The following is a 57671-nucleotide window of genomic DNA, read 5'->3' as shown; positions in this document are numbered from 1 at the left end:
TTTGCAAATCCTGTGCATTAATGCCGTAGCTGCTGAATAACATAAAAGTGTCATCCAGGTATTCGTCAATTTGCTCAATCAACTTATTATCTTCGTTATACTTAATTTTATAATTAAGCGCGAAGGTTGCTATATGCTCAATCAACTCGTTTAACTGCAAATTAATGGCAGAAGTAGGGTCATTGACCCAGCCATGGTTGCTTTCATCGAGATTGGAAAGGCAGTCATGGTACAGGGATTCACAAAGGAATTTCAACTGTGCAATATCTTGCCTTTTAGGCGAGTATTCGTCCATAGCGCATCCCCTTTTTGAGTGATTTTTTACTCACCGAACATCGTTGTCGGGAAGGGTACAACTGACTTAGCGTCAACGACTACTGTATGCGTCTTACCATTAACTATAATCTACTCTGATTAGGATTTCACCGCGCTATTACGAAAAATTACAATTACGCCGGAGGGTAAAGGTTTAGGCAGACGCTCTGTTATATATTGTTTTTCCAGTTGCCCCCGGTCTCTTATCTCCCGACTCGATGTTAAGACCATTTCAAAAGCGCTATTACGCGCCATCGTAAACAAAAAACACCAGGAATACTCTTAATAACTAAGAAGCAACGCAAGAAAGTGAGAATTTGTGTAAGAGGATTAGGTTAAATATGAGAAGTGGTTTAAAGGTGACATAAAATATATAAATCGCCAATAAGCTTATTTTATGATTTTCAATTGCCAAAAAAAAGGCCGCATTAGCGGCCTTTTTAACTGTTAACAGCACATTCCGGGTGGTCTTACACCGAATGTTTGTGTTCGACGTCTTCAGATTTACGGCTGAAACGACGACGTACCACCACAAAGAAGACCGGAACAAAGAAGATGGCCAGTACGGTTGCGGTGACCATCCCGCCCATTACGCCAGTACCTACGGCGTTCTGCGAACCGGAGCCTGCACCCGAGCTGATTACCAGCGGCATAACCCCGAGGATAAATGCCAGGGAGGTCATCAGAATCGGACGCAGACGCATACGCACCGCTTCCAGCGTGGCTTCGATAAGCCCTTTGCCCTCTTTATCCATCAGATCCTTGGCGAATTCCACGATAAGTATCGCGTTCTTCGCCGACAAGCCAATGGTTGTTAGCAGGCCCACCTGGAAGTACACGTCGTTACCCAGCCCACGGAACGTGGCCGCCAACAGGGCACCAATAACCCCCAGTGGCACAACCAGCATAACCGAGAACGGAATCGACCAGCTTTCATACAGCGCTGCCAGACACAGGAATACCACAATCAGCGAGATGGCATACAGGGCAGGAGCCTGGTTGCCGGACAGGCGTTCCTGATAGGACATGCCCGTCCAGTCGTAGCCGATGCCTGCTGGCAGTTTTTGCGCCAGCTCTTCCATCAGGTTCATGGCCTCACCGGTACTTCTACCCGGTGCCGCCTGACCCAGGATCTCCATTGATGGCAGACCGTTGTAACGTTCCAGACGCGGCGAGCCGTATTCCCAGCGTGAAGTGGAGAAGGCGGCGAATGGCACCATCTGTCCGTCACTGCCGCGAACGTACCAGTTGTTGATATCGTTCGGCAACATACGGTACTGCGCTTCAGACATCACGTACACTTTCTTCACACGACCGCGGTCGATGAAGTCGTTGACGTAGCTACCGCCCCAGGCCGCGCCCAGTGTGGTATTGATGTCACTGATAGAAACGCCCAGCGCCTGTGCTTTTTCCTGATCGATATCCACTTTGAACTGAGGCGTATCTTCCAGACCGTTCGGACGCACGCCTACCAGCAGCTCAGGATGCTTGGCAACTTCACCAAACAACTGGTTACGCGCCTGAGTCAGTTTTTCATGGCCCAGACCGCCCTGGTCGATAAGCTGGAAGTCAAAGCCGGTTGCCGTACCCAGCTCGACGATCGCAGGCAGGTTAAAGGCAAAGACCATCGCATCTTTAATCTGCGAGAAGGTGCCCATCGCGCGGCCAGTAATGGCTTCAACCTTGTTCTCTTTGCCCGGACGTTCAGCCCAGTCTTTCAGAGAAACGAAGGCAATACCGGTGTTCTGGCCACGACCCGCAAAGCCGAAGCCGTTAACCGCAAACACCGATTCAACGTTGGCTTTCTCTTTGGTGAGGTAGTAATTAGTCACCTCATCCAGCACTTTCTGGGTACGTTCCTGAGATGCACCCGCTGGCAACTGGGCCATGGTCAGGAAGACACCCTGGTCTTCGTCCGGCAGGAAGGAGCTTGGCAGACGAACGAACAGGTACGCCATACCCACCACGATTATGATATAGAGCAGCAGATAACGACCGGTGCTGCGCAGGATATTGCCTACGCTGTCGGTGTAGTGGTGCGTACTCTTATCGAACATCCGGTTAAACCAGCCGAAGAAGCCTTTTTTGTTCTCGCCGTGATCGCCTTTGGCCACTGGTTTCAGCATGGTGGCGCACAGTGCAGGGGTCAGGATCAACGCAACCAGTACCGACAGGGCCATTGCCGAGACGATAGTGATCGAGAACTGACGATAAATCGCACCGGTAGAACCCCCGAAGAAGGCCATCGGGATAAATACCGCCGACAACACCATGGCGATACCGACCAGCGCGCCCTGGATCTGACCCATCGATTTACGGGTAGCTTCCTTCGGCGGCAGTCCTTCTTCGGACATGACACGCTCGACGTTTTCTACCACGACGATGGCGTCATCCACGAGCAGGCCTATCGCCAGCACCATCCCGAACATCGTCAGGGTGTTTATCGAGAAGCCAAAGGCCGAGAGGATCGCAAACGTCCCCAACAGAACGACCGGCACGGCGATGGTTGGAATCAGCGTCGCACGGAAGTTTTGCAGGAACAGGTACATCACGATGAACACCAGGATAATCGCTTCGACCAGCGTTTTGATTACCTCGTGAATGGAGATTTTCACGAATGGCGTGGTGTCATACGGGTAAACGATTTTCAGGCCTGACGGGAAGAAAGGTTCCATTTTCTTCAGTTCGGCACGGATCGCGGTAGCGGTATCCAGGGCGTTAGCGCCAGTCGCCAGCTTAATCCCCAGGCCGGATGCCGGCTGGCCGTTAAACTTGGCGATAACGTCATAGTTTTCACCGCCCAGCTCTACCTTCGCCACATCACGCAGGCGAACCTGGGAACCGTCCGGGTTCACTTTCAGCAGAATTTTACTGAATTCATCTGCCGAGGTCAGACGGGTCTGCGCGATGATTGAGGCGTTCAGCTGCTGGCCTTTCACCGGCGGCGTGCCGCCTAACTGACCGGCTGCCACCTGGGCGTTCTGCGCTTTAATCGCGGTGATCACGTCAACTGGCGTCAACTGGAAGTTGTTCAGTTTGTTCGGATCCATCCAGATACGCATCGCGTACTGAGAACCGAACAGCTGCACGTCACCCACGCCTGAAGTACGGCTGATGGCATCCTTCATGTTGGCGCCCACGTAGTCGGAGATATCCTCCTGCGTCATGGTGCCGTTGGTGTTGATAACGCCGACAACCATCAGGAAGCTGCTGGAGGATTTCTCCACGCTCACACCCTGCTGTTGTACTTCTTGCGGCAGTAACGGCATCGCCAGCTGCAGTTTGTTCTGCACCTGAACCTGAGCGATGTCCGCATCCGTACCGGATTCGAAGGTCAGCGTGATCTGCACCGTACCGGTGGAGTCACTGTTGGAGGACATGTACATCAGGTTATCGATACCGTTCATGTTCTGTTCGATAACCTGAGTTACGGTGTCCTGCACCGTTTTGGCATCAGCCCCTGGGTAGGTTGCGGCGATTGAAATTGCTGGCGGCGCAATAGTTGGATATTGCGCGACAGGCAGCTTCAGGATCGCAAGTCCCCCGGCTAGCATGATGATTATGGCGATCACCCACGCAAAAATGGGGCGATCGATAAAGAAATTAGGCATGTCTTAACGGCTCCTGTTTAAGTTAAGACTTAGGTTGTTCTGACTGGCCGCCTGCGGAGGCTTGTTGTTGATTGTCAGACGTGACCTCTTGCGCTTTAACCTGGGCGCCCGGGCGAACTTTTTGTAAACCGGTAATGATGACGCGATCGCCATCTTTCAGACCTTCGGTAACCAGCCATTTGTCGCCAATTGCCTGGGTTGCGGTGATCTGGCGGACTTCAACTTTGTCTTCAGCGCCAATGACCATTGCACTGGCATCGCCGCGCGGCGTACGGGTCACACCCTGCTGTGGAACCAGCAGTGCGGTTGGGTTAGTCCCTTCTTCCAGGCTTGCGCGAACAAACATACCTGGTAACAGCGTATGGTTCGGGTTCGGGAAGATGGCGCGCAGGGTGATAGAACCGGTGGTCTGATCGACCGTCACGTCAGAAAACTCGAGGCTGCCGGCCTGTGGGAACTTAATGCCGTCGTTAGTGACCAGCTCCACTTTCGCTTTGCCATTTTCCTGCTTCAGGGTGCCGTTCTCCAGCTCCTGTTTCAGACGCAGGAAATCATTGCTCGACTGGGTAACATCGACATAGATCGGGTCAAGCTGCTGCACAGTGGCCAGTGCGGTAGTCTGGCCATTCTGCACCAGGGCACCTTCGGTCACTGCCGATTTACCAATGCGGCCGCTGATAGGCGACGTCACTTTGGTATAAGCCAGGTTAATACGTGCGGTTTCAACGGCGGCTTTCGCAGCGGTAACGGCAGCGTTTGCCTGCTGAGCATCGGCCTGGGCGCTATCAAATTCCTGTTGGCTGATGTACTGAGTGCCAATCAGTTTCTGATAACGGCTGACGGTCAGCTGGGCAATTTTTGCCGCAGCCTGGGCTTTAGCCAGATCGCCTTTTGCACTTTCGTAATTAGCCTGATAGGTAGCGGGATCAATCTGATACAGAGATTCACCGGCTTTAACATCGCCGCCTTCCGTAAAATTACGTTTCAGGATGATGCCACTCACCTGTGGACGCACTTCAGCAATGCGGTAAGCGCTGGTTCGGCCGGGTAATTCTGTTTTTATCTGGAGAGGTTCGGATTTGAGCGTCACGACGCCAACTTCTGGCACCTGCTGAGCCCCTTGTTGAGCCTGTTTTTCGTCACATCCTGTAAGCGCTAAGCTGCCTGAGAGCATCAGAACGATCGCCAGAGGCGTTAACCCTCTGTTTTTGTTCATATGTAAACCTCGAGTTTCCGATTTCAAATTGATCAATGGATCACGCGTCCACAAACCCATTGCTGCGTTTATATTATCGTCGTGCTATGGTACATACATTCATAAATGTATGTAAATCTGACTCCTGTAAATTCACCTGGGTATGGCACGAAAAACCAAACAACAAGCACTTGCGACACGCCAGCACATCCTTGATGTAGCTTTGCGCTTGTTTTCGCAACAGGGTGTTTCTTCCACTTCGCTGGCACAGATTGCTCAGGCGGCGGGAGTAACCCGTGGAGCGATTTACTGGCATTTCAAAAATAAGTCAGATTTATTTGGTGAAATTTGGGAGCTTTCAGAATCCAATATTGGGGATCTCGAGACTGAGTATCAGGCAAAATTCCCCGACGATCCACTCTCAGTTTTAAGAGAGATTCTGGTCTATATCCTTGAGGCTACAGTTATAGAAGAACGCCGCCGCCTGATGATGGAGATTATCTTCCACAAATGCGAGTTTGTCGGGGAAATGGCGGTAGTGCAACAGGCACAGCGCAGTCTTTGTCTGGAGAGTTACGATCGTATTGAACAGAGCCTATTGCATTGTATTAAAGCCCACATGTTACCTGCCAATTTATTAACCCGCCGCGCCGCCATCCTGATGCGCAGCTATATTTCCGGCCTGATGGAAAACTGGCTTTTTGCTCCCCAGTCTTTTGATCTGCAACGTGAAGCCCGTGATTATGTGGAAATCCTGCTGGAGATGTACCAGTTCTGCCCTACGCTGCGCGCGCAGCCAGACTCGCTCCATGCCTGATCCCAGGAATTGTCCGGGAGCCACGCGTTGATGCTATTTTGCACCCGATTGCCGTGATATTCTTCACGCCGGTCTTTTTGGTATTCATCACACGAATTACACATAACTATGTTGCACTACACACGCAAACAGCATCCCATCTTTGCTTTTATTCTGGTTTTCTTTCTCTCGTTGATGGCTTCACCGGCTGCGTTTGCGCGTGCCGATAATAGCAGCGACATGCCTACCCGGGCAGATGTGCAGAGCCAGCTTGATGCCCTGAGCAAACAGAAAGAGCTTACTCCGCAGGACAAGCTGGTCCAGCAGGATCTGACGGAAACCCTGGAGACCCTCGACAAGCTCGAGCGGGTCAAAGCGGAAACTACGCAGTTACGCCAGAAGGTGGCGCAAGCGCCTGAGATGATGCGTAAGGCGACCGAGAGCCTTAACGCGCTGAGTGATGTCGATAACGATGCGGAAACCCGCAAAACGCTGGCGACCTTGTCGCTGCGTCAGCTGGAACTGCGCGTGGCGCAACTGCTCGACGATTTACAAACCGCACAAAACGATCTCGCCACTTACAATAGCCAACTGGTTTCCCTGCAAACCCAGCCGGAGCGCGTGCAGAATGCGATGTATTCGGCATCTCAGCAGTTGCAGCAGATCCGCAATCGCCTGAACGGCACCTCTGCGGGCGAAGCGGCGTTACGCCCCACGCAGCAAACCTTACTCCTGACGCAGCAGCAGCTGCTCAATGCCCAGATCGAACAGCAGCGTAAGAGTCTGGAAGGTAACACCGTGCTGCAGGATACCCTGCAAAAACAGCGCGACTATGTTACCGCCAACATTAACCGTCTGGAGCATCAGCTACAGCTGTTGCAGGAAGCGGTCAACAGCAAGCGACTCACCCTGACGGAGAAAACCGCGCAGGAAGCCGTTAACCCGGACGAAACCGCGCGTATCCAGGAAAACCCGCTGGTGAAACAAGAGCTGGATGCCAACCATCAGCTCAGCCAGCGCTTGATAACGGCCACTGAAAACGGCAACTCGCTGGTTCAGCGGAACATCAAAGTCAAAAACTGGCTGGATCGCGCCCTGCAGTCTGAGCGCAACATCAAAGAGCAGATCGCCGTCCTGAAAGGCAGCCTGCTGCTGTCGCGTATCCTCTATCAGCAGCAGCAGACTTTACCCTCCGCCGATGAACTGGAGGACATGACCAACCGCATTGCGGATTTGCGTCTCGAACAGTTCGAGGTCAACCAGCAGCGCGATGCGCTGTTCCAGAGCGATGCCTTCGTCGCCAAAGTGGAAGAGGGGCACAGCAGCGACGTCAACGCTGAAGTCCACGATGCGTTGCTGCAGGTGGTAGACATGCGCCGCGAGCTGCTCGATCAGCTGAATAAACAGCTGGGTAATCAGCTGATGATGGCCATTAACCTGCAGATCAACCAGCAGCAGTTGGTGAGCGTATCCAAAAGCCTGCAGGAGATCCTCACCCAGCAGATCTTCTGGGTAAACAGCAACAAACCGATGGACTGGGACTGGATCAAATCCTTCCCGGGGATGCTGAAAGACCAGATCAAAGGAATGAAAATCACCGTTAACTGGGAAAAAGCCGGTCCGGCGGTGGCCTTTGCCTTCCTTGCGGGTCTGCCGCTGTTGCTGATTGCCGGGTTGATCCGCTGGCGTCTCGGCTGGCTGAAAAAGTACCAGGCGAAACTGGCGAATGAAGTAGGGCAATTGCGTAATGACAGCCAGCTTCATACCCCGAAAGCCATTCTTATCGATCTGATCCGCGCTCTGCCGGTCTGCCTGTTAATTCTGGCGGCGGGGCTGATCCTGCTCACCATGCAGCTCAACATCAGCGATCTGCTGTGGGCCTTCAGTAAAAAACTGGCGCTGTTCTGGCTGGTGTTTGGCCTGTGCTGGAAAGTGCTGGAAAAAGACGGCGTGGCGGTGAATCACTTTAATATGCCTGCCCAGCTCACCAGCCACTGGCGACGCCAGATCGTGCGGGTGAGCCTCGCGCTGTTGCCACTGCACTTCTGGTCGGTGGTGGCGGAACTCTCTCCGCTGCATCTGATGGATGACGTGCTGGGGCAGTTCGTTATTCTGCTTAACCTGCTGGTGATCGCCATCCTTATGTGGCCGATGTGCCGCGACAGCTGGCGCGATAAAGAGTCCCATTCCATTCGCCTGGCGACGGTCACCGTGCTGTCCATTATCCCGGTGGCGCTGATGGTGCTCACGGCTACCGGTTATTTCTATACCACCCTGCGTCTGTCGGGCCGCTGGATTGAAACCGTCTATCTGGTGATCCTCTGGAACCTGCTGTATCAGACCGTCCTGCGCGGGTTGAGCGTGGCCGCCCGTCGTATCGCCTATCGCCGCGCCCTGGCGCGTCGGCAGAATATGGTAAAAGAGGGAGCCGAAGGCGCGGAGCCGCAGGAGGAGCCGACCATCGCCCTCGAGCAGGTCAACCAGCAGACGTTGCGCATTACCATGCTGGTGATGATCGCTCTGTTCGGCGTGATGTTCTGGGCCATCTGGTCTGATTTAATTACCGTCTTTGCCTATCTCGACAGCATTACCCTGTGGCACTACAGCGGCACTGAAGCCGGTGCGGCAGTGGTGAAAAACGTCACCATGGGCAGCCTGCTGTTTGCATTGGTTTCGGCGGTAGTGGCCTGGGCCTTGATCCGCAACCTGCCAGGCCTGCTGGAAGTGCTGGTACTCTCGCGCCTGAATATGCGCCAGGGGGCCTCCTACGCCATCACCACCATTCTGAACTATGTGATTCTGGTGGCGGGCGCGATGACCGTCTTCGGTTCGCTCGGGGTCTCGTGGGACAAACTGCAGTGGCTGGCGGCGGCTCTGTCGGTAGGTCTTGGGTTCGGTTTACAGGAGATCTTTGGTAACTTCGTTTCAGGTCTGATTATCCTGTTCGAGCGCCCGGTGCGCATCGGCGATACGGTGACCATCGGCACCTTCTCGGGAACGGTCAGCAAGATCCGTATTCGTGCCACCACTATTACGGATTTCGATCGTAAAGAGGTGATCATCCCGAACAAAGCCTTCGTGACCGAGCGGTTGATCAACTGGTCGCTCTCCGACACCATCACCCGCGTGGTGATCAGTCTGGGCGTGGCTTACGGTTCCGATCTGGATACGGTGAAAAAAGTGCTGTTGAAAGCGGCGATGGATCATCCGAAAGTGATGCACGATCCTGAGCCGGCCGTGTTCTTTACCACCTTCGGCCCGAGTACGCTGAATCATGAACTGCGTCTGTACGTGCGTGAACTGCGTGACCGCAGCTACACCGTGGATGAACTGAACCGCACCATTGAGCGTCTGTGCCGTGAGAACAACATCAACATCGCGTTCAACCAGCTTGAAGTGCATCTGCGCAATGAGAAGGGCGACGAGCACACAGAAGTGAAACGTGAAGTGAAGGGGGATGACCCAACACCGGCATGATTTTCTTAAGGGGAGGGCGGATCAGATTCCCTCTCCCTTTGGAATAAGGTTAGGGTGAGGGGGAAGCGGCGTCGATTTTCCCCTCAAAATCCCGCTTCACAATCTCCAGCGCCTTCAGCACCGTCTCGGCCGGGATGTCATGATTTTCCAGCAACATGATCAGATCAACCGCCAGCTTTATTTCATCGGGGGCGTTTTCCAGTGACACACACTACTCCTGTTAACGGGTCAGACGCGCAATCACGCGCTCAATATCATCCAGTGCCTTGCGACAGCGTTCAAGCCGCCCCTCAAGCGCAGTAATTTCGCGCATCAGTATCTGCTGCTCTTCCAGCGTTTCGGCCTGGTTCAGCCGCGCCTCGCGTTCAGACTTCATTTCACACAGCCGCCGCTCAAACTCCTGATGCTCCAGCCGCTTGCGCTGCCATTTTGTCGCACCGGCAGAAGCACTGTCCCAGACCCGTAAAGGCCAGGCGGCAATCTCCCTGTGCAGGGCGGCGATCTGCTCCGCCAGATGGGTGGCCAGCCAGTTGACCTGCTCCGTTTGCGCCTTCTCTACCGCATGACCCAATTCATCAAGATTGGCCTGAGCTTCATCAAGATAATCTTTCATCACTGTGCTGCGGGTACGAAACAGCTGCCGGTCAAAGCGCGGTTTTAGCGTAGCGTGCTGCATCAGGGGGGCGGCCTGCGTACGCAGGGACGTCAGCTGATTTTGCAGCGTCTGTAAAAGCAAGGCTGTTTTCAATCCGCTCTCCAGTGGTACAGTAGCCGTTCAGTTTGATAACGAATCGCATTATGCAGCGTACTATTTTAATCATCATTGGCTGGCTAGCGGTAGTGCTCGGCACGCTGGGCGTCGTTTTGCCCATTCTGCCAACCACCCCCTTTATATTACTGGCAGCCTGGTGCTTCGCCCGTTCTTCTCCGCGTTTTCACCAATGGCTGCTGTACCGCTCATGGTTTGGCGGCTATCTGCGCCACTGGCAACAGTACCGCGCCATGCCGCCCGGCGCGAAGCCGCGGGCCATTGCGGTGATCCTCGTCACCTTCGCCATTTCATTATGGATGGTAAAAATTATGTGGGTGCGGATCCTGCTGTTGGCTATCCTCGCGTGCCTGCTGATTTTCATGTGGCGGATGCCCGTAGTTGATGGAAAGCAACAAAAGCAATAATCCTCAGACTGGCTGTTGCAATTCTTGTGCGCAGCCAGTAAATTCGACCGTTTTCGAGCACGGGCAGGCTTGGTCAAAGGTTAAGCAATTGTTATTTTGACCGACCATCTCTCCGCTCCGTGAGTAACACCGTTTTCATCAGGCATCCATTTATGACCGCAACTGCGCAGCAGCTTGAATACCTTAAAAACAGCATCAAAAGTATCCAGGACTATCCAAAACCTGGCATTCTTTTCCGTGATGTCACCAGCTTGCTGGAAGACCCGAAAGCGTACGCCCTCAGCATTGAATTGCTGGTCGAGCGTTACAAAAACGCCGGGATCACCAAAGTTGTCGGCACCGAAGCCCGCGGTTTCCTGTTTGGCGCCCCGGTTGCGCTGGCAATGGGCGTTGGTTTTGTGCCGGTGCGTAAGCCGCGCAAACTGCCACGCGAAACCATCGCTGAGAGCTACGAGCTTGAGTACGGTACCGACCAGCTTGAGATCCATGTTGATGCGATCAAGCCTGGCGACAAAGTGCTGGTGGTTGACGATCTGCTGGCAACCGGTGGCACCATTGAGGCGACCGTGAAGCTGATCCGTCGTCTGGGTGGCGAAGTGACCGATGCGGCCTTCATCATCAACCTGTTCGATCTGGGTGGCGAACAGCGCCTGGAAAAACAGGGCATCACCAGCTACAGCCTCGTGCCTTTCCCGGGACATTAATCCTCCCGCCCGCAACCTCGCCCAACGGGTGAGGTTGTGTTAGCATTACCCCCTGATTATCCACCTTCCAGCGTTGCAGAGCCTGCCCATGAGTTATCAGGTGTTAGCCCGTAAATGGCGACCCCAAACCTTTGCTGACGTTGTCGGCCAGGAACATGTGCTGACCGCCCTGGCGAACGGCTTATCGCTAGGACGTATCCATCACGCCTATCTTTTTTCCGGCACCCGCGGCGTCGGTAAAACATCTATTGCCCGTTTACTGGCGAAAGGCCTCAACTGCGAAAGCGGGATCACCGCCACGCCGTGCGGCGTCTGCGACAACTGCCGTGAAATCGAGCAGGGGCGCTTTGTCGATCTGATTGAGATCGATGCCGCCTCGCGCACGAAAGTTGAAGATACCCGCGATCTGCTGGATAACGTCCAGTACGCCCCGGCGCGCGGCCGCTTCAAGGTCTATCTGATCGATGAAGTGCACATGCTGTCGCGCCACAGCTTTAACGCCCTGCTGAAGACGCTGGAAGAGCCGCCTGCACACGTCAAGTTCCTGCTGGCGACCACCGATCCGCAAAAGCTGCCGGTGACCATCTTATCCCGCTGCCTGCAGTTCCATCTGAAGGCGTTGGACGTCGGGCAGATCCGCGATCAGCTTGAACATATTCTGAATGAAGAGCAGGTGACGCACGAACCGCGTGCCCTGCAGCTGCTGGCGCGTGCCGCTGACGGCAGCCTGCGCGATGCGCTCAGCCTCACCGATCAGGCCATTGCCAGCGGTGATGGGCAGCTGACGACGCTTGCGGTCAGCACCATGCTCGGCACCCTGGACGACGATCAGGCCCTGTCGCTGATTGAGGCGGTGGTCGAGGCCAACGGCGAGCAAGTGATGGCGTTAGTCAACGCCTCAGCGGCGCGCGGCATCGAGTGGGAAGCCCTGCTGGTTGAGATGCTTAGCCTGCTGCACCGCATTGCGATGATACAGCTCTCCCCGGCTGCGCTGGGGCCGGACATGGCCGCGATTGAGCAGCGCATGCGCGAACTGGCGCGTACTATCCCGCCAACCGACGTGCAGCTCTACTATCAAACCCTGTTAATTGGTCGCAAAGAGCTGCCTTTTGCACCGGATCGCCGCATGGGCGTGGAAATGACCCTGCTGCGCGCGCTGGCGTTCCATCCGCGAATGCCGCTGCCGGAACCCGAGGTGCCGCAACCCTCTTTCGCGCCGGTCGCCCCTACGGCAGTGATGACGCCGCCGCAGGTTCCCGTGCAGCAGAGTGCACCGCCACTGCCGCGCCACGATGTGCCGCTGTCGGATGCTACCAGTTCGGTACTCGCCGCCCGCAATCAGTTGCAACGCGCGCAGGGAGCAACCAAGCCAAAAAAGAGTGAACCGGCAGCGCCTGCAAGAGCGCGGCCGGTAAATAACGCCGCGCTTGAACGTCTGGCCTCGGTCTCGGAGCGCGTGCAGTCGCGTTCTACCTCGGTCACGTCTGAGCCACAGGCTCCGGCAAAGAAAGAGGCCTATCGCTGGAAAGCGACCACCGTCACCGAAGAGGTGAAGGTGGAAGTCGCCACGCCGAAAGCGCTGAAAAAGGCGCTGGAGCACGAGAAAACCCCGGAACTGGCCGCTAAGCTTGCCGGGGAGTCGCTGGAGCGTGATGCCTGGGCGGCTGAGGTCAGTCAGTTAAAACTGCCCAAGCTGGTGGAGCAGGTTGCCCTGAATGCCTGGCGTGAACAGGACGGCAACCGGATCTGCCTGCATCTGCGTTCAGGCCAGCGCCATCTGAACTCAGCAAGTGCCCAACAGGTCCTGACTGAGGCGCTCTCCACATTACAGGGTGCGCCTGTTGAATTGACCATCATTGAAGATGATAATCCGGCGGTGCGAACGCCGCTGGAGTGGCGTCAGGCCATCTATGAAGAGAAACTCGCGCAGGCGCGTGAGTCGATTATCGCGGATAATAACATTCAGACCCTGCAGCGTTACTTTGATGCAGAACTGGATGAAGAGAGTATTCGACCCATTTGATCGTGAGTCTGACTTACGGTTGTTATCTTTAACGTGAAAGAAGAGAGAAGCCTATGTTTGGTGGTAAAGGCGGTCTGGGTGGTCTGATGAAGCAGGCCCAGCAGATGCAGGAAAAAATGCAGAAGATGCAGGAAGAGATCGCACAGATGGAAGTGACTGGCGAATCTGGCGCAGGTCTGGTCAAAGTGACCATCAACGGTGCGCATAACTGCCGTCGCGTGGAGATCGACCCAAGCCTGCTCGAAGACGACAAAGACATGCTGGAAGATCTGGTCGCCGCTGCATTTAACGATGCTGCGCGCCGTATCGACGAAACCCAGAAAGAAAAAATGGCCTCTGTATCCTCTGGAATGCAGCTGCCACCGGGCTTTAAGATGCCGTTCTGATGCAAACCAGTCCGCTGCTCACGCAGCTAATGGAAGCGCTACGCTGCCTGCCGGGCGTAGGCCCGAAGTCAGCGCAGCGCATGGCGTTTACCCTGCTGCAGCGCGATCGTAGCGGCGGCATGCGTCTGGCGCAGGCGTTGACCCGCGCCATGTCAGAAATCGGACACTGTGCAGACTGCCGCACCTTTACCGAGCAGGAAGTGTGTAACATCTGCGCCAATCCGCGCCGTCAGGAAAACGGTCAGATCTGCGTGGTGGAGAGTCCTGCGGACATCTACGCCATCGAACAGACCGGGCAGTTTTCTGGCCGCTATTTTGTGCTGATGGGCCACCTGTCGCCGCTGGATGGTATCGGCCCGGATGATATTGGTCTGGACCGTCTGGAACAGCGTCTGAAATCGGAAACGATCAACGAGGTGATCCTCGCCACCAACCCAACGGTGGAAGGGGAGGCAACGGCCAACTACATCGCGGAACTGTGCGCGGAGTCAGGCGTCGAAGCCAGCCGTATCGCCCACGGCGTACCGGTGGGCGGCGAGCTGGAGATGGTGGACGGCACCACGCTGTCACACTCTCTGGCCGGTCGTCACAAGATTATTTTCTGACCAAACGGAGGCTGCAGCCGTGGCCTCCGCTTGAAAACCTTCCTCGCTATCCCCATCTCTCCCTCAACGCTTTTAAACCCCATTAAATGGCATTGTTGAGGTCGACTTAGTATGAAAGGACAAGAAACCCGCGGTTTCCAGTCAGAAGTAAAACAACTTCTGCATCTGATGATCCATTCTCTTTATTCCAATAAAGAAATCTTCCTGCGTGAGCTTATCTCTAACGCCTCTGATGCGGCAGACAAGCTGCGTTTCCGTGCACTCTCGAAGCCAGAGCTGTATGAAGGTGACGGCGAACTGCGCGTGCGCGTCTCGTTTGATAAAGAGAACCGCACCCTGACCATCGCGGATAATGGCATCGGCATGACCCGCGATGAAGCCATTGACCATCTCGGTACTATCGCGAAATCCGGCACCAAAGCCTTCCTGCAGTCCATGGGTTCCGATCAGGCTAAAGACAGCCAGTTGATCGGCCAGTTCGGCGTGGGCTTCTATTCGGCGTTCATCGTGGCGGATAAAGTCACCGTACGCACCCGTGCGGCAGGCGAGAGCGCTGAAAACGGCGTCTTCTGGGAATCCCACGGTGAAGGCGAATACACCGTAGCCGACATCACCAAAGCCGATCGCGGCACCGAGATCACCCTGCACCTGCGCGAAGGGGAAGACGATTTCCTCAACGACTGGCGCGTGCGCTCCATCATCAGCAAATATTCTGACCATATCGCTCTGCCGGTTGAGATCGAAAAACGGGAAGAACAGGACGGCGAAACCGTTATTTCCTGGGAGAAGATCAACAAGGCGCAGGCGCTGTGGACGCGTAACAAGTCTGAGATCAAAGACGAAGAATACACCGAGTTCTACAAGCACATCGCCCACGACTTTACCGATCCGCTGACCTGGAGCCACAACCGCGTGGAAGGGAAGCAGGAGTACACCAGCCTGCTGTACATCCCGGCGCAGGCGCCGTGGGATATGTGGAACCGCGATCACAAGCACGGCCTGAAGCTGTACGTGCAGCGCGTGTTCATCATGGACGAAGCCGAGCAGTTCATGCCGAACTACCTGCGCTTTGTGCGTGGCCTGATTGATTCCAACGATCTGCCGCTGAACGTCTCCCGTGAGATCCTGCAGGACAGCACCGTGACCCGCAATCTGCGCACCGCTTTGAGCAAACGCGCCCTGCAGATGCTGGACAAGCTGGCGAAAGACGACGCAGAAAAATACCAGACCTTCTGGAAACAGTTCGGCCTGGTACTGAAAGAAGGCCCGGCGGAAGATTCCTCCAACGTCGAAGCCATTGCCAAGCTGCTGCGCTTTGCCTCCACGCATACCGACTCCTCCGAGCAGACCGTGTCGCTGGAAGAGTACATCTCCCGTATGAAGGAAGGGCAGGAGAAGATCTACTACATCACCGCCGACAGCTATGCCGCGGCGAAGAGCAGCCCGCACCTCGAGCTGCTGCGTAAGAAAGGCATCGAAGTGCTGCTGCTTTCCGATCGCATCGATGAGTGGATGATGAACTACCTGACCGAGTTCAGCGGTAAAGCGTTCCAGTCCGTGGCGAAAGCCGATGAGTCCATCGACAAGCTGGCGGATGAAGTGGACGAAACCGCGAAAGAGGCGGAAAAAGCGCTGGAGCCATTTGTTGAGCGTGTGAAAACCCATCTGGGCGATCGCGTGAAAGAGGTGCGCTTCACACACCGTCTGACCGATACGCCAGCCATCGTCACCACCGAAGCCGATGAGATGAGCACCCAGATGGCGAAGCTGTTCGCTGCTGCGGGCCAGAGCGTACCGGAAGTGAAGTACATCTTTGAACTCAACCCGGATCACGCGCTGGTGAAACGCGCGGCAGACACCCAGGACGACGCCCGCTTTGCCGAGTGGGTTGAACTGCTGCTGGATCAGTCCCTGCTGGCCGAGCGAGGCACGCTGGAAGATCCAAACCAGTTCATCAAGCGCGTCAATGCGTTGCTGCTGGCGTAATTAAACGTCTGCCCCTCTCCCTAACCCTCTCCCCAAAGGGGAGAGGGGACTACAATGCCCTCTCCCCTTTGGGGAGAGGGCAGGGTGAGGGGAAATCCCCTGCCCTCTGTCAAATTATCTCCCTCGTTAACCGTTTCAGCCTTCCCGCCTTCCTTGAGCCACGTCCGTTCTGATGGTATTGTTTAGCGCTTTTTGAAAAATTGAACCAACTTTTGAGGGGATTTTCGCAATGCGTATTATTCTGCTTGGCGCTCCGGGCGCGGGTAAAGGAACTCAGGCTCAGTTCATCATGGAGAAATACGGTATTCCGCAAATCTCTACGGGTGACATGCTGCGTGCCGCTGTTAAATCTGGCTCCGAGCTGGGCAAACAGGCGAAAGACATTATGGACGCCGGCAAACTGGTAACCGATGAGCTGGTTATTGCTCTGGTTAAAGAACGCATTACTCAGGAAGATTGCCGCAACGGTTTCCTGCTGGACGGCTTCCCACGTACCATTCCTCAGGCTGATGCCATGAAAGAAGCGGGCATCAACGTGGATTACGTGCTGGAGTTCGACGTACCGGACGAACTGATCGTGGACCGTATCATCGGTCGTCGCGTACACGCCGCTTCCGGCCGCGTTTACCACGTGAAATTCAATCCACCGCAGGTGGAAGGTAAAGACGACGTGACCGGCGAAGAGCTGACCACCCGTAAAGACGATCAGGAAGAGACCGTGCGTAAGCGCCTGGTGGAATACCATCAGATGACCGCGCCACTGATCGGCTACTACTCTCAGGAAGCGCAGGCGGGTAACACCAAATACGCTAAAGTTGACGGCACCAAGCCTGTCGCTGAAGTTCGTGCAGAGCTGGAAAAAATCCTCGGCTAATCGCACACCATCACCCAGTCATTCGGGTTGTATCGCGGCGGCACGTACGCGAATCCCAGTCATTCAGATAACGCTGTGACTGGGGTAAGGGTACGCAGCCAACGCAGAGGCAGCCTGAAGGATGTCGTGACTCTCACCCGGGTCCCCGGGTGAGAAAAATTCTCATCTTATCTATCGCAGCAATGGGTTCCGTTTACGCGCTTTTCAGATACACTTATCAGCCTGTTATAAGGTTATGAGGCGTGAATGAGTCAGGCGAAAACCGGCATCCTGCTTGCCAATTTAGGTACCCCCGAAGCCCCCACCCCCGCAGCGGTCAGCCGTTATCTGCGTCAGTTTCTGAGTGATACGCGCGTTGTGGATACCCCGCGCCTGCTATGGTGGCCATTACTGCGTGGCGTGATCCTGCCGATCCGTTCGCCGCGTGTGGCTAAGCTCTATCAGTCCGTCTGGATGGAAGAGGGGTCGCCGCTGATGGTCTACAGCCGTCGCCAGGAGAAGGCGCTGGCTGCCCGTCTGCCGGATATTCCGGTTGCGCTGGGGATGAGCTACGGTAAACCGTCGCTGGAAAGCGCCGTCACGGAGCTGCTGGCGCAGGGCGTGGACCATATCGTGGTGCTGGCGCTCTATCCGCAATACTCCTGCTCCACCGTCGCCGCGGTCTGGGACGAGCTGGCGCGCATTCTGGCGACCCGACGTCGTATTCCTTCCGTGACCTTTATTCGCGATTACGCGGATAACGAAATGTATATCAACGCCCTTGCCAGCAGCGCACGCGCGTCCTTTGCAAAACACGGCGAGCCGGATCTGCTGCTGCTTTCCTATCACGGTATCCCGCAGCGATTCGCCGATGAAGGTGACGATTATCCGCAGCGCTGCCGCGATACCACGCGTGAGCTGGTGTCCGCCCTGGGCCTGCCGCCGGAAAAGGTGATGATGACCTTCCAGTCGCGCTTTGGCCGCGAGCCGTGGCTGACCCCTTATACGGATGAAACCCTCAAAATGTTGGGCGAGAAAGGCGTGAAGCATATCCAGGTCATGTCGCCGGGCTTTGCGGCCGACTGTCTGGAAACCCTGGAGGAAATTGCGGTACAAAACCGCGAGTTCTTCCTCGAAGCGGGCGGAACGAAGTACGAGTACATTCCGGCGCTGAACGACGACCCAGAACACATCGAGATGATGGTGTCGCTGGTGACTAACAGCCGCTGATCGCGTTAAAGGCCGGGATTGTGCTACCATTTCCGGCCCATCCGTTACTCGTAGCTCAGAAGATGAAATTTCCCGGTAAACGCAAATCCAAACACTACTTTCCCGTTAACGCCCGCGATCCGCTGCTCCAACAAATTCAGCCGGAGAATGAGACCAACGCCGCCTGGGTGGTGGGTATCGATCAGACGCTGGTGGATATTGAAGCAAAAGTGGACGATGCGTTTGTCGCGCGTTACGGCCTGAGCGCCGGGCACTCCCTGGTCATTGAAGACGATGTGGCGGAAGCGCTGTACCAGGAGCTGGTACGGGACAACCTCATTACCCATCAGTTTGCCGGTGGCACCATAGGCAACACCATGCACAACTACTCGGTGTTGGCGGATGACCGCTCCGTTCTGCTGGGTGTGATGTGCAGCAACATCGAAATTGGCAGTTATGCCTACCGCTACCTCTGCAACACCTCCAGCCGTACCGATCTGAACTACCTGCAAGGGGTGGACGGGGCGATTGGCCGCTGCTTTACGCTGATCGGCGAATCCGGCGAGCGTACCTTCGCCATCAGCCCAGGGCACATGAACAAACTGCGCGCAGAGAGCATCCCGGAAGAGGTGATTGCCGGGGCATCAGCGCTGGTACTGACCTCCTATCTGGTGCGTTGCAAGCCGGGCGAGCCGATGCCGGAAGCCACCATGAAGGCGATAGAGTACGCGAAGAAGTATAACGTGCCGGTGGTCCTGACCCTGGGTACCAAATTCGTGATCGCGGATAACCCGGAGTGGTGGCAGGCCTTCCTGAAAGAGCACGTCTCTATTCTGGCGATGAATGAAGAAGAGGCCGAAGCCCTGACCGGCGAGAGCGATCCGCTGCTGGCTTCTGATAAAGCGCTGGACTGGGTCGATCTGGTACTCTGCACCGCCGGGCCGGTAGGCTTGTATATGGCGGGCTTCACCGAAGAAGAGGCGAAACGCAAAACCCAGCATCCACTACTGCCAGGGGCGATCGCCGAGTTCAACCAGTTTGAATTCAGTCGCGCCATGCGCCACAAGGATTGCCAGAACCCGCTGCGTATCTTCTCGCATATCGCCCCGTATATGGGTGGGCCTGAGAAGATCATGAACACAAACGGCGCAGGAGACGGCGCGCTGGCTGCGCTGCTGCACGATATCACCGCCAACGCCTTCCATCGCACCAACGTGCCGAACTCCAGCAAACACAAGTTTAACTGGCTGACCTATTCGTCACTGGCGCAGGTGTGTAAATACGCGAACCGCGTGAGCTATCAGGTGCTGAACCAGCACTCACCGCGCTTAACGCGTGGCTTGCCGGAGCGGGAAGATAGCCTGGAAGAGTCTTACTGGGACAGGTAAAAGCAAAAAGGCAACGTGAGTTGCCTTTTTAGTGTTTGTTCCCTCTCCCTGTGGGAGAGGGCCAGGGTGAGGGCATCAGCCCGCAGCAAACTTAACCCGTCACCGTCGCTTCAACCGGCGGTTTCTCCAGCAGCGACAGCATGGTATTCGCAATCTCACGCTCGCCCATTACCACCTGATTAGCGCCGCGTTCCATGATGTATTCCACTTCGTCGTCGTAATGCGCCCGGGCAATAATCTCCAGGTGCGGGGATTTTTCACGGGCGGAAACCACAATCTCACCGGCTTCGTAACCGTTGGGGATGGTCAGCAGCAACCAGCGCGCGCAGTCAAGATGCGCCAGATTCATGATCTCTTCATTCGCCGCATTGCCCAGCACCGCGCGGATACCACGCTCGCGCAGTTCGTCCACTCGCGTGCGGGAGGTTTCAATCACCACCAGCGGAATGCCCTGGGCCATCAGCTTCTCGCCCAGCAGGCTCCCGACGCGGCCAAAGCCGACCAGCAGGGCATGGTTGCAGATATCCACCGGGATCTGTTTCTCTTCTTCCGTCGCCTCTTCCAGCGTCTGCTCTTCAAGGGTTTCGGTTTTTTCGAGGTATTTTTCCAGCAGGGCGAACAGCACCGGGTTGAGCATAATCGAGAGGATTGCCCCCGCCAGCACCAGATTTTGCCCGGCCTGTGGCAGCAGATCCAGCGCCATGCCCAGCCCGGCAAGGATAAAGGCAAACTCACCAATCTGCGCAAGGCTGGCGGCGATGGTCAATGCGGTACGCGGCGAGTGACCGAACATACGCACCAGGAAGAACGCGGCGACAGACTTACCAAAGATGATGATTGCCAGGGTGCCAAGCACGGCCAGCGGCTGATCAATCAGCACCCGCGGGTCGAACAGCATCCCCACGGAGACGAAGAACAGCACGGCAAATGCATCGCGCAGGGGCAGGGTATCGTGGGCGGCGCGGTGGCTCAGCTCAGATTCATTCAGCACCATCCCGGCAAAGAAAGCGCCGAGGGCGAAGGAGACATCAAACAACTCAACGGCGCCAAAGGCGATGCCCAGCGCCAGGGCCAACACCGCGAGGGTAAATAGCTCGCGCGAGCCGGTCGCGGCGCTGCGGGAGAGGATCCACGGCACCAGGCGGCGACCTACCAGCATCATAATGGCGATAAACGCCACCACTTTACCGATGGTGATACTCATATCCAGCGCCAGCGTGGCAAAGCCGACGTTGTCTTTTTCGAGCATCCCGGCGACAGCAGGCAGCAGCACCAGGGTTAATACCATCACCAGATCTTCAACAATCAGCCAGCCAATAGCGATCTGCCCCCGCTGGCTGTCAATTAACTGCCTCTCTTCAAGCGCGCGCAGCAGCACCACGGTACTGGCGGTAGAAAGACACAGACCAAACACAATGCCGGTCATCAGCGGCCAGCCCAGCATCGCTGAAAGCGCCATACCCAGCAACGTCGCCACGGCTATCTGGGCGATCGCGCCGGGAATGGCGATGGACTTTACCGCCATCAGATCCTTCAGGGAGAAATGCAAACCAACACCGAACATCAGCAGGATCACGCCAAGCTCCGCCAGCTCCGGGGCAAGTTTAGTATCAGCAACAAAACCTGGGGTAAAAGGACCGGCTAACACGCCAGCTAATAAATAGCCCACCAGAGGCGAAATGCGAAGTTTATTGGCAAGCATGCCGAGTATAAATGCGAGTACAAGTCCACCGACAATGGTGGTGATAAGCGGTGTGGCGTGATGCATTCCGTCTCCTTTCGTTGCTGAGTTAATCCATTTTTGGTTTAAAACCAAAAAGCCGAGTAATAGTTTATGACAAATTTAATGATTATGTTTATGAATAATTGTTGAAATTTGAGTAAAACAGCAATAAGAGTTAAACGAAAGCAGAACAGGACGATTTTGCAGAAGCTATGCTAAGAAAGGCTTATGGCAGTAGGGAAGGTTGCGGCCAAACCAGGAGTTTGACCGCGGATAAATCAGGCTTTATGTCGATTATCAGGCAGGAATATGGTCAACATCCCAAGAAGTGGCAGGAAAGCACAGATTTTGTAGACCAAAAAGATGCTGGTATGGTCTGCAATCAGCCCTAATACCGCCGCGCCAAGGCCGCCCATCCCGAAGGCAAAACCAAAAAACAGCCCGGAAACCATGCCGATACGTCCCGGAAGCAGCTCCTGGGCATACACCAGGATGGCCGAAAACGCCGAAGCGAGGATAAAACCAATGATCACGGTTAAAACACCCGTCCACCACAGACTTGCGTAAGGTAAAATAAGGGTGAAAGGCGCTACGCCGAGGATAGAGCCCCAAATAACATATTTACGCCCAATCTTATCCCCCAATGGCCCGCCAATAAACGTCCCTGCTGCTACCGCAAACAGGAAGGCAAACAGGTGAAACTGGGCGTTTTGTACCGATAATCCGAATTTTTCCATCAGATAAAAGGTGTAATAGCTGCTGATGCTCGCCATGTAGAAGTATTTGGAGAAAATCAGCATCAGCAGGATGCTGACAGCGAGAATTACCTTGTTGCGCGGCAGGAGATTAATTACCGGCGCTTTTGGTTTGCCCTTATTTACCTTGTGCTGGGCCGCATACCAGCGGCTGATCTGCGCCAGCACCACAATCGCTAACAGCGCCGCCAGCACAAACCACGCCACGTTGCCTTTACCGTACGGGGCAATAATCACCGCTGCCAGCAGCGGGCCGAGGGAGCTACCGAAGTTACCGCCCACCTGGAACAGCGACTGCGCCAGACCGTGACGACCCCCGGAGGCCATGCGCGCCACGCGGGACGACTCCGGGTGGAAGACCGACGAGCCGGTACCCACCAGTGCGGCGGCCACTAAAACGCCCTCAAAGCTGCCCGCCATAGCCAGCAGGATCAGGCCGCTCAGGGTAAAGCACATGCCAATCGGCAGTGACCATGGCATCGGATATTTATCCGTCCAGTAACCCACCACCGGTTGCAGCAGCGATGAGGCCAGCTGGAAGGTCAGGGTGATCATGCCGATCTGTACGAAGGTAAGGGAGAACTCGGACTGTAATAGCGGATAGATCGCCAGAATTAGCGACTGGATCATATCGTTCAGCAGATGTGAAAGACTGATTGCGCCGAGAATACCAAATGAGGTGCGAGACTTAGCAGCCGACACCGGTGGAGTAGATTCACTGATTGCCATAAATACCACGTCGATTGTTATAGGAAATGCAGGATGTAATTATTATCCGACTAACATACCTGTCCCCGACATTTGAGGAAAGTCGCATTTCTGAAAACAAAGTTGTCTATTCTGCTTACTCGCTGTAATTTTTGCCTTTGTCTATGGATCAGGGAGTGAAGAAATGAAGTTAATGAAGCGAGGCATCGCGCTGGCAATAATCGCGGCGTGCGGTCTGTTAAGCCTGCCAGCTCAGGCCTGGGAGCAGGATAAAACCTATAACATTACCATCCTGCATACCAACGATCATCACGGCCACTTCTGGCGCAGCGAATATGGCGAGTATGGCCTCTCGGCGCAGAAGACGCTGGTGGACGGGATCCGCAAAGAGGTGGCAGCCAAAGGCGGCAGCGTGCTGTTACTCTCCGGCGGCGACATTAATACCGGCGTGCCGGAATCGGATTTACAGGATGCAGAACCCGATTTCCGCGGCATGAATTTGATTGGCTACGATGCGATGGCCGTCGGTAACCACGAATTTGATAATCCTATCGAAGTATTACGCCAGCAGGAGAAGTGGGCCAAATTCCCGTTCCTCTCCGCCAATATTTACCAGAAAAGCACCGGCGAGCGTTTATTTAAACCCTGGGCCATTTTCAAACGCCAGGATATTAAAATCGCCGTGGTCGGGCTGACCACCGATGACACAGCCAAAATCGGCAACCCGGAATATTTTACCGATATCGAATTCCGTAAACCGGCCGACGAAGCGAAGCTGGTGATCCAGGAATTACAGCAGAACGAAAAACCGGACGTGATTATCGCCACCACCCATATGGGCCATTACGATAATGGCGACCACGGCTCGAACGCCCCGGGCGATGTGGAGATGGCGCGCAGCCTGCCGGCGGGTTCGCTGGCGATGATTGTGGGCGGTCACTCCCAGGATCCGGTCTGCATGGCGTCAGAAAATAAAAAGCAGGTGGACTATGTGCCTGGCACGCCGTGCGCGCCGGACAAGCAGAACGGCATCTGGATTGTGCAGGCCCATGAGTGGGGTAAATACGTCGGCCGCGCGGATTTCGAATTCCGTAACGGGGAGATGAAGCTGGTGCATTATCAGCTGATCCCGGTCAACCTGAAGAAGAAGGTGACCTACGATAACGGCCAGAGCGAGCGCGTCCTCTATACCCCGGAAATTGCGGAAAACCCACAGATGCTCTCCCTGCTGTCGCCGTTCCAGAATAAAGGCAAAGCCCAGCTGGATGTGAAGATCGGTACACTCTCCGGCAGGCTGGAAGGGGATCGCAGTAAGGTGCGTTTCGTGCAGACCAACATGGGGCACCTGGTGCTGGCAGCGCAAATGGCGCGTACTAACGCCGATTTTGCGGTAATGAGCGGCGGCGGGATCCGCGACTCCATTGAAGGCGGTGATATCACCTATAAAGATGTCCTGAAGGTGCAGCCGTTTGGCAACGTGCTGGTGTATGTCGATATGACCGGCAAAGAGGTGACGGATTACCTGACCGCGGTAGCACAGATGAAGCCTGACTCCGGTGCCTATCCGCAGTTCGCCAACGTCAGCTTTGTGGCGAAGGGCGGGGTACTCAACGACCTGAAGATCAAAGGCGAAGCGGTTGACCCGGCCAAAACCTATCGGATGGCGACCCTGAGCTTTAACGCCACCGGCGGCGACGGTTATCCGCATATCGATGACAAACCGGGCTATGTGAATACCGGCTTTATCGACGCCGAGGTGCTGAAGCAGTATATCCAGCAGAATTCTCCGCTGGATGTGAACGCGTATGAACCTAAGGGTGAGGTGAGCTGGCAGTAATGAAGGCCGTGCCGGGTGGCGTTTCGCTTACCCGGCCAGCGGTTGGATAGTTTCATCTTGTAGGCCGGGTAAGGCGTAGCCGCCACCCGGCTTTTTTATTCCCGGCGCGCGATATCCGCAAACTGTGCATCCAGCATTTTGGCCAGATCGCTGGCCGCCAGCTCAATATCCAGCCCGCGCTTGCCGCCCGAAATATAGATCGTTTCAAAGGCCTGAGAAGGGGCATCGATCAGGGTTGGCAGACGTTTTTTCTGGCCCAGCGGGCTAATACCGCCCACCAGATACCCCGTCGTGCGCTGCGCCACCATTGGGTCGGCCATATCCACTTTTTTGGCGCCCAGCGCCTTCGCCACCTTTTTGAGATCCAGCTGCCCGGCAACCGGCGTCACCGCCACGGCGAGATGCTTCATATCGCCGTTGACCGCAACCAGCAACGTTTTATAAACCTGGTCGGCGTTCAGCCCCAGTTTACGCACCACTTCATCACCAAAATTGGTTTCACTCGGATCGTGGTCATAGGTATGGATCCGAAAAGTGATTTTGTTTTTTTCGAGTAATTTCACGGCGGGTGTCATAGCAATCCTTCTTAGCCCGGACAATAAACGCTCTAAGCATACGCCTCAGAAGAGGCTAAAAAATAGCACCATCTTGCGCATATAGTGTTGGCAGTGATGGTCACTTTGAGCGACAATCGGCTCAACCGGAGGTCTCCTTCGGCATAATAATAACGATGAAATTCCTCTTTGACGGGCCAATAGAAATATTGGCCACTTTTTTATCTCAGCAATGACGGCAAATTCCCCTCGCCGTACAAATGCAGCGCCCCAACCGCAACCACATACCGTCCCGCAGGCAGCGCGCGCAGCTTCTCGCACCATGCCTGGTTACGCTCGTGCATCAGCACGTCATACAGCGATTCGCTGAAGGTGGCCGGAAGTGCCAGCCTGTCGACGATGGGGGGTGAATCCAGCCACCAGCTCACCATGGTTTGCAGCAGCCGGGCATTGGTATGCCAGTGAGTCAGGGTATCTTCCAGCAGCAGTAAGCCGTCGTTTGGCATCTGGCGCAGCAGGGCAATCTGGCTGGCGGCCCCCTCCAGCTCAATAATGGGCAGCTGCTGTGTACGGGCGGCATTCAGCAACTGGTAATCAATGCCGTAATCGCCCCGCAGCCCCAGACGCTGGGCCTGCGTGGCCTGCAACACCATCGCGATTTGCCATAACGGCTGGCTTTCTAGCATAGAGAGCGACAGCCCAAGCTCGTCGGCAAGCCGTTCCACCTCGGCCAGCTGGCTGGCGCTAAGACGCTCACTGAGCGGAGGCGGGATCGCCAGGCCTGAAAAGGGCGACTCCTCCCCGGAAATATCCGCTTCTACAATCAGCGCATCGGCATTGTGCAGCCTGTCGATCAGGCCCGCGGGCAGGGGAGACATATCCCGGGTGCCCATATGGATGCTGCCGACCAGATGCAGGTGCTGCCCGCCAGGCAAGGAGATATCGAGGCCGGGCCAGCGATAGCGGCGGGGGAAAAGGGAGCGAAACGATGCTTTTATACGTTGAAACAGACTCATACGCGCTCCAGGATGGAAAAAATTCATGCTAGCGCGTGGGAAAGGGCGGTGCAAGACGTCCTTGTCTTATGCACGCGGTTACTCTTTCGGTTTAAACCGCAGCAGGCGGTTGGCGTTGCTCACCACGGTAATCGAGGAGAGGGCCATGGCGGCACCCGCGACCACCGGGTTGAGCAGCGTACCGGTCAGCGGCCAGAGGATCCCGGCGGCGATGGGAATGCCGAAGGCGTTATAGACAAAGGCTCCCAGCAGGTTCTGCTTCATGTTGCGCAGGGTCGCTTTCGAAATGGCGAGCGCATCGGCCACGCCCATCAGGCTGTGGCGCATTAGGGTGATCGCCGCCGTTTCGATGGCGACATCGCTGCCGCCACCCATGGCGATCCCCACATCCGCCTGGGCCAGCGCCGGGGCATCGTTGATGCCGTCGCCAATCATGGCTACGCGGCGGCCTTGATCCTGCAGTTTGATAATCGCATCCGCTTTGCCGTCCGGCAGCACACCCGCGATCACCTCATCAATACCGGCCTCGCTGGCAATCGCCTGAGCGGTGACGGCGTTATCCCCGGTCAGCATCACCAGACGATAGCCCGCGCGGTGCAGGCGTTGCAGCGCACTCACGCTGTCGGCGCGCAGTGGATCGCGAACGGCAAACAGCGCCGCGATCTGGCCATCCACCGCCAGCAGTACCGGGGTCGCCCCCTGCGCGGCATGGGCCTGCAACTGCGCATCCAGCGCCCCGGTGTCTATACCATTTTCGGCCAGCAGCGCCTGGTTGCCCAGCAGCAGCCTACGGTTATCAACGTCCCCGCTGACCCCCAGCCCGCGCAGGGTACGGAAGTTATTCACCTGCGGCAGGGAGGCATCTGCTTTCTCCAGAATCGCCCGTGCCAGCGGGTGGCTGGAACCCTGTTCGAGCGCGGCGGCCAGGCGCAGCGCTTCGGCCTGGTCGATCCCGCCCGTGGTATCGACGGCGACCACCTGCGGTTTACCTTCGGTGAGGGTCCCGGTTTTATCAAATACCAGAGTGTCTAAAGTGCTGGCGCGTTGCAGGGCGTCGGCATCACGAACCAGCACGCCGGACTCTGCGGCCCGGCCAACGCCTGAGATAATCGACATTGGCGTCGCCAGCCCCAGTGCGCACGGACAGGCGATGATCAGCACCGTGGTAGCGATCACCAGGGTGTAGACAATCTGCGGCGCAGGGCCAAAGAAGTACCAGATAGCGGCGCTGAACAGGGCAATACCCACCACCACCGGCACGAAAATAGCGGAAATTTTATCCGCCAGCTTGCCGATCTCCGGCTTGCTGCTCTGGGCCTGGCGCACCATGCGGATGATGCGCGACAGCGTAGTGTGGCTGCCGACGGCACTGGCGCGGAACAGCACGCTGCCATCCTGCACCACCGTACCGGCGTGGACGCTCTCCCCGGCGCTTTTCTGCTGCGGCACCGGCTCGCCAGTGAGCATGGCTTCGTCAAACCAGGCTTCGCCCTGGGTAATGTCGCCGTCTACCGGCACGCGATCGCCGGTCGTCAGGCGCAGGATCATCCCTGCCTGAACCTCGGCCAGCGGCAGGTTTTGTTCACCGTTTTCCGTGACTACCCGGGCGGTCGGCGGGGTTAAATCGAGCAATCTTTCCAGCGCTTTGGAGGAGCGCTGGCGCGCCCGCGCCTCCAGCATATGACCGAGGTTAATCAGGCCGATAATCATGGCGCTGGCTTCATAATAGAGATGGCGGGCTTCCATCGGGAACCACTGCGGCCAGACGTTGACGCTCATCGAGTAGAGCCACGCCGCGCCCGTGCCCAACGCCACCAGCGTATCCATGGTAGCGGTGCGGTTTTTCAGGCTTTTCCAGGCGCTGGTATAAAAATGGCCGCCAGCAAAGATCATCACCCCGAGTGTGATAACGCCAATTACCAGCCACAGCGTGCGGTTGTCGTCGGTGACCATCATATTGTCACCGAGCATGCCCCAGCCCATCACCGGGATCCCCACCAGCAGGGCGACAATCGCCTGCCAGCGAAAACGTTTCATGGTGGCAATGGCCGTTTCCTGCTGGCGTTCACGGCGTTTGAGGTCATCTTCAATCGCCTCGGCGCCATAGCCTGCTTTTTCAACGGCCTGCACTAAATCAGCGGCGGAGGCATGGCCCATCACCAGCGCAGTGCGCTCCGCCAGGTTGACCCGTGCCTGTGCGACACCCGGTACGGCCTGCAAGGCGTTCTGTACTCGGGTAACGCAGCTGGCGCAGCTCATGCCGTTGATCAACAGCTGTTGGCTGTCATCACTGTCGTGAGCTGCCGGAAGCTCAGAGGGGGCCGCTGTCAGTGCTTCCGACGGAGTTGTTGACGCTGTCAGCGGATCAGCCTTTGGGTGGCTTAACACCGCACCGTAACCGGCCTGTTTGATGGTGTCGATCAGGGCATCGGCGCTGGCGCTGCCGGTAACGGCGGCGTGGTCGATGGTGACCTCTGCGGTGTCAACGTCCGGGCGTTGCTCCAGACTCTCTTTAACGCGTTTGACACAGTGGCCGCAGGAGAGGCCGTCCAGTGTCAGATCGATGGTGTGAGACATACGAATACTCCTTATAAATCTCCAGCCAGATATTGACCGGAGGGACACTTTCATCTAACTGTTATGAAGGTTAAACCTTCCATCAAGGGGAAGGTCAAGGGGGAAACGTGAATATCAGTGATGTTGCCAAAAAAACCGGGTTAACCAGCAAAGCAATCCGGTTTTACGAAGAGAAAGGGCTGGTGACGCCGCCGCTGCGCAGCGAGAACGGCTACCGGAGCTACACGCAAAAGCACCTCGATGAACTCACGCTGCTGCGTCAGGCTCGCCAGGTGGGGTTCAATCTTGATGAGTGCGGCGACCTGGTGAACCTGTTTAACAATCCCGCGCGACACAGCGCCGATGTGAAAAGCCGGACCCTCGAGAAGGTCGCCGAAATTGAACGCCATATCCTGGAGTTGCAGACCATGCGCGATCAGCTGTTGGCGCTGGCAGAGAGCTGCCCCGGGGATGAAGGCGCAGACTGCCCGATCATCGATAACCTTTCCGGCTGCTGCCATCGCAAGGTGAAGGCCTAACCGCGCGCCGGATTGAGCATAAAGACCACCGTCCCGCGATACCAGGGGGAGCGCTGTAGCTGCGCCTCGGCCTGGCGATCCCGTTTGCCGCCCTCTACCAGCCCGAGCTTGAACGGAATGCGCAGCCGGGCAAGTGCGGGCAAATAGGCCTGATAGTTATCTACCGTATGACGGCCCTGATAGCTCTGGATCACCAGTTCATCCACCGCCAGGGTGTTCAGCGTGGCGACATCGCCGGTTTTCGCCCAGTCCAGCAGCCCGGTCACCCCCAGCGCAAATTCAGGCGGCAGCTGCTGGCGAAGTGTGCGCAGAAAGCGAGCGTAATCCGCCAGCTGGTGGGTTGCGGCATCAAAATCGATCTGCAACCCCACCACCTGATTTCCGGCTGCCTGCCAGCGCTGCATTAAACGCACGATTCTCGGCAGCACGGTGGGCGGCACCTCAAGGGTGGTAAAGCGCACGGTTAGCCAGATTGACGGAAACGTCAGGCGGCTGACCGGCAGGCCGAGGCGTTGAAACACCACCTCACCAGGCCGGGCCAGCACTTCACCCTGATGCAGATAGACCGTTTGCGCCGCTTTCAACGCGTCACTGGCTTTCACGCCCGACCAGAGCCAGAAAGCCGGGTGCTCGCCAGCGGTGACGATCTCCGCCTGCGCCTGCCCGGCCAGCAGCGCGGCTACCAGTAATACTTGAGCTTTTGCGCCCACGGACTGCCCGGATACTGCGTTTTCAACTGCGAGAACCAGCTTTTGCGCTGGGCTTTGTCGACATCTGCGCCGCCACATTCGTTCATGCCGGACGGGGCATAACACATGATGGCCCGATAAAGCGCATAGCTTTTATCTTCTGGCTCTGCCTTCGGTGCCGCAATGACCTGCTGATAGTAGGCCTGCCTGTCGAACTGCCCGTAAGGTGCCTTACGGTGGATCGCCGTCTCCAGTACGTCATTGCCCGCGCTGTCTTTCCACAGATCGACATGGGTATTTGAGGTGCGGAAGAACTCACCCAGACAGTTCAGGGCATGGGCATCGTTGGCGTTCTGGCTGAGCACGTGCACCGTTTCATTCAGGCTTCGACAGACGTACCCGGTTTCGGCGGCATCGCCGTTCCAGTCGAAGGCGCTTAGATTCACATCGTCAAACGCCTTGCCCAGAACCGGATGCGTAATGGCGCTGGCGAGCTTTCTGTCTTTTAACCAGTCGCTAAAGCGGTTCTCAGTCAAATCGCGCACCAGCAGGGTATGCAGCGCAATGGTGCGCTCTTCGTTGTTAGGTCCCTGGCTGGCCTGCTGGCGTAACCGTTCGGGGGAGGCTACCGTTTTCAGCACCCGCGAGCGAAAACGCAGGTTGGTGATGGCGCTGTCCGCGGCAAAAATTGCCTCTGTGTCGCCGCTAAAGACCAGGGTAGCCGCCAGTTTGGCCTGCACATACTGCTGCTGTTCCGCATCCTGGCTGAGCTTGAGCAATTTGAGCCAGAAATCGCGCGCGGCGGGCCACTGCTTTTGCGCCATCAGCGCTTCGCCATACAAAACCTGCTCGCTAAAGGCGAGAATGTCGTGCGGCGGGAGCTGTTCTGCCGGTTTGACGGCCTGAAGGATGGCGGCATTGTTGTCTGTCGCCTGCCACAGGTTCAGCTGTAAATTGCGCCACAGCGCCAGCTTGCCGCGCTGTTCAAAGGCCGGTTTGCTGCTGTTGAGATCGTCCTGCGTCAGCGTCGGTTTCTCATCGCTGTTCAGGCGAAGGGCGCGCAGCAGCTCGATATAGCTTATCAGCGGCGCATCCGGGAAAGCCTCCCGCACGGCGCGACCGTTGAACTGCATGCCGTAGACATTATCGTATTCGATAACCAGCCCCCGCAGCGCCCCGGCATCGGCAGCCTGCTGGAACTGCTGCTCGTACAGCCCCGCCAGCTGCGGCCACGCCTGCAGATACCAGTTGATGCGGCGCAGCATCCCGCGCGTGGAGTCGGCGTAACGGCCCTCGGGCCAGCGCTGAAGATATGCCTGGGCGGCTTTCTGCGCCTGTTCTGCAGCCGGACGGTCGATGCGATCGATAGTAAAATCGCCATACTCGCCCATGCTGTTCTGGCTACTTTTGTTCAGCGCCGTGCGCATCAGCATATAGTGCGCGGTTTCAGCCAGCCACGGGCGATCGCTGTCGATCAGCGGGGCAAAGGCCCGATCCGCGCCCTCGTAATCCCCGGCATAAAAACGGGCCGCGCCGGTCAGATAGGTTTTATACAGCAGGGCGGTCGAGTCGGCGGGAAGTGTCGCCAGCGAGGCGGAAATCTGCTCATCGGACGCGCCAGCGTAAAGCCCCAGACGCGCCTGCGCCAGGGCATGGCGCTGCTCCGCCGTCAGGGAATCGTCGGCCAGCAGCGCGGCAAAAAACTGACTGAGGCTCCCGGCGTTGTTCGAGACGAAGCGGTTTTCCTGCTCACCATCCTGATCCGTTTCGACTGGCTCAAGCTGCAAGGCGGCCAACTGCTTATTGAGGGGGCTCTCTTCAGCCGGTTTGTCCACGGCTGCGGGAGCCGGATCCTCCAGGTCATCCCACTCCGGGTGGTAGGCAAAATAGACATCCCTGGAGCGGGTAATATCCGCTGGTATCGACTGCACGGGCAAAGTGAAGGATTTGGCTTCGCTCAGCAGACGCAGCAGGTTATCGCGCGAGTCGTTGCCGGGCGTCAGCACCGGATCGCCTTTCAGCAGACAGTGCTCATCGCTCCACTTGCAGTCTTCCATATCAAACGAGGCGAATGCCGGTGCGGCGCTCGCCAGTAATGCGCTAACGCTGATTGCCAGCGTCGTCTTCCTGACCATGATGCTATTCCTGTTCTTATCGGGAAAGGGTTCGGATGCGAAGGGTGATCCCCTCGACGGCAACGACCTCGACTTTGGCGCCCGCGCTGAGATCCTCATCGGCAATAACCGGCCAGGAACTGTCGCCCACGCGCATATGGCCGCGCCCGTTGACCAGGGCGCTATCCAGCGTAAACTGCATCCCCACCAGCTGCTGTCCACGCTGGTTGAGCCGGGCATCGGCGGGCTTTTGCCTGCGCACCTGCCTTGAGAGCCAGCGCCACCAGAGCCAGGCGGCGGTCAGGGTCAGCACCGCAAAAAGTGCCCCCTGCCACGCCCAGTCGAACGGCAGCAGCCAGACCAGCAGCCCGGTGATCACCGCCGCCACGCCGCTCCACAGCAGGTAGCCGTTGCCGCCGAGCATTTCTGCCGCCAGCAGCAGGCCGCCAAGGCTCAGCCAGAAGACATGCGGATGTGCTGCGATCGTCTCGATCATAATTTGCGCTCGTTGCCGCTGTTTTTGATCAGTTCCGCGATGCCACCGATCGCCCCCATCAGGCTGCTGGCATCCAGCGGCATCATCACGACTTTGCTGTTATCCGCCGAACCGATTTGTTGCAGCGCGTCGGTATATTTTTGCGCCACGAAGTAGTTAATCGCCTGGATATCCCCGGCGGCGATCGCCTCCGAGACCATCTGGGTGGCGCGGGCTTCCGCTTCAGCCGACCGTTCGCGAGCCTCAGCCTGTAAAAACGCAGACTGGCGTTCGCCCTCGGCTTTGAGGATCTGTGACTGTTTTTCCCCTTCGGCCTTCAGGATCTCTGCCTGGCGCACCCCTTCGGCTTCCAGAATATAGGCGCGTTTGGTTCGCTCGGCCTTCATCTGGGCGTTCATGGAGGTGATTAACTCAGCGGGTGGACGCACGTCGCGAATCTCGATACGGGTGACTTTGATGCCCCACGGGTTAGTGGCTTCATCCACGATATGCAGCAGGCGGGTATTGATGCTGTCGCGCTGGGAGAGCATTTCGTCCAGCTCCATCGAGCCGAGAACGGTACGGATATTGGTCATGGTTAAATTGATGATGGCCAGCTCAAGGTTGCTCACCTCGTAGGCGGCTTTTGGCGCGTCAATGACCTGAATAAAACAGACCGCGTCGATAGTGACGTTGGCGTTATCTCTGGAGATAACCTCCTGGGACGGGATATCAAGCACCTGTTCCATCATATTGATCTTGCGACCAATGCGATCCATAAAGGGAACGACCAGGCTTAAGCCCGGCTGCAGCGTGTTGGTGTAACGACCAAAACGCTCAACCGTCCATTGATAGCCCTGAGGGACAATTTTCACCCCGGCGGCCACAATGACCAGCGCGACGAAGATCAGAATAGGGATGACGATGAACATATAAAACCTCCTGTTTTGCATTCCTTGTTGCGATAACAATTGTTCGTTTGTTGTTCACTAGTATACCGACAAACAGGCATAAATTCGCGCGGAATCAACGAGGCGGGCGGGATCCAGACATAAAAACGCCCCGCTAAATATGGCGGGGCGAGATAAAAACAGCAAGGTGTGGCTGGCCCGGCGAGCAACGTGCTACCGGGCTGGTTAGGGAGATCAGTACAGCAGGGCGTAAAGCTTACGGCGATAGGTCGAGGCCAGTGAATCGCCCGTACCGAGCGCCGCCAGAATTTCCTGGAACATTTTACGCGCCTGGCCATCAGCGGCAGCCAGATCGGTTTTCAGATGGCTGAACAGCAGTTCCAGCGCCTCTTCGTTGCGACCAACCTGATGCAGCTGCAGTGCCAGCTGGCTGGCCAGCGCTGCATCGGCAGGGTTAGCGGCAACCTGCTGCTGCAGCTGCTGAATTTCCGGGGTATCCGCGGCTTGTTTCAGCAGTTCAATCTGCGCTACCAGACCCTGGTAACGGGTATCCTGATCCTGTAGCGGGATGGTCTTCAGCACGACTTCGGCATCTTCGGAGCGTTTCAGGATAATCAGCGTTTCTGCCAGCAGCAGACCGGTCTCGCTGTTCTGACCGGAGAGTTGCCAGGCCTCTTTCAGCAGCGGCAGGGCTTCGTCGTGTTTGCCTTCGGCCATCAGGGCCGCCGCCTGCTGCGCTTTCAGCTCATCTTCGCGCGGCAGCACTTTATCCAGCAGGGCGCGGATCGCCTCTTCCGGCTGTGGCCCCTGGAAACCATCAACCGGCTGGCCGTTCTGGAACAGATAAACCGTTGGGATGGCGCGCAGGCCAAACTGCGAGGCGATCATCTGTTCAGCGTCGCAATCCAGTTTTGCCAGAATAAACTGACCGTTGTACTGGGCTGCCAGCTTCTCGAGCACCGGCGTCAGCTCCAGACAGTGCTGACTACGTTCAGACCAGAAGTAGAACAGCACCGGCTTGGTCATTGACTGTTCAAGGGTCTGGTGCAGGTTTGCTTCGGTAATGTTGACAATATTCTGTACGGACATGCGTCATTCTCGGTTATGAGTTTTTATTTACATGGGGGCGTGGCGCGTGGCTTCAACTCAGCCCTGTAAAATTTTGTCCATCATCCGGCCGGGCAGCAGGCGCTTCAGCAGGCCGACGGCGTGGGTCACCAGCGTGACCGGATAACGCATTTTGGGGTTTTTGCTCTCAAAAGCATGGCGCACTTTGGCGACGACTGCCTCCGGCCCCAGCGTAAAACGTGCGGCAATACCCGGATTTTCTACCGGTTTATCGGCCTGGGTCTGGTTAACGTTGTCGGTAAAGCGGGTGCGGATTGGCCCCGGTTCAATCAGGCTGACCTTAATGCCGCTGTGGCGCAGCTCCATGCGCAGCGCATCTGACCAGGCCTCCAGCGCGTACTTGCTGGCGGCATAAGCCCCGCGGCCTGGCGTAGAGATCAGCCCCATCACCGAGGAGGTCATCACAATCCGCCCTTCGCCGTGCGGCAACATGGCAGGCAGCAGGCGCATGGTGAGCTGGTGAACGCCAAAAAAGTTGGCGGAAAATTGCTGTTCAAGCTGCTGGCGGGTCACGCTCTGCAAGGGGCCGTAAACGCCGAAACCGGCATTGTTAAACAGCCCATACAGACGATTATTGGTCAGAGCGATCACCTCATCGGCGGCGCGCTCAATGCTGTCGGTACAATCCAGATCCAGCAATACGCCAGTTAACCCCATGCCGTTCATCCGTTCAACGTCTTCGGGTTTGCGGCAGGCGGCCAGCACCCAGAATCCCTGACGCTTGAGTTCAAGGGCGCTTTCAAGGCCAATTCCGCTGGAACATCCTGTTATTAAGACCGATTTTTGCATAACTTTACCTGTCAGGATCTCCGCTGAATTACGAGTCATGTTTAACTAAAGGAGCCAGCCGGGTTGCCATCCAGTCGGCAATAAACGGCTGTGCGTCCCGATTGGGGTGAATACCGTCATCCTGCATCCACTGCGGCTTCAGGTAGACCTCTTCCATAAAAAAGGGCAGCAGCGGAATATCGAACTCTTTGGCAAGCTTCGGATATATCGCGCTGAAGGTTTCATTATAACGACGACCATAGTTAGCAGGCAGACGAATTTGCATTAACAGCGGCTGGGCGTTCGCCGCGCGGATCTGCTGCAAAATTTTCCGCAGCGTCTGCTCGGTCTGTTGAGGCTGGAAACCGCGCAGACCGTCATTGCCGCCCAGTTCCACCAGCACCCAGCGCGGCTGGTGCTGTTTCAGCAGGGCAGGCAGACGAGAAAGCCCTTGCTGTGAGGTATCGCCGCTGATGCTGCCGTTAATAACCGAGGTTTGGGCCTGCCATTTATCGTTCAGCAGGGCAGGCCAGGAGGCGTTGGCCGCCATCCGGTAGCCCGCGCTGAGGCTGTCGCCCAGAATTAATAACGTGTCCGCCGCCGCGGCGCGAAATGTCATCAGAATCAGAAACAGGAAGGGCAAATGCCAGCGGAAAACATTGTTGAAGTTCATCATCTTAAGAAATCCGTGGGTCAGGGTGAGCACGAGCTTTCCATCCTCACCGGAGTTGAACTCATTGTCAAACGCGGGCAGAGCATCGCCCTGATTGGTGAGTCGGGTTCCGGCAAATCCACCCTGCTGGCGATCCTCGCCGGTCTGGATGACGGCAGCAGCGGTGAGGTCCACCTGGTCGGGCAACCGCTGCATCAGCAGGATGAAGAGGCGCGCGCCGCCCTGCGCGCAAAACACATTGGCTTTGTTTTCCAGTCGTTTATGTTGATTCCCACCCTCAATGCGCTGGAGAACGTTGAGCTGCCGGGTTTGCTTCGCGGCGAGAATACGACCCAGAGCCGGGCGGGTGCTAAAGCTCTGCTGGAGCAATTGGGGCTGGGTAAGCGTCTTGATCACCTTCCGGCGCAACTCTCCGGCGGTGAGCAGCAGCGCGTGGCGCTGGCCCGGGCGTTCAATGGCCGCCCGGACGTGCTCTTTGCCGACGAACCCACCGGTAACCTCGATCGCCAGACCGGGGACAAAATTGCCGATCTGCTGTTCTCCCTGAACCGTGAGCACGGCACCACGCTGATCCTTGTCACCCACGATCCGCAGCTGGCGGCCCGCTGTGACCGCCGCCTGCGGCTGGTCAACGGTGAATTGCAGGAGGAAGCATGATTGCCCGCTGGTTCTGGCGCGAATGGCGCTCCCCCTCGCTGCTGATCGTCTGGCTGGCGTTAAGCCTGGCGGTGGCCTGCGTGCTGGCGCTCGGCAGCGTCAGCGATCGGATGGAAAAGGGACTTAGCCAGCAAAGCCGCGAGTTTATGGCGGGTGACCGGACGCTACGCAGCTCCCGCGAGGTGCCGCAGGCATGGCTTGATGAGGCGAGAAAAACGGGGCTGAAGGTCAGCGAGCAACTGAGTTTCCAGACCATGACCTTTGCCGCCGACACCCCGCAACTGGCGAGCGTGAAGGCCGTGGATGATATTTATCCGATGTACGGCGCGTTGCAGACCAACCCGCCGGGCCTGAAACCGGCCCCGGGCACGGTGCTGCTGGCCTCGCGTCTGATGGCACTGCTGAATTTGAAAACCGGCGACAGCATCGACGTCGGGGATGCCACGCTCAAAATTGCCGGGGAAGTGGTTCAGGAGCCGGACTCCGGCTTTAACCCCTTCCAGATGGCGCCGCGCCTGCTGATGAATACCGCGGATGTGGCAAAAACCGGGGCGGTCCAGCCCGGGAGCCGCGTCACCTGGCGTATTAAGTTTGGCGGCACGCCCGCTCAACTGGCGAGTTACGAGAAGTGGCTGCTGCCGCAGTTGAAGGCGGAGCATCGCTGGTCCGGGATGGAACAGGAGGACGGCGCGCTCGGTAAGTCGCTGGAGCGTTCCCAGCAGTTCCTGCTGCTCTCGGCGCTGCTGACGCTGCTGCTGGCCGTGGCGGCCGTGGCGGTGGCGATGGGTCACTACTGCCGCAGCCGCTACGACCTGGTGGCGATCCTCAAAACGCTGGGGGCGGGCAGGGCGCAGTTGCGTAAGCTGATTGTCGGCCAGTGGCTGATGGTGCTCGCGCTCTCTGCCGTGACCGGCGGGGCGATGGGCCTGCTGTTTGAAAAGGTGTTGATGGTACTGCTTAAGCCGGTACTGCCCGCCGCGCTGCCGCCTGCCAGCCTCTGGCCGTGGCTGTGGGCCGTCGGCGCGATGATCGTCATCTCGCTGCTGGTGGGGCTGCGTCCTTACCGGCTGCTGCTGGCGACCCAGCCACTGCGTGTCCTGCGCCGCGATGTGGTCGCCAGCGTCTGGCCGCTCAAATTTTATCTGCCGGTTATCGTGATGGTGGTGGTAGCGCTGCTCGCCTGGCTGATGGGCGGTAGCATGTTGCTGTGGGCGGTGCTGGCCGGAGCGATAGTGCTGGCCCTGCTCTGCGGCATGCTGGGCTGGATGCTGCTCAGCGTGCTGAAAGGGCTAACGGTGAAGTCGCTGCCGGTGCGTCTGGCGGTGAACCGCCTGCTGCGCCAGCCGTGGTCGACCCTTAGCCAGCTGTCGGCGTTTTCGCTGTCGTTTATGCTGCTGGCGCTGCTGCTGGTGCTGCGCGGCGACCTGCTGGATCGCTGGCAACAGCAGCTCCCGCCGGAAAGCCCGAACTATTTCCTGATCAACATCGCCCCGGAGCAGATCGCCCCGCTGAAGGAATTTCTTGCGGAGCACCAGGTTATCCCCGAGTCGTATTACCCCATCGTGCGGGCGCGCCTGACTCAGATTAACGGTCAATCGACCGAGGGTAATAAAGATGAATCCCTTAACCGCGAGCTGAATCTGACCTGGCAGGATAAACGCCCGGATCATAACCCGATCACTGCCGGCAGCTGGCCGCCGAAAGCGGGTGAGGTGTCGATGGAGGAGGGGCTGGCGAAACGCCTCAACGTCGGGCTGGGTGATACGGTGACCTTTACCGGCGATACGCAGGACTTCAGCGCGAAAGTCACCAGCCTGCGCAAGGTTGACTGGGAGAGCCTGCGGCCAAACTTCTTCTTTATCTTCCCTTCCGGGGCGCTGGACGGGCAACCCCAGAGCTGGCTGACCAGCTTCCGCTGGGAGAACGGCAACGGCATGCTCACCCAGCTTAACCGCGAGTTCCCGACGATCAGCCTGCTGGATATCGGCGCGATCCTGAGACAGGTCGGGCAGGTACTGGAGCAGGTGAGCCGGGCGCTGGAGGTGATGGTGGTGCTGGTCACGATTTGCGGCGTGCTGCTGCTGCTGGCGCAAGTGCAGGTCGGGATGCGTCAGCGTCATCAGGAGCTGGTGGTCTATCGCACCCTGGGAGCAGGTAAAAAGCTGCTGCGTACCACGCTGTGGAGCGAGTTTGCCCTGCTGGGACTGGTGGCAGGCCTGGTGGCGGCCATTGGTGCAGAAACGGCGCTGGCGGTGCTACAGACCCGGGTGTTCGATTTCCCGTGGGAGCCTGACTGGCGGCTGTGGGTGATCCTTCCACTTTGTGGGGCGGTGATGCTCTCACTGTGCGGCGGCTGGCTGGGCGCTCGTTTGCTGAAAGGCAAAGCCCTGTTCCGTCAGTTCTCTGGTTAATTCCCCTCTACAGTCATAACGCGCCGGTTAATATACCGGCGCGCTCCACTTAAGTAGCATAAAAAGATAACTCCTTGAATTTTAGTGGCACAAATCATTAAAAACCGGGCAACACGGGCAGATAAATCCTGGTTAATATTCACCTGCTAAATAAATGGCAATGTGTCTATCAAGGAAAAATAATGACCATAACAAAAAAAGCGCTGGCGGTTGCGATCGGCGCGGCAGTGGCATTGGCGTCTTTTGCATCCCAGGCTGAAATCACCGTACTGAAACAGGATCCACAGGCAGGTAACCCGCTGAGCCGCCTGAACTTCACCGTGGGCGGCAGTATTCGTCCGCAGTTCCAGAACATGACCGGCGATGACGGCAAGAACAGCTATAAGCGTAACGGCTTTGATGGCGGCACCCGTTTCCGTTTCGCGGCAGATTATTACCTGTTTGATGACATCAGCTGGATCAGCTATTACGAACTGGGCGTGAATATTCCGGCCCAGTTCGACTGGGATAATCACCATGCTGAGGGCGCGCACGACACCTCCCGTCGTATGCTCTACACCGGCCTGAAAAGCGACACCTGGGGCACCCTGACCTTCGGTCAGCAGAACAGCGTTTACTATGATGTGGTTGGCGCGAAAACCGATATCTGGGATTACGACATGATCGGCCAGGCACCGGGTAACGGCATCAACGGTGACTATGACGGCTCTTACCGTTCACGTCAGATGCTGAAGTACAAGAAAACCCTCGGCGACGCCGACATCTACGCCTCTTACCTGTTCGAAGACAGCGAATACCTGCCAGGCAATGGCCTGCGTTACAAGCGTAAAGGCGGCGGCTCGCTGGGTCTGGATTATCGTCTGACCACCGACCTGACCTGGGGCGCCGCGTGGAACTACACCCGCGCAGACATGCGTAACCCGGATAACGGCGACAGCAAGTCCTGGGATCAGAATATCCTCGGCACCGCGCTGAGCTGGACCCCGGACAACTGGACCTTCTCCGCGGGCGGCGGCTGGTATCAGAACTTCATGACCAGCAAAAAAGTGTCGGTAAACGACTACTTCGCGGGTGATGCGTGGGGTATTGAGTACTTCGCGGGCTATAAATTCCCGATTGGTCAGTATGCGGTGAAATCCATCCAGCCTTACTTCATGGGTGACCGTATTGAGACCATGAATGGCCGCAACTATCAGCGCATCGACAACGGCGTGGGTATTAGCTTCCAGCTGGATTACGGTTTCCGTGTTGATTACGAACACGTATTCACCTCCAGCACCGACGACCTGAGTGACATGAACCTGGTGCGTCTGCGTTACGACTTCTGACCCTCACCCTCTCTCTGAAAGGGAGAGGGAAGCGTCGGGCAGAACCTGTAGGCCGGATAAGCATGAGCGCATCCGGCTTTTTATTAGCGATTCAACCACTCCGCAACCTCTGCATAGGTTCCGCGATAAACAATCTTCTCTGCTTTTTTCTCAAGCTGATAGCGATACATCTGATCGTAATAATCATTGAGCAGCGGTGCCAGCCAGGTGAAATGCGCCTCGGTATTGCCGGTGCGCTGCTGTTCATCCAGGGCGGTATCCAGCAGGGCGGTAAATTCAGCATAGCGCTGTAATCCCAGCCGACGGCGGATGGCAAACAGGCCGTGGTGCAGATACTCGCTGTACTCTTGCCAGCCTGCCTCTTCGCCCCGCGCGGTGCGAAAGGCCTGCCACATTAGCGCGAAATACTCCTCGCGCAGGCGCTCAAGGCGCACCTCGAACGGATCCTCAACTACTGCAATCGGCGATTGCACCATGCGGTCGCGCAGGCATTCCGGCAGGTGGTTGGAGCCAATCATCCGCCCCTCGTCTTCCAGTACCCAGCGCGCGGCGTCTCTCTTCAGCAATTCCACCGCGAGATGATTTTCAAAGCTTGCCTGCGAAAGCTGCGGCGTCAGCGTGCGGCCAAAAGACGAGCCGCGATGGTGCGCCAGACCTTCAAGATCGATGCCGTCAGGCCGGGCTTTCACCAGGAGCGTTTTGCCGCTCCCCGTACAGCCGCCAATCAGCACCATCGGCTTTTGCACCTGCTCAACGGTAGCTTGCATCGCTGCCTGACGCAGAGCTTTATAGCCGCCACGAATCAGCGGGTAATCGACGCCCGCCGCCTGCAGCCACGACTGCACAATGTGCGAGCGCTGCCCGCCCCGGGCGCAGCAGAGATAGCCCTGAGGTTGCGCAAGGCAGGCGGTGCGCCAGGCTTCGAGCCGCTGCTCGCGCGTCTCGCCGCTTACCAGACGATGGCCGAGCGCCAGCGCTGCCTCCGGCCCCTGGCGTTTATAGCAAGTGCCCACGGCGGCGCGTTCGTCGTTATTCATTAATGGCAGGTTGATTGCCGCAGGCATGGCACCCTGGGTAAATTCCACGGGCGCACGCACGTCGATTAACGGCGTGTCGGCGGCAAGTATGGCGCGGTAGTCCGTCCCATCGTTCATAAGGATCCCTCAAAACAGCGATGGGCAGGATTTTACGCCGGGGAAGGGGAATAGCAACTCCCCGGCGGTGGGGCTTAGCGGAGTGTTGCCTGCGCCCAGGCGATGCCGCTTGCGTACTCCGGCGGCAGCAGAGGCACGATGGCTTCCAGCGTCGCGCTCAGGCGAGGGATATCGCCGTCGTTCAGGTTGAGATGGCCAACCTTACGACCCGGACGCACTTCTTTGTCGTACCAGTGCAGATGCACCAGCGGGAGTTTCAGCCAGTCATAGTTCAGATCGGTGCCGATCAGGTTGATCATCACTGACGGGCTATTGACCACCGGCGGCGGCAGCGGCAGGCCGGTGATGGCGCGCAGGTGCAGTTCAAACTGGCTGATGGAAGCGCCGTTTTGCGTCCAGTGGCCGCTGTTGTGCACGCGCGGTGCCAGCTCGTTGATCAGAAGACCTTCAGGAGTGACGAAGCACTCCATCGCCATCACGCCAACGTAGCCCAGCTCCTGCATAATGGCCGAGAGCATGCTTTCGGCCTGTGCCTGCTGGGCCGCATTGGCCTGCGGGAAGACCACGCTGGTGCGCAGAATGCCGTCCTGATGCAGGTTGTGGGTCAGGGGATAAAAGACGGTGCTGCCGTCGTGGGCGCGGGCACCCACCAGCGACACTTCACCGCTGAAGTTAATGCCCTGCTCAACGATGCACTCGCCATAGCACTCATCCGGCAGTTGGTCGGTTTCACCGGCGCGCAGACGCCACTGGCCGCGTCCGTCGTAGCCGCCAACGCGGCGCTTGACGATCGCCAGTTCACCCAGCGTGGCAAAGACGTCAGGCCACTGGCCTTTCTCCGTCAGCAGCTGCCACGGAGCGGTAGCGAGGTGCAGATTGTCGAACAGCTGTTTTTGCGTCAGACGGTCGGCAATGATCGGGAAGACGTCGCGGTTAACGAAGGCATTATGACGCGCCAGCTCCCGGGTTAACGGGGTCTCTGGCCAGCGCTCAATCTCTGCGGTGATCACGCTTTGCTGGAACGGTACGGCTTCGGGTTCATCATCCAGCCCGACCGGCCAGACGGCGATACCCAGTGGTTCACCGGCCTGACGCAGCATCCGGCCTAACTGACCGTTACCGAGGACGCAAACCTGCTTCATGCCGCACCTCGCGGATCCGGGTTCTCCAGCACCTCGTCGGTCTGGGCGGTACGCCATGCGACCAGACGCTGATGCAGTTCTTTATCGTGCGTCGCCAGGATCTGTGCCGCCAGCAGGGCGGCGTTAGCGGCACCCGCTTTGCCAATCGCCAAAGTGCCCACCGGGATGCCGCGCGGCATCTGCACGATGGAGTAGAGGCTATCGACACCGCTCAGGGCAGCGCTTTGTACCGGGACGCCGAGCACCGGCACCAGGGTTTTGGCGGCAATCATGCCGGGCAGATGCGCGGCCCCGCCGGCACCGGCAATAATCACCTGATAGCCGTTCTCTTCCGCACCTTCGGCGAAGCTGAACAGTTTATCGGGGGTGCGGTGTGCGGAAACCACTTCAACGTGGTGAGGAACATTCAGGATGTCAAAGATTTCGGCGGCGAACTGCATGGTAGCCCAGTCGCTTTTGGACCCCATCACGATGGCGACACGCGCCGGATTATTGCTGGAAGACATGCGTCTTAAAACTCCTGTGGTGCACAACTCTCGGCTTTTGAGGTGACAGAGAATAGCACGATACACAGGCAAGGAAAACGGTTGCGCGGCTAAAACTTCAGCCAAAGTCGGTCTCTTGCTGCAATAAAAAAGACCGCCTTTCGGCGGTCTTTCACAGGATACCTGAACCCTTTTTACAGGAGATTGCCTGCGGTCAGGTTCTCTTTGTCGAAGGCATGGTTCACATCAATATGATTGTGATGGATCGCCGTGTCGATATTCGAACCCGCCTCCGGTGTGGAAACAGGATGCGCTGCAGCCATTGCGCCAGATGAAAGTGTTGCGGCCAGCAGCAGGGCGCTGACGATGCTGATATTTTTCATTCTCTTTTCCTTCTTCATCGTATTGTCGCTGTCGCGGGTGTGTTATCTGGCGGCACGGCAATCAGTTAAATTATTTGGTCAGTTCAGCGGTCATGTGCACGCGGTTGTCGAACTGGGCGCTGGTGATTTTGTAAGCAGCGCCTTCTTTAGCAGCCTGCGCGGCGATATTGGCTTCGGCACGGTCAAGGGTAGAGGCGGTGGTGCTGATGCTCTGCGCAAAAGAACCGAAAGAGATCAGAGACAGAGCGGCAACTGCAACGAAAGTTTTGATGGATTTCATGGTCGTATTCCTTAAGCGTTTTTGTTTGGGATAGGGCGTTGTTGCCCTGATGTGAGTAATCATAGGCCGACCAAAGTGTGATTAAAATCAAAACAATTTGCGGTTACAGTTCAAAAAAATTGAATGAATTTCAGGCGGGGGGATTTTAGAACGGGAAAGCGGTCAGCTCTACGCCATCCGGCGTGACCTTGATCATCGAACCTTCGGTATGCCAGGCCCCTAACACCACGCGATGGGCGGGTTTATCGTTGACGGTCAGGTCGTGCATATACGGGCGATGGGTATGGCCATGGATCAGCCACTGAACCTGGTGTTTTGCCATCACGCTGGCGACGGCCTGCGGATTCACATCCATGATGGTCATGGATTTGCTGCTGTTGGCGGCTTTGCTCCCGGCGCGCATCTTCGCGGCGATGCGGCTGCGGATAAACAGCGGCAGGGCGAGAAACAGGGTCTGGATCCAGGGGGTATGCACTTTGGCGCGAAACGCCAGATAACCGGTATCGTCGGTGCAGAGCGTGTCGCCATGCATGATCAGAATGTTGCGGCCATACAGGTCGAGAACGGTCTCTTCTGCCAGCAGGGTCATGCCGCAATCGCGGGCGTAGCGCTTGCCGAGCAGAAAGTCGCGGTTGCCATGGACAAAAAAGCAAGGGACGCCGGAATCCACCAGTGCCTTGATGGCAATGGCTATTTCGCGGTGCAGCGGGTTTGGGTCGTCATCGCCAATCCAGGCTTCGAACAGATCCCCGAGGATATAAAGCGCATCGGCGTGGCGGGCTTCACCCTGTAAAAAACGCAGAAAACCGGCGGTGATCGCCGGTTCTTCTGTTTGCAGATGCAGATCTGCAATAAAGAGTGTCGCCACGAATTATTCGCTGACGGTCACGCTTGTGATCACGACGTCTTCTTTTGGAACGTCCTGGTGCATACCGCTGCGGCCAGTAGAAACGCCTTTGATCTTATCAACCACGTCCATGCCTTCAGCGACTTCTGCGAACACGCAGTAGCCCCAACCCTGCAGGCTTTCGCCGGAGAAGTTCAGGAAGTCGTTGTCCGCGACGTTGATGAAGAACTGTGCGGTTGCAGAGTGCGGAGCCTGAGTACGGGCCATTGCCAGCGTACCACGCGTGTTTTTCAGACCGTTGTTAGCTTCGTTTTTGATGGCTGCTTTGGTCTCTTTCTGGTTCATACCAGGTTCAAAACCGCCGCCCTGAATCATGAAGCCATTAATGACACGGTGGAAGATGGTGTTGTCGTAGAAACCTTCGCGGCAGTAGTCCAGGAAGTTTTTAACTGTTTCAGGCGCTTTGTCATCAAAGGTTTTGATTACGATATCGCCATGATTAGTGTGGAAAGTAACCATTTTTGCATCCTGTTCCGTTATAGTGGTGCTTCGACCCCTCGGGGGGCCACAATAAGCGCTTGTTATAGCATAACCTCACGGCGCGATCACCTTGCATTGTTGGCGGCTTCGGGTTTGAATTACGGTTACACGCCGCATCCCTTTAAATGATTTTGCGTGTAGAATACGCCGTTTTCGTCCACACACGTCTCACATGGAATCTTCGATGTTAAAAATCTTCAACACACTGACGCGCCAAAAAGAGGAATTCAAACCTATTCATGCCGGGGAAGTCGGCATGTACGTGTGTGGTATTACCGTTTACGATCTCTGTCATATTGGTCATGGCCGGACCTTTGTCGCCTTCGACGTGGTGTCACGCTATCTGCGTTTCCTCGGGTACAACCTTAAGTATGTACGCAATATCACCGATATCGACGACAAAATTATCAAGCGCGCTAATGAAAACGGCGAGAATTTCGTCGCATTAGTCGATCGTATGATCGCCGAAATGCATAAAGATTTCGATGCGCTGAATATCCTGCGCCCGGACCTGGAGCCGCGTGCGACGCACCATATCCCTGAGATCATTGAGATCACCGAACAGCTGATCGCCAAAGGTCACGCCTACGTGGCAGATAACGGCGACGTGATGTTCGATGTACCGACCGATCCGCATTACGGTCAGCTCTCCCGTCAGGACCTGGATCAGCTGCAAGCCGGTGCTCGCGTGGATGTGGTTGACGTGAAGCGTAACCCAATGGACTTCGTACTGTGGAAGATGTCCAAAGAGGGTGAGCCAAGCTGGCCGTCGCCGTGGGGCGCGGGCCGTCCGGGCTGGCACATCGAATGTTCGGCCATGAACTGCAAACAGCTGGGTAATCATTTCGATATTCACGGCGGCGGTTCAGACCTGATGTTCCCACACCATGAAAACGAAATTGCCCAGTCCACCTGCGCGCACGACGGCGAGTATGTGAACTACTGGATGCACTCCGGGATGGTGATGATTGACCGCGAGAAGATGTCCAAATCGCTGGGCAACTTCTTCACCGTGCGCGACGTGCTGAAGTATTACGATGCCGAAACCATTCGCTACTTCCTGATGTCCGGCCACTATCGTAGCCAGCTGAACTACAGCGAAGAGAACCTGAAGCAGGCGCGTTCCGCCCTGGAGCGTCTGTATACCGCGCTGCGCGGGACCGATACCTCCGTACCTGCAGCCGGTGGCGAGGCGTTCGAAGCCCGTTTTGTCGAGGCGATGAACGACGACTTCAACACCCCGGAAGCTTACTCGGCGCTGTTTGATATGGCACGTGAAGTGAACCGCCTGAAAGGGGAAGATGCGCATGCCGCTAACGCCCTGGCCTCCCATATGCGTAAGCTGGCTGGCGTGCTGGGTCTGCTGGAGCAGGCACCGGAAGTGTTCCTGCAGAGCGGTGCCCAGGCCGATGACGGCGAAGTGGCGGAGATCGAAGCGCTGATTAAAGCCCGACTGGAAGCACGTCAGGCGAAAGACTGGGCCGCAGCCGATGCTGCGCGTAACCGTCTTACCGAGATGGGTATCATTCTGGAAGATGGCCCGCAAGGGACCACCTGGCGCCGTAAGTAAGTCTGTAACGCCCGGCGGCGCTTCGCTTGCCGGGCCGACAAATGCAAGAAGACAGGCCGGGTAAGGCGTAGCCGCCACCCGGTTTTTTTAACGCCGCTTCCACCACAACATTCCCATCACTATCGCCCCCGGTAACCACACCCACAGCAGCTCCGAGAGAATCACCTGATGCCCGTACGGCGTGGTGTAGCGCGACAGCGCAAAGGGCGCGACCTTGATCACCTGCCAGGGGGCGAAGAAGCGTTCATCCGACCAGGGCCACAGCCAGCCAACCCCTTTCCCGCCCGTCGTCACCGAGTCCAGCAGGCTATGTGACAGCAGCGATACCGTTAAAAACAGCCAACAGCGCATCAGGCTGGCCCTGAACCAGCGTCGGCCGATTAACACGCAGAGTAGGGGCACCACAAAGGCGAACAGAAGGGAGTGCGTAAAGCCGCGATGACCAAAAATATTGCCGTAGGCGACGCCAAACTTAAACGACAGCACATCGGCATCCGGCAGCATGGCGAGGACAATCCCGGCGAACAGCAGGCGAGGGGGAATAACCCGGGTGCCCAGCCCCAGTCCGAGGCAAATCGGCACAGCGGCGTGGGTAATGATCGTTGGCATAAAATTATCCATGGCAAAGCATGGAAATATAGCAGAGCGCGGCGGAAGTCAGGCCCGGGCGTAAATCTGAATCAGGCCGATTCCCTTGCGATTAACTGCCCCGACAGGGTAATGCGCTGGGTTTGCAGTTCAGGCTCTTTCAGCTTGCGGATCATCAGCCCCGCCGCCTGGCGGCCCGTCTCTTCGCTGGCGGAGGAGACATAGGTAAAAGACGGAGAGGTGAGATTGACGTGCAGCATATCTTCAAACCCTACCAGCGCCACCTGCTGGGTGAGAAACACATCTTTTCCTACCGTGCGGCCCACGTGGTGAATACCGGAGATAGAGCCGATCATTGCATCCGGCGAGTGGCAGAGCAGGGCGGTGATGGTGTTGTTTTTCTCCAGCAACTGACGGGTGGCGAAACTCACCGCCTGGGTGTCGTCGCTGCAGGCCGGGGCAGATTCGTCGCGGAACACCAGCCCGTTTTGCGTCATCGCGCTGCGAAAACCCAGCAGGCGCTGCTCGCGGATCAGATCCCCTTCCCGGCCGCCGATGTAGGCGATATTGCGATGGCCGCGCTCAATCAGGTAGCGGGTCGCCAGATGCGCTGCCTGGCGATTATCGCGCATCACCAGATTGCAGGTTTCATCCAGTAGCGACTGCGACACCGCAACCAGCGGCAGCGGACACTGACGGATCAACGTCGGCAGGGTGGCATGTCGCGTGTTGGACGCCAGGTAGATTACCCCGGCGACACCCTGCTGCTTAAAGGAGAGCAGGCAGCGCTCGAGATGTTCGCCATCATTCAGCGGCTGGCCGAGAAAAACCATAAAACCCTGCTTCTCCAGCTCCTGAACGATGCTCGCCATCACTTTGATGGAAAAACTGTCGCTGAAATCGCGCAGGATCAGACCGATAAGATTCGAGGTGTTGGCGCGGAGGTTGGCGGCGGCCACGTTATGGACGTAGCCCAGGGCGGTGATGGCGGCGTGGACTTTTTCGATCGTCGCCTCGGAGATCTTTCCTTTCTGACGCAGAACCAGCGAGACGGTGGAGACCGAAACGCCTGCCTCTCTGGCGACATCAATGATGCTGACCTTCTTCACATCTTCTCCCTGAAATGCCTGATAAGACAACGTCTCCCGTAAGAGTACAGGAGACGTGTCGGTCAGGCAGCTTATTATTTACCGATCATGGTGGACATCGTCTGGGCGATAAACTGCGCCCGGGCGCCAAAGATAACCTGGATGCCAGAGTCACCGACGAAGACCACGCCGCGTGCGCCGAGGCCATTCAGACCGTCTTTATCCACCATCTCGCTCTTCGCCACTTCCAGACGCAGACGGGTGATGCAGGAGCCGACAGAGTCGATGTTCTGCGCACCGCCCAGCAGGCCGATAATTTCGGTGGCGATTTCGTTGTCGGTCTTATCATCCGCGTTAGCCGTCACTTCGGTGCGGCCCGGCGTTTTCACGTCGAAACGACGGATCACAAAGCGGAAGGTGAAGTAGTAAATCAGCGCCATCGGAATACCGATGATAATGGCGTTGAGGAAGTTGGTCTGGTAGCCGTTAAACGACGGCAGGATCCCGAACGACAGGTAGTCGATAAAGCCGGCAGAGAAGGATTTGGCGATATGCGCATGCATCAGGTACATGGTCATGTAGGCCAGGCCCGCCATGATGGCGTTAAAGACATAGAGGATCGGTGCCACGAAGATAAAGGTGAACTCTACCGGCTCGGTGATCCCGGTCAGGAAGCAGGTCAGTGCCGCAGAGAACAGGATACCGGCAGCGATCTTTTTATTTTTGGTGTGCGCTTCGTGGTACATCGCCAGACAGGCGGCAGGCAGCGCGAACAGCATCAGCGGGAATTCACCCTGCATGAACTTACCGGCGTTCTGGTAGGTATCGCTGCTGAAGGATTTGGTGCCTTCTTCCAGCATTTTGAACCAGATAGTCTGGTCGCCGTGGATCACCTGGCCTGCCTGCGTGGTGTAATCCCCGAACGAGTACCAGAAAGAGGGGTACCAGATGTGGTGCAGACCCAGCGGGATCAGCGCGCGTTCCACCAGACCAAAGATAAAGGTCGATGCCGCCTGGTTATCCCCGTTGACCACCACCGACAGGGCGTCGATACCGGCCTGGATATGTTGCCAGATATAGGGCAGCAGCAGGCCCATCACAAAGGACAGGAACGCCGTGGCAATGGCGACAAAACGCTTACCGGAGAAGAAGCCGAGGAACTCTGGCAACTGCATGGTGTGGAAGCGGTTGTAACACCAGGCGGCGAGAATACCGCACAGCAGGCCGCCAAAGACGCCCATCTGCAGCGTCGGGATGCCCACCACCATGGCATATTTACCACCCTGGGAGGCCATCTCCGGCGTAATGCCGAGCACGGTGCCGATGGTGATGTTGGTGACAAATACCGCCACCGCCGCTGACAGCGCCGCGATACCGGATTCAGATGCCAGCCCCACGGCCGAGCCGATGGCAAACAGCATCGGAAGGTTATCAAAGATAACGCCGCCCGCATTCATCATCAGCGGCAGATGGAACTTATCCCCGAAGGCCAACAGCAGGCCCGCAGCAGGAAGCAGTGAGATTGGCAGCATTAAGGCGCGACCAATCATCGATAATTTCGACAGCGATTTAACAAACCCTGATATCAGACTCATGCTGATTTCCCCCGAGTGCGCTCTGTGAGCGCTTGTTATAGTGAGTAGAACGTTTTAGTAGAACGTTCTACTTATCGTGAGGAAAGCCTGAATTTCGCGCAACTGAATTTTCACATTTCAACAGATGAAATAGTGATTATTTGAAGTCGATCGATAATTAACCGTGATGGTCATGGGGGATTGTTGAGGAAAGCTGCCGGGTGGCGGCTGGCGCCTTGCCCGGCATGGCGTTTGACTCCTCCCCGTTTGGGGGAGAGGAGGGGTAAGCGCACTCAGGCAGTAATGGTGACGCTTTGGCCTTCAAAACTCACGGTCTGCCCGGCAACAATCTTGCAACGTTTGCGGGTTTCAACCTTACCGTCAACCTTCACCAGACCATCAGCAATGACGATCTTGGCCTGGGCACCGCTTTCGCTCCAGCCTTCGAGCTTCAGCAGATCGCACAGCTCAACGTGCGGATGTTTTCCTAATGAAAAAGTGGCCATCTTACGCTTCCTCTACGTCGTGATACTCTTCGCATGCCTGCAAAGTATTCTGAATCAGTGTTGCTACGGTCATCGGGCCTACGCCGCCCGGTACCGGCGTGATGTAAGAGGCGCGGGCGGCAGCATCTTCGTAAACCACATCCCCCACCACTTTGCCGCTTTCCAGACGGTTAATCCCTACGTCGACGACAATAGCGCCTTCTTTGATCCACTCGCCCGGAATAAAGCCCGGCTTACCCACGGCGACGATCAGCAGGTCGGCATTTTCGACGTGCTGACGCAGATTTTTGGTAAAGCGGTGGGTAACGGTGGTGGTGCAGCCAGCCAGCAGCAGCTCCATGCTCATCGGACGGCCCACGATATTGGACGCGCCAATCACCACGGCGTTCAGGCCGTAGGTGTCGATGTTATAACGCTCCAGCAGCGTGACGATGCCGCGCGGGGTACACGGACGCAGGCGCGGCGCACGCTGGCACAGACGGCCAACGTTGTACGGGTGGAAGCCGTCCACATCTTTGTCAGGCGCGATACGTTCGAGCACCTTCACGTTGTCGATGCCCGCAGGCAGCGGCAGCTGTACCAGAATGCCGTCGATCTCGTTATCGGCGTTCAGGGTATCAATCAGCTCAAGCAGCTCTGCTTCGGATGTGGTTTCTGGCAGATCGTAGGAGCGGGAGAGAAAGCCCACCTCTTCGCACGCTTTGCGTTTGCTGCCGACATAAATTTGCGATGCCGGGTTGCTGCCGACCAGCACAACGGCCAGCCCGGGGGCGCGTTTTCCAGCGGCCCGACGAGCTGCCACTTTTTCCGCAACCTCAGAGCGCACCTGCTGCGCAATCGTTTTACCGTCAATAATCTTTGCTGCCATCAGAGAGAAGATTCCATCTGTAAGGAGTGAAAGGGGGGATGAGCATATTTTGTCAGAAGCGCGCGCTGCTGTCAGTCACACTTTGCGGATTTTCCTGTTAAGCGGCGTTGTTGTCGGGCATAGGTATGAACTGCAAGGGGATTGTACTAAAATCCATTGACTCATCGGTCATTGACCGTATAATTCCACGCGCTTCACCACTGCGAAGACATTCTTCTCTGTGCGCCCTTAGCTCAGTTGGATAGAGCAACGGCCTTCTAAGCCGTAGGTCAAAGGTTCGAATCCTTTAGGGCGTGCCATTCGCATCATAACGTCGCATTTCTCCGTCTCTTCGTGTTCCTTATTAGAACCAGATTGAAATCATGTCCGGTATTGCGCATTACCATTTACACGAGCAGAGCGTTCACACGCAGCAACTGGCCACGCTATCGGCTCAGGCGCCCGCTGCCGGAATGACGCAGACCAGCGTACCCGCCTCCTTTCAGCAGGTAACCCTCTCTTCCCAGCCGATCATCGCCCAGCCTGCGGCAAGCGCATCGCAACCCGCTGACCACCGACAGGCATCGGTTACCGCCACACCCGCCTCGTTTGAGCAACTGGGGCAGTACGCCAGCCTGCAGGGCTGGAGTGAAAATCAGCTGGCGCTCATGAACCGCTTACCCCAGTACCGAAACAGCCACACCGGGCCTGCATGGTCGCCCGTTGGGGGCGTTCGCGGGATCCGCAATAACAACCCCGGTAATCTGGAGGCCAGTTGGGCCTTTACCTGGCAGGGGCAGAACGGCACCGACGGGCGCTTCGCTACCTTCGCCTCTCCCGAGCACGGGATCCGCGCTCTGGGCGTAAACCTGCTCGCCTACCAGCGGCGTGGACTGGATACCATCAGCAAAATTATCTCCCGCTGGGCACCGCCGCAGGATAATAACAATACCACCGCTTATATTCAGAACGTCAGCCAGGCGCTTGGCGTAACACCGACGACCCGGCTGGATGTCGCCTCGCCTGGCGTCTTAACCGCCCTGAGCAAAGCCATTATTCATCAGGAAAATGGGAACGTGCCGTTTTCCGATGAGACGATCGCAAGCGGCATCGCCTCGGCGCTAGGGACGGAGGTGCTGTCGGAAAGCCCGTCACCGGTTTTGAAAGCGTCAGCTGGAGAACTCGCGGGTAAGGGCAATAACCCGATGGATAAGCTAACTGGCCGGTAACGGCTTACCGAGAGCATCCCCCGGCATAAATCGCTGTGCTTAATGCGCACATCATCGGCCTGGACTTTTGTCCCCCCCTTCAGACAGACATTCAGGGGCAAGTTTTCCCCGAAGACGATCACGCTATCGACCCGCCGCATATCTCTATTCCCGCCACACCTCACAGCGGCGTGTTAACCAACCGCACCTCTCCGAACCTCTCTTCCACGACAGGATAAACCCGAACCATTACCGGGATGTTTTTGAACCGCTTTTTTACTTTGTGTCCCTGTTTACACTTGATTACAGAAGGATAATGAGTATAGTTCTCATTCTCTTTAGTGTTTGTGGGCGCGTAGGGACTTTCCCGCATCAACAGTGAGTGCAGATCTCACACGGAACACTGAGTGTTAACGGTGGACGCTGCACAGGCCTGATGGCCCGAAATCACACTTCTAATCGCAATGCATATGCGACGCAGACGTCCACCTCAAATTCGATTTGCACGGTAAAGGATGTTCCTGATGTCAAAAAAATTGTCCGCCCTGGCGCTGCTGGTTGCTGTCTCACTCAGCGGCTGCGCAGCTCAACACACCGCGACCACCGCTCCCGCTGCTGATGCCCCGAAACCTGCCGCCCCGGCGCAGACCAACGTCGTTAAACGCGATCTGGCTGACGGCCTGTACGAAATGGTTATGAGCCCGAAAGGCGATGCGCTGTACGTTGCCAGCTCGGAAGGTTTCAAGGATGTGCAGGGCGGGGTGGTGTACAAGCTCGATCCGGCGACCCTGAAAACCATCGGCCGCAGCCATACCGATCTGAAAAACTTCGCCCTCGCGATCTCTGAGGACGGCCAGACCCTTTATACCACCAACTCACTGGACGGCGGGATCAGCGCCATCAGCACCGCCGATGGCAAAGTGAAACAGCGCCTGCTGTTCACCGAGCGCAACAAAGAGGGCTTCCCGTACGGCGCGCGCCAGGTGCTGCTGCATAACGACGTGCTCTACATCGGCGGCGTGGCCGATCCGGCGGTGATCTGGGTGGTAGATGCAAAAACGCTGAAGCTGAAAAAGACCATCCAGAACGCGGGCCAGTGGGTCACCGGCCTGATGTGGTCTGAACAGACCCAACGCATCTACGTGGCGAATGGCGGGGGGGAAATTCTGATCCTGGATCCTAAGCGCAACCGCATTGAAAAACGCTGGAAGCCGCTCGGGGATAAACCGGCGCTGCTGCTGAACCTCGCGGAAGACAGCGCGACGGGCCGCCTGTTTGTCACCGACAACTCGAAAGCCAAAACCACCCTGGTGCTGGACATCCATACCGGTGAAATCATTAAGAAGCTCGACGTCGGCGACTCGCTGGCGGTGAAGTTCAACGCCAAACGCAACGAGCTGTACATCACCCAGCGTGAAAGCGGCAAGCTGCTGAGCCTCGAGGCCACCACCTATGCCGTCAAGCAGACGTGGGATCTGCCGCCGAACCCGAACAGCCTGCTGCTGTCGGCTGACGGCCAGACGCTGTACGTCACCGTTAAGCAGGCGTTCAACAAAGACCACTCGACTAACGGGCCGGACAGCGTTGTGCGTATCGCCCTGAAATAAGCTTTCTCATAACAACTCAGGCCCGGCAACGGGCCATTTTGCGCGAAATTTGAACGAGTTAATCATGAACCACACCAGAAAAATGAACAAAACGCTGCTGGCACTCGCTATAGGCGCCATCGCCCATTCCGCGGTGGCAGCGGAGAGCAAAAAAGAAGAGACCATCGTGGTGCAGTCTGCCGCCAGCGATTTTAAACCCGGCGGCGACCAGCTGGTGCCAGCCTTCCTGGACGGGCAGGTGGCGAACGGCGGCCGCATGGGGATGCTCGGTCAGCAAAATGCGATGGACGTTCCCTTTAACATCATCAGCTACACCTCCAAACTGGTGGAGGATCAGCAGGCGCACACCATTGCTGACGTGGTGGCTAACGATGCGGGCGTCCAGTCCGTACAGGGCTACGGCAACAGCGCAGAAAGCTACCGCATTCGTGGCCTGAAGTTCGACGGGGATGACATGACCTTCGGCGGCCTCTCCGGCGTGCTGCCGCGTCAGGTGGTGGATGCGCAGATGGTGGATCGCATTGAGATCTTCAAAGGTGCTAACTCCCTGATGAACGGCGCGGCCAGCTCTGGCGTGGGCGGCATGATTAACCTCGAACCGAAACACGCGGGGGCAACACCGCAGGCGAAAGTGGGCGTGGACTACACCTCGGATTCGCAGATTGGCACCACCCTTGATGCCGGTCGTCGCTTCGGCGACAGCGACCAGTTTGGTGCCCGCGTCAACGTGGTACACCGTGAAGGCGAAGCGCCGGTTGCTAACGACCGCCGCCGCACCACGCTGCTGTCCACCGGTCTGGACTATGCGGGAGATGACTTCCGTACCTCCGTGGACCTGGGGTATCAGAAGAAAACCTTCCACGGCTCGGAAACCGGGGTCAACATCTCTGGCGTAGATTTCGTGCCAGAGCCGCCGAAAAACGATCGCAACTACTCGCAGAAATGGGCCTACAGCAATATCGAAAACGAATTCGGCATGTGGCGCAGCGAGTATGACATCACCGACAACTGGACCGCCTATACCGGTCTGGGGGCGCAACACGCCCATGAAGAGGGGCTGTACAGCGGTGCGAAGCTGGTGGATAAGAGCGGCAAAGCCACCGCGAGCCGCCTGGATACCAACCGTATCAGCGACAGCGTAAGCGGCATGGCGGGGATCCGCGGTAACTTTGCGACCGGCTTTGTGACCCATAAGGTTAACGTCGGCTACTCGGCGATGACCAAAAACGAGAAAATTGCCTGGAAGATGTCGGCGGCGAAGGATAACCCGGTCACCAACATCTACCACAACACCGGTGTGGATGCGCCACCGAGCACCAACTCCAATGGGGCGGGCGGTAACTACAGCGATCCGCTGACCAGCGGCCGCACCCGAACCCAGGGCTGGCTGCTGAGCGACACCCTCGGCGTGCTGGACGACAAACTGCTGTTCACCGTCGGGGCGCGCCATCAGAAAGTGGTCATTCGTGGGTATAACAAAGTCACCGGTCTGGAAAACGCTGGCGATAGCTTCGACGGCGACCGCTGGATGCCTACCTATGGCGTGGTGTACAAACCCTGGGACGAAATCTCGCTGTACGCTAACCACACCGAAGCGTTGCAGCCGGGTAAAACCGCGCCTAACACCGCCATCAACTACGGCCAGAGCACCGGTATCGTCCACTCTAAGCAGAACGAAGTGGGCGTGAAGGCTGACTTCGGTCGCGTTGGCGGCTCGCTGGCCCTGTTTGAAATTAAAATGCCGTCTGCCATTCTCGACAGCCAGACCAAATATTACGGGCTGGATGCAGAGCAGCGTAACCGCGGTATCGAGCTGAACGTCTTTGGCGAGCCGACGCTGGGCCTGCGTCTGAATGCCAGCGCCACCTGGCTGCAGGCGGAGCTGACCAAAACCAACAACGGTGTTAATCAGGGCAACGACGCCATTGGCGTTCCGTCGTTCTACGGCGTGTTGGGTGCGGAGTATGACATCAAGCCTGTCGACGGCCTGACCGCCACCGCCCGTGTGAACCACTCCGGTTCGCAGTATGCCAATCTGGCCAACAGCAAAAAGCTGGACAGCTATACCACCCTGGATCTGGGCATGCGTTACCGCTTCGCGGTCAACAATGACCAGAACCAGATGACCGTTCGCGCTGGCATTGAAAACGTCACCGACGAAAACTACTGGTCAAGCGTTGACGACAGCGGCACTTACCTGTTCCAGGGTGAGCCACGTACCTTTAAGGTCTCTGTCGGCTACGAGTTCTGAGTTCGACCCTCGTTATCGGGGCAGGGATGCCCCACCGTCCGTCTGTTATAAAAATGTAACAAATTGTTCTTATAGTGTTCCCACTTTGTCATTTCTTAGCCTAAAGAAAGGAAGCCATCGTGGGTAAACCTCTTAAGTCCGTATTCAAAAAAGAACATCGCGATGATGTCAGCAATCCCAGCGCTAACCCGGTATTTTCCACCGTGGCGGAGATGTTCCTCTCCCGCCGCCGTTTCCTGCAGATGGGTGCCGTTGCCGGTGCCGCCGCCTCTTTCCCCTTTTTACTCAAGCCTGAAAACGCCCTGGCCGCGGTGTCACAGCCTTCAGCGCTGAGCAAAGCGGTCTCGCTCGGTTTTACCAGCATTCCGGTCTCAACCGACGATACGGTCAGAGTGCCCGAGGGCTACATTGCGCGTCCTTTCTATCGCTGGGGCGACGCTACTGGTATCAAGGGCAATCTGCCAGCCTTCAAATTTGACGCCAGCAACACGACAGACGAGCAGGCGGCACAGGCGGGTATGCACCATGACGGCATGGCGTGGTTTAGCCTGCCGCAAGGGGAGCAGGATCCCGCCCATGGCCTGCTGGCGATGAATCACGAGTATATCGACAACGGTATGCTCTTTACCGACGGCACCGCCAACTGGAGCCTGGAGAAGGCGCGTAAAGGCCAGAACGCGATGGGCGTGTCGATTATCGAAGTGAAAAAGAGCGGCAGCGACTGGGAAGTGGTGCGCCCCTCCGGCTTTGCCCGCCGCATCACGGTAAATACCCCGATGCAGCTCACCGGCCCGGCGCGTCAGCAGGCGTTAATGAAAACCGCCGCCGATCCGCAGGGCGAGCAGGTGCTCGGCACCATGCAAAACTGCGCTAACGGTTATACCCCCTGGGGAACCTATCTCACCTGCGAAGAGAACTGGTCGGATATTTTCGTCAAAAAAAGCGAGCGTAACGCGCTGGAGAAGCGCTACGGCATCAGCGACAGCGATGAGTCCTACCGCTGGAGCGAGGTGGACGACAGGTTCAACGTGGATA

General features: G+C 57.1%; 50 protein-coding genes, 1 tRNA gene and 1 other annotated feature (2 of these 52 cut by a window edge). Of the genes, 22 read left to right on the top strand and 29 right to left on the bottom strand.

Annotation, left to right across the window (positions count from 1 at the left end):
- The 3 genes from tomB to acrA all read right to left on the bottom strand — a co-directional run.
- Positions 1 to 295, bottom strand: the 5' portion of a protein-coding gene (gene tomB, locus C3F35_RS06410; RefSeq protein WP_032616865.1) for an Hha toxicity modulator TomB. 98 nt of this gene lie to the left of the window's left edge; 295 of the gene's 393 nt are visible here — the first part of the coding sequence; the start codon lies at positions 293 to 295; its stop codon lies beyond the left edge, outside the window.
- 490 nt (positions 296 to 785) lie between these two features.
- Positions 786 to 3926: a multidrug efflux RND transporter permease subunit AcrB gene (gene acrB, locus C3F35_RS06405; protein WP_103791842.1), complete on the bottom strand. Its 3141-nt coding sequence runs from the start codon at positions 3924 to 3926 to the stop codon at positions 786 to 788.
- A 22-nt stretch (positions 3927 to 3948) separates the two neighbouring features.
- Entirely contained in the window at positions 3949 to 5142 is a 1194-nt protein-coding gene (acrA, locus tag C3F35_RS06400; protein ID WP_032616867.1) for a multidrug efflux RND transporter periplasmic adaptor subunit AcrA, read from the bottom strand.
- A gap of 142 nt (positions 5143 to 5284) precedes the next feature.
- On the opposite strand from acrA, the gene acrR reads away from it, so the two are divergent.
- Together acrR and mscK are read left to right on the top strand one after the other, a co-directional pair.
- Positions 5285 to 5938, top strand: a complete 654-nt coding sequence (acrR, locus tag C3F35_RS06395; RefSeq protein WP_103791843.1) for a multidrug efflux transporter transcriptional repressor AcrR — start codon at positions 5285 to 5287, stop codon at positions 5936 to 5938.
- 108 nt (positions 5939 to 6046) lie between these two features.
- Positions 6047 to 9394, top strand: coding sequence for a mechanosensitive channel MscK (gene mscK, locus C3F35_RS06390; protein WP_103791844.1), 3348 nt, complete (start codon positions 6047 to 6049; stop codon positions 9392 to 9394).
- A 49-nt stretch (positions 9395 to 9443) separates the two neighbouring features.
- Here the strand turns inward: mscK and rsmS are convergent, their stop codons facing one another.
- Together rsmS and priC are read right to left on the bottom strand one after the other, a co-directional pair.
- Positions 9444 to 9602, bottom strand: coding sequence for a pleiotropic regulatory protein RsmS (gene rsmS, locus C3F35_RS06385; RefSeq protein ID WP_032616870.1), 159 nt, complete (start codon positions 9600 to 9602; stop codon positions 9444 to 9446).
- Between the two features lie 12 nt (positions 9603 to 9614).
- A complete protein-coding gene (gene priC / locus C3F35_RS06380; RefSeq protein ID WP_077226233.1) occupies positions 9615 to 10142 on the bottom strand; it encodes a primosomal replication protein N'' in 528 nt (175 codons plus the stop codon).
- Between the two features lie 50 nt (positions 10143 to 10192).
- Between priC and C3F35_RS06375 the strand changes: the two genes are divergently transcribed.
- The 9 genes from C3F35_RS06375 (at position 10193) to gsk (ending at position 19724) form a co-directional block, all read left to right on the top strand.
- On the top strand, positions 10193 to 10570 hold the full coding sequence (locus C3F35_RS06375; protein ID WP_032616872.1) for a DUF454 family protein: 378 nt from the start codon (positions 10193 to 10195) through the stop codon (positions 10568 to 10570).
- Between the two features lie 152 nt (positions 10571 to 10722).
- The gene (gene apt / locus C3F35_RS06370) at positions 10723 to 11274 is read left to right on the top strand and encodes an adenine phosphoribosyltransferase (protein WP_000127359.1); all 552 of its coding nucleotides are present in this window, start codon (positions 10723 to 10725) and stop codon (positions 11272 to 11274) included.
- 88 nt (positions 11275 to 11362) lie between these two features.
- A complete protein-coding gene (dnaX, locus tag C3F35_RS06365; RefSeq protein WP_059308596.1) occupies positions 11363 to 13297 on the top strand; it encodes a DNA polymerase III subunit gamma/tau in 1935 nt (644 codons plus the stop codon).
- Positions 12627 to 12691, top strand: a sequence feature (DnaX frameshifting element). (Overlaps the previous gene by 65 nt.)
- A gap of 53 nt (positions 13298 to 13350) precedes the next feature.
- Positions 13351 to 13683: a YbaB/EbfC family nucleoid-associated protein gene (locus C3F35_RS06360; RefSeq protein ID WP_032616874.1), complete on the top strand. Its 333-nt coding sequence runs from the start codon at positions 13351 to 13353 to the stop codon at positions 13681 to 13683.
- Positions 13683 to 14288 (top strand): recombination mediator RecR, encoded by a 606-nt coding sequence (gene recR, locus C3F35_RS06355; RefSeq protein WP_032616875.1) that lies wholly within the window; start codon positions 13683 to 13685, stop codon positions 14286 to 14288. Before C3F35_RS06360 ends, recR begins: the two co-directional genes overlap by 1 nt.
- 111 nt (positions 14289 to 14399) lie before the next feature.
- A complete protein-coding gene (htpG, locus tag C3F35_RS06350; RefSeq protein WP_032616876.1) occupies positions 14400 to 16274 on the top strand; it encodes a molecular chaperone HtpG in 1875 nt (624 codons plus the stop codon).
- 229 nt (positions 16275 to 16503) lie between these two features.
- Positions 16504 to 17148, top strand: coding sequence for an adenylate kinase (adk, locus tag C3F35_RS06345; RefSeq protein ID WP_032616878.1), 645 nt, complete (start codon positions 16504 to 16506; stop codon positions 17146 to 17148).
- Positions 17149 to 17394: 246 nt separating this feature from the next.
- On the top strand, positions 17395 to 18357 hold the full coding sequence (gene hemH / locus C3F35_RS06340) for a ferrochelatase (RefSeq protein ID WP_032616879.1): 963 nt from the start codon (positions 17395 to 17397) through the stop codon (positions 18355 to 18357).
- A gap of 62 nt (positions 18358 to 18419) precedes the next feature.
- Positions 18420 to 19724 carry an inosine/guanosine kinase gene (gsk, locus tag C3F35_RS06335; protein ID WP_032616880.1) on the top strand — a complete coding sequence of 435 codons (1305 nt, stop codon included), beginning with the start codon at positions 18420 to 18422 and terminating at the stop codon, positions 19722 to 19724.
- Between the two features lie 91 nt (positions 19725 to 19815).
- Here gsk and ybaL read toward each other — a convergent pair whose 3' ends face one another.
- Both ybaL and C3F35_RS06325 read right to left on the bottom strand, forming a co-directional pair.
- The gene (gene ybaL, locus C3F35_RS06330) at positions 19816 to 21492 is read right to left on the bottom strand and encodes a YbaL family putative K(+) efflux transporter (protein WP_103791845.1); all 1677 of its coding nucleotides are present in this window, start codon (positions 21490 to 21492) and stop codon (positions 19816 to 19818) included.
- A 233-nt stretch (positions 21493 to 21725) separates the two neighbouring features.
- Positions 21726 to 22931, bottom strand: a complete 1206-nt coding sequence (locus tag C3F35_RS06325) for an MFS transporter (RefSeq protein ID WP_103791846.1) — start codon at positions 22929 to 22931, stop codon at positions 21726 to 21728.
- Positions 22932 to 23094: 163 nt separating this feature from the next.
- On the opposite strand from C3F35_RS06325, the gene ushA reads away from it, so the two are divergent.
- The gene (ushA, locus tag C3F35_RS06320) at positions 23095 to 24747 is read left to right on the top strand and encodes a bifunctional UDP-sugar hydrolase/5'-nucleotidase UshA (protein ID WP_059308592.1); all 1653 of its coding nucleotides are present in this window, start codon (positions 23095 to 23097) and stop codon (positions 24745 to 24747) included.
- 95 nt (positions 24748 to 24842) lie between these two features.
- On the opposite strand, the gene ybaK is transcribed toward ushA, so the two are convergent.
- From ybaK to copA, 3 genes are all read right to left on the bottom strand, one after another.
- Complete coding sequence (gene ybaK / locus C3F35_RS06315; RefSeq protein WP_032616885.1) at positions 24843 to 25322, bottom strand: Cys-tRNA(Pro)/Cys-tRNA(Cys) deacylase YbaK; 480 nt, start codon at positions 25320 to 25322, stop codon at positions 24843 to 24845.
- A gap of 200 nt (positions 25323 to 25522) precedes the next feature.
- Positions 25523 to 26317: a TraB/GumN family protein gene (locus C3F35_RS06310; protein ID WP_059308590.1), complete on the bottom strand. Its 795-nt coding sequence runs from the start codon at positions 26315 to 26317 to the stop codon at positions 25523 to 25525.
- A 78-nt stretch (positions 26318 to 26395) separates the two neighbouring features.
- Positions 26396 to 28894 (bottom strand): copper-exporting P-type ATPase CopA, encoded by a 2499-nt coding sequence (gene copA, locus C3F35_RS06305; protein ID WP_103791847.1) that lies wholly within the window; start codon positions 28892 to 28894, stop codon positions 26396 to 26398.
- Between the two features lie 107 nt (positions 28895 to 29001).
- On the opposite strand from copA, the gene cueR reads away from it, so the two are divergent.
- Positions 29002 to 29412 (top strand): Cu(I)-responsive transcriptional regulator, encoded by a 411-nt coding sequence (gene cueR / locus C3F35_RS06300; RefSeq protein ID WP_032616888.1) that lies wholly within the window; start codon positions 29002 to 29004, stop codon positions 29410 to 29412.
- On the opposite strand, the gene C3F35_RS06295 is transcribed toward cueR, so the two are convergent.
- The 7 genes from C3F35_RS06295 to tesA all read right to left on the bottom strand — a co-directional run bounded on the left by C3F35_RS06295 (position 29409) and on the right by tesA (position 36173).
- Entirely contained in the window at positions 29409 to 30122 is a 714-nt protein-coding gene (locus tag C3F35_RS06295; RefSeq protein ID WP_032616890.1) for a DUF3142 domain-containing protein, read from the bottom strand. The two genes, cueR and C3F35_RS06295, sit on opposite strands and share 4 nt — an antisense overlap.
- Positions 30092 to 32236 carry a hypothetical protein gene (locus C3F35_RS06290; protein WP_103791848.1) on the bottom strand — a complete coding sequence of 715 codons (2145 nt, stop codon included), beginning with the start codon at positions 32234 to 32236 and terminating at the stop codon, positions 30092 to 30094. The genes C3F35_RS06295 and C3F35_RS06290 overlap by 31 nt, the downstream gene beginning before the upstream one ends.
- 16 nt (positions 32237 to 32252) lie before the next feature.
- Complete coding sequence (locus C3F35_RS06285) at positions 32253 to 32711, bottom strand: NfeD family protein (protein WP_059308587.1); 459 nt, start codon at positions 32709 to 32711, stop codon at positions 32253 to 32255.
- On the bottom strand, positions 32708 to 33622 hold the full coding sequence (locus C3F35_RS06280) for an SPFH domain-containing protein (RefSeq protein ID WP_103791849.1): 915 nt from the start codon (positions 33620 to 33622) through the stop codon (positions 32708 to 32710). The genes C3F35_RS06285 and C3F35_RS06280 overlap by 4 nt, the downstream gene beginning before the upstream one ends.
- Before the next feature lie 213 nt (positions 33623 to 33835).
- Entirely contained in the window at positions 33836 to 34690 is an 855-nt protein-coding gene (locus C3F35_RS06275) for a co-chaperone YbbN (RefSeq protein WP_032616895.1), read from the bottom strand.
- 57 nt (positions 34691 to 34747) lie between these two features.
- On the bottom strand, positions 34748 to 35557 hold the full coding sequence (locus C3F35_RS06270) for an SDR family oxidoreductase (RefSeq protein WP_103791850.1): 810 nt from the start codon (positions 35555 to 35557) through the stop codon (positions 34748 to 34750).
- Positions 35547 to 36173, bottom strand: coding sequence for a multifunctional acyl-CoA thioesterase I/protease I/lysophospholipase L1 (gene tesA / locus C3F35_RS06265; RefSeq protein ID WP_130589218.1), 627 nt, complete (start codon positions 36171 to 36173; stop codon positions 35547 to 35549). The genes C3F35_RS06270 and tesA overlap by 11 nt, the downstream gene beginning before the upstream one ends.
- On the opposite strand from tesA, the gene ybbA reads away from it, so the two are divergent.
- From ybbA to C3F35_RS06250, 3 genes are all read left to right on the top strand, one after another.
- On the top strand, positions 36141 to 36827 hold the full coding sequence (ybbA, locus tag C3F35_RS06260) for a putative ABC transporter ATP-binding protein YbbA (RefSeq protein ID WP_032616898.1): 687 nt from the start codon (positions 36141 to 36143) through the stop codon (positions 36825 to 36827). The two genes, tesA and ybbA, sit on opposite strands and share 33 nt — an antisense overlap.
- The gene (gene ybbP, locus C3F35_RS06255; RefSeq protein WP_103791852.1) at positions 36824 to 39238 is read left to right on the top strand and encodes a putative ABC transporter permease subunit YbbP; all 2415 of its coding nucleotides are present in this window, start codon (positions 36824 to 36826) and stop codon (positions 39236 to 39238) included. The genes ybbA and ybbP overlap by 4 nt, the downstream gene beginning before the upstream one ends.
- Before the next feature lie 182 nt (positions 39239 to 39420).
- On the top strand, positions 39421 to 40566 hold the full coding sequence (locus C3F35_RS06250) for a porin (RefSeq protein ID WP_103791853.1): 1146 nt from the start codon (positions 39421 to 39423) through the stop codon (positions 40564 to 40566).
- An 83-nt stretch (positions 40567 to 40649) separates the two neighbouring features.
- Here C3F35_RS06250 and mnmH read toward each other — a convergent pair whose 3' ends face one another.
- The 7 genes from mnmH to ppiB all read right to left on the bottom strand — a co-directional run bounded on the left by mnmH (position 40650) and on the right by ppiB (position 45376).
- Positions 40650 to 41720: a tRNA 2-selenouridine(34) synthase MnmH gene (mnmH, locus tag C3F35_RS06245; protein WP_103791854.1), complete on the bottom strand. Its 1071-nt coding sequence runs from the start codon at positions 41718 to 41720 to the stop codon at positions 40650 to 40652.
- Positions 41721 to 41794: 74 nt separating this feature from the next.
- The gene (purK, locus tag C3F35_RS06240; RefSeq protein WP_103791855.1) at positions 41795 to 42862 is read right to left on the bottom strand and encodes a 5-(carboxyamino)imidazole ribonucleotide synthase; all 1068 of its coding nucleotides are present in this window, start codon (positions 42860 to 42862) and stop codon (positions 41795 to 41797) included.
- Positions 42859 to 43368 carry a 5-(carboxyamino)imidazole ribonucleotide mutase gene (purE, locus tag C3F35_RS06235; protein WP_032616904.1) on the bottom strand — a complete coding sequence of 170 codons (510 nt, stop codon included), beginning with the start codon at positions 43366 to 43368 and terminating at the stop codon, positions 42859 to 42861. The genes purK and purE overlap by 4 nt, the downstream gene beginning before the upstream one ends.
- Positions 43369 to 43541: 173 nt before the next feature.
- Positions 43542 to 43730, bottom strand: coding sequence for a hypothetical protein (locus C3F35_RS06225; RefSeq protein WP_032616905.1), 189 nt, complete (start codon positions 43728 to 43730; stop codon positions 43542 to 43544).
- Between the two features lie 70 nt (positions 43731 to 43800).
- Positions 43801 to 44010: a YdgH/BhsA/McbA-like domain containing protein gene (locus C3F35_RS06220; RefSeq protein ID WP_032616906.1), complete on the bottom strand. Its 210-nt coding sequence runs from the start codon at positions 44008 to 44010 to the stop codon at positions 43801 to 43803.
- A gap of 145 nt (positions 44011 to 44155) precedes the next feature.
- Entirely contained in the window at positions 44156 to 44878 is a 723-nt protein-coding gene (lpxH, locus tag C3F35_RS06215) for a UDP-2,3-diacylglucosamine diphosphatase (RefSeq protein ID WP_103791856.1), read from the bottom strand.
- 3 nt (positions 44879 to 44881) lie between these two features.
- Positions 44882 to 45376 (bottom strand): peptidylprolyl isomerase B, encoded by a 495-nt coding sequence (gene ppiB, locus C3F35_RS06210; RefSeq protein ID WP_032616908.1) that lies wholly within the window; start codon positions 45374 to 45376, stop codon positions 44882 to 44884.
- A 205-nt stretch (positions 45377 to 45581) separates the two neighbouring features.
- Here ppiB and cysS point away from each other — a divergent pair, with 205 nt between their 5' ends.
- A complete protein-coding gene (cysS, locus tag C3F35_RS06205) occupies positions 45582 to 46967 on the top strand; it encodes a cysteine--tRNA ligase (protein WP_032616909.1) in 1386 nt (461 codons plus the stop codon).
- Between the two features lie 87 nt (positions 46968 to 47054).
- Here the strand turns inward: cysS and C3F35_RS06200 are convergent, their stop codons facing one another.
- The 5 genes from C3F35_RS06200 to folD all read right to left on the bottom strand — a co-directional run bounded on the left by C3F35_RS06200 (position 47055) and on the right by folD (position 51591).
- Positions 47055 to 47576 (bottom strand): metal-dependent hydrolase, encoded by a 522-nt coding sequence (locus C3F35_RS06200; RefSeq protein WP_103791857.1) that lies wholly within the window; start codon positions 47574 to 47576, stop codon positions 47055 to 47057.
- 71 nt (positions 47577 to 47647) lie between these two features.
- Complete coding sequence (gene malI, locus C3F35_RS06195) at positions 47648 to 48664, bottom strand: Mal regulon transcriptional regulator MalI (RefSeq protein WP_032616911.1); 1017 nt, start codon at positions 48662 to 48664, stop codon at positions 47648 to 47650.
- Positions 48665 to 48738: 74 nt separating this feature from the next.
- A complete protein-coding gene (locus tag C3F35_RS06190; RefSeq protein ID WP_032616912.1) occupies positions 48739 to 50238 on the bottom strand; it encodes a PTS transporter subunit EIIC in 1500 nt (499 codons plus the stop codon).
- 272 nt (positions 50239 to 50510) lie between these two features.
- Positions 50511 to 50723, bottom strand: a complete 213-nt coding sequence (gene ybcJ, locus C3F35_RS06185) for a ribosome-associated protein YbcJ (protein WP_032616913.1) — start codon at positions 50721 to 50723, stop codon at positions 50511 to 50513.
- Between the two features lies 1 nt (position 50724).
- Positions 50725 to 51591: a bifunctional methylenetetrahydrofolate dehydrogenase/methenyltetrahydrofolate cyclohydrolase FolD gene (folD, locus tag C3F35_RS06180; protein ID WP_032616914.1), complete on the bottom strand. Its 867-nt coding sequence runs from the start codon at positions 51589 to 51591 to the stop codon at positions 50725 to 50727.
- 222 nt (positions 51592 to 51813) lie between these two features.
- Between folD and C3F35_RS06175 the strand changes: the two genes are divergently transcribed.
- From C3F35_RS06175 to C3F35_RS06155, 5 genes are all read left to right on the top strand, one after another.
- Positions 51814 to 51890: transfer RNA gene (locus tag C3F35_RS06175), tRNA-Arg, on the top strand.
- Between the two features lie 63 nt (positions 51891 to 51953).
- Positions 51954 to 52799: a hypothetical protein gene (locus tag C3F35_RS06170; protein ID WP_103791858.1), complete on the top strand. Its 846-nt coding sequence runs from the start codon at positions 51954 to 51956 to the stop codon at positions 52797 to 52799.
- Positions 52800 to 53302: 503 nt separating this feature from the next.
- Complete coding sequence (locus tag C3F35_RS06165; RefSeq protein ID WP_103791859.1) at positions 53303 to 54385, top strand: hypothetical protein; 1083 nt, start codon at positions 53303 to 53305, stop codon at positions 54383 to 54385.
- A 64-nt stretch (positions 54386 to 54449) separates the two neighbouring features.
- A complete protein-coding gene (locus C3F35_RS06160; protein ID WP_103791860.1) occupies positions 54450 to 56636 on the top strand; it encodes a TonB-dependent receptor in 2187 nt (728 codons plus the stop codon).
- Between the two features lie 119 nt (positions 56637 to 56755).
- Positions 56756 to 57671, top strand: partial view of a PhoX family protein gene (locus tag C3F35_RS06155; protein WP_032616918.1) — the beginning only. The gene runs 1058 nt beyond the window's last position; 916 of the gene's 1974 nt are visible here — the first part of the coding sequence; it begins with the start codon at positions 56756 to 56758; its stop codon lies beyond the right edge, outside the window.

It is taken from the genome of Leclercia sp. LSNIH3 (assembly GCF_002935105.1).
Lineage (GTDB): Bacteria > Pseudomonadota > Gammaproteobacteria > Enterobacterales > Enterobacteriaceae > Enterobacter > Enterobacter adecarboxylatus.
Note: the sequence above shows the minus strand (reverse complement) of the source record. Positions and strands in the feature narration are given on the sequence as shown.

What these genes read in the sequence shown, in the direction of transcription:
- acrB (WP_103791842.1), bottom strand. Translation starts at nt 3,926, where the DNA reads ATGCCTAATTTCTTTATCGATCGCCCCATTTTTGCGTGGGTGATCGCC.
- acrA (WP_032616867.1), bottom strand. Translation starts at nt 5,142, where the DNA reads ATGAACAAAAACAGAGGGTTAACGCCTCTGGCGATCGTTCTGATGCTC.
- acrR (WP_103791843.1), top strand. Translation starts at nt 5,285, where the DNA reads ATGGCACGAAAAACCAAACAACAAGCACTTGCGACACGCCAGCACATC.
- mscK (WP_103791844.1), top strand. Translation starts at nt 6,047, where the DNA reads ATGTTGCACTACACACGCAAACAGCATCCCATCTTTGCTTTTATTCTG.
- C3F35_RS06375 (WP_032616872.1), top strand. Translation starts at nt 10,193, where the DNA reads ATGCAGCGTACTATTTTAATCATCATTGGCTGGCTAGCGGTAGTGCTC.
- apt (WP_000127359.1), top strand. Translation starts at nt 10,723, where the DNA reads ATGACCGCAACTGCGCAGCAGCTTGAATACCTTAAAAACAGCATCAAA.
- dnaX (WP_059308596.1), top strand. Translation starts at nt 11,363, where the DNA reads ATGAGTTATCAGGTGTTAGCCCGTAAATGGCGACCCCAAACCTTTGCT.
- C3F35_RS06360 (WP_032616874.1), top strand. Translation starts at nt 13,351, where the DNA reads ATGTTTGGTGGTAAAGGCGGTCTGGGTGGTCTGATGAAGCAGGCCCAG.
- recR (WP_032616875.1), top strand. Translation starts at nt 13,683, where the DNA reads ATGCAAACCAGTCCGCTGCTCACGCAGCTAATGGAAGCGCTACGCTGC.
- htpG (WP_032616876.1), top strand. Translation starts at nt 14,400, where the DNA reads ATGAAAGGACAAGAAACCCGCGGTTTCCAGTCAGAAGTAAAACAACTT.
- adk (WP_032616878.1), top strand. Translation starts at nt 16,504, where the DNA reads ATGCGTATTATTCTGCTTGGCGCTCCGGGCGCGGGTAAAGGAACTCAG.
- hemH (WP_032616879.1), top strand. Translation starts at nt 17,395, where the DNA reads ATGAGTCAGGCGAAAACCGGCATCCTGCTTGCCAATTTAGGTACCCCC.
- gsk (WP_032616880.1), top strand. Translation starts at nt 18,420, where the DNA reads ATGAAATTTCCCGGTAAACGCAAATCCAAACACTACTTTCCCGTTAAC.
- ybaL (WP_103791845.1), bottom strand. Translation starts at nt 21,492, where the DNA reads ATGCATCACGCCACACCGCTTATCACCACCATTGTCGGTGGACTTGTA.
- C3F35_RS06325 (WP_103791846.1), bottom strand. Translation starts at nt 22,931, where the DNA reads ATGGCAATCAGTGAATCTACTCCACCGGTGTCGGCTGCTAAGTCTCGC.
- ushA (WP_059308592.1), top strand. Translation starts at nt 23,095, where the DNA reads ATGAAGTTAATGAAGCGAGGCATCGCGCTGGCAATAATCGCGGCGTGC.
- ybaK (WP_032616885.1), bottom strand. Translation starts at nt 25,322, where the DNA reads ATGACACCCGCCGTGAAATTACTCGAAAAAAACAAAATCACTTTTCGG.
- C3F35_RS06310 (WP_059308590.1), bottom strand. Translation starts at nt 26,317, where the DNA reads ATGAGTCTGTTTCAACGTATAAAAGCATCGTTTCGCTCCCTTTTCCCC.
- copA (WP_103791847.1), bottom strand. Translation starts at nt 28,894, where the DNA reads ATGTCTCACACCATCGATCTGACACTGGACGGCCTCTCCTGCGGCCAC.
- C3F35_RS06290 (WP_103791848.1), bottom strand. Translation starts at nt 32,236, where the DNA reads ATGGTCAGGAAGACGACGCTGGCAATCAGCGTTAGCGCATTACTGGCG.
- C3F35_RS06285 (WP_059308587.1), bottom strand. Translation starts at nt 32,711, where the DNA reads ATGATCGAGACGATCGCAGCACATCCGCATGTCTTCTGGCTGAGCCTT.
- C3F35_RS06280 (WP_103791849.1), bottom strand. Translation starts at nt 33,622, where the DNA reads ATGTTCATCGTCATCCCTATTCTGATCTTCGTCGCGCTGGTCATTGTG.
- C3F35_RS06275 (WP_032616895.1), bottom strand. Translation starts at nt 34,690, where the DNA reads ATGTCCGTACAGAATATTGTCAACATTACCGAAGCAAACCTGCACCAG.
- C3F35_RS06270 (WP_103791850.1), bottom strand. Translation starts at nt 35,557, where the DNA reads ATGACTCGTAATTCAGCGGAGATCCTGACAGGTAAAGTTATGCAAAAA.
- ybbA (WP_032616898.1), top strand. Translation starts at nt 36,141, where the DNA reads ATGCCAGCGGAAAACATTGTTGAAGTTCATCATCTTAAGAAATCCGTG.
- tesA (WP_130589218.1), bottom strand. Translation starts at nt 36,173, where the DNA reads ATGATGAACTTCAACAATGTTTTCCGCTGGCATTTGCCCTTCCTGTTT.
- ybbP (WP_103791852.1), top strand. Translation starts at nt 36,824, where the DNA reads ATGATTGCCCGCTGGTTCTGGCGCGAATGGCGCTCCCCCTCGCTGCTG.
- C3F35_RS06250 (WP_103791853.1), top strand. Translation starts at nt 39,421, where the DNA reads ATGACCATAACAAAAAAAGCGCTGGCGGTTGCGATCGGCGCGGCAGTG.
- mnmH (WP_103791854.1), bottom strand. Translation starts at nt 41,720, where the DNA reads ATGAACGATGGGACGGACTACCGCGCCATACTTGCCGCCGACACGCCG.
- purK (WP_103791855.1), bottom strand. Translation starts at nt 42,862, where the DNA reads ATGAAGCAGGTTTGCGTCCTCGGTAACGGTCAGTTAGGCCGGATGCTG.
- purE (WP_032616904.1), bottom strand. Translation starts at nt 43,368, where the DNA reads ATGTCTTCCAGCAATAATCCGGCGCGTGTCGCCATCGTGATGGGGTCC.
- C3F35_RS06225 (WP_032616905.1), bottom strand. Translation starts at nt 43,730, where the DNA reads ATGAAAAATATCAGCATCGTCAGCGCCCTGCTGCTGGCCGCAACACTT.
- C3F35_RS06220 (WP_032616906.1), bottom strand. Translation starts at nt 44,010, where the DNA reads ATGAAATCCATCAAAACTTTCGTTGCAGTTGCCGCTCTGTCTCTGATC.
- ppiB (WP_032616908.1), bottom strand. Translation starts at nt 45,376, where the DNA reads ATGGTTACTTTCCACACTAATCATGGCGATATCGTAATCAAAACCTTT.
- cysS (WP_032616909.1), top strand. Translation starts at nt 45,582, where the DNA reads ATGTTAAAAATCTTCAACACACTGACGCGCCAAAAAGAGGAATTCAAA.
- C3F35_RS06200 (WP_103791857.1), bottom strand. Translation starts at nt 47,576, where the DNA reads ATGCCAACGATCATTACCCACGCCGCTGTGCCGATTTGCCTCGGACTG.
- C3F35_RS06190 (WP_032616912.1), bottom strand. Translation starts at nt 50,238, where the DNA reads ATGAGTCTGATATCAGGGTTTGTTAAATCGCTGTCGAAATTATCGATG.
- ybcJ (WP_032616913.1), bottom strand. Translation starts at nt 50,723, where the DNA reads ATGGCCACTTTTTCATTAGGAAAACATCCGCACGTTGAGCTGTGCGAT.
- folD (WP_032616914.1), bottom strand. Translation starts at nt 51,591, where the DNA reads ATGGCAGCAAAGATTATTGACGGTAAAACGATTGCGCAGCAGGTGCGC.
- C3F35_RS06170 (WP_103791858.1), top strand. Translation starts at nt 51,954, where the DNA reads ATGTCCGGTATTGCGCATTACCATTTACACGAGCAGAGCGTTCACACG.
- C3F35_RS06165 (WP_103791859.1), top strand. Translation starts at nt 53,303, where the DNA reads ATGTCAAAAAAATTGTCCGCCCTGGCGCTGCTGGTTGCTGTCTCACTC.
- C3F35_RS06160 (WP_103791860.1), top strand. Translation starts at nt 54,450, where the DNA reads ATGAACCACACCAGAAAAATGAACAAAACGCTGCTGGCACTCGCTATA.